General features: G+C 65.1%; 55 protein-coding genes and 1 pseudogene (2 of these 56 only partly in view). 36 read left to right on the top strand and 20 right to left on the bottom strand.

Going from position 1 to position 56,742, the window contains the following annotated elements:
• Nucleotides 1–1,467, top strand: partial view of a proline--tRNA ligase gene (locus J3489_RS15295; protein WP_206999351.1) — the 3' portion only. Its footprint begins 270 nt before the window's first position; 1,467 of the gene's 1,737 nt are visible here — the last part of the coding sequence; its start codon lies beyond the left edge, outside the window; its stop codon occupies nt 1,465–1,467.
• A gap of 12 nt (nt 1,468–1,479) precedes the next feature.
• Nucleotides 1,480–2,082 carry a MarC family protein gene (locus J3489_RS15290; protein WP_206999349.1) on the top strand — a complete coding sequence of 201 codons (603 nt, stop codon included), beginning with the start codon at nt 1,480–1,482 and terminating at the stop codon, nt 2,080–2,082.
• A 104-nt stretch (nt 2,083–2,186) separates the two neighbouring features.
• On the opposite strand, the gene J3489_RS15285 is transcribed toward J3489_RS15290, so the two are convergent.
• Together J3489_RS15285 and ffh are read right to left on the bottom strand one after the other, a co-directional pair.
• A complete protein-coding gene (locus J3489_RS15285) occupies nt 2,187–2,738 on the bottom strand; it encodes a hypoxanthine-guanine phosphoribosyltransferase (RefSeq protein ID WP_206999347.1) in 552 nt (183 codons plus the stop codon).
• Between the two features lie 145 nt (nt 2,739–2,883).
• A complete protein-coding gene (gene ffh / locus J3489_RS15280; RefSeq protein ID WP_206999345.1) occupies nt 2,884–4,251 on the bottom strand; it encodes a signal recognition particle protein in 1,368 nt (455 codons plus the stop codon).
• Between the two features lie 87 nt (nt 4,252–4,338).
• On the opposite strand from ffh, the gene J3489_RS15275 reads away from it, so the two are divergent.
• The 7 genes and pseudogenes from J3489_RS15275 to J3489_RS15250 all read left to right on the top strand — a co-directional run bounded on the left by J3489_RS15275 (nt 4,339) and on the right by J3489_RS15250 (nt 12,496).
• Nucleotides 4,339–5,262, top strand: a complete 924-nt coding sequence (locus J3489_RS15275; protein ID WP_206999344.1) for a cytochrome C assembly family protein — start codon at nt 4,339–4,341, stop codon at nt 5,260–5,262.
• Nucleotides 5,263–5,269: 7 nt separating this feature from the next.
• Complete coding sequence (locus J3489_RS15270) at nt 5,270–5,596, top strand: PP0621 family protein (RefSeq protein ID WP_206999343.1); 327 nt, start codon at nt 5,270–5,272, stop codon at nt 5,594–5,596.
• On the top strand, nt 5,593–6,177 hold the full coding sequence (gene ampD / locus J3489_RS15265) for a 1,6-anhydro-N-acetylmuramyl-L-alanine amidase AmpD (protein WP_206999342.1): 585 nt from the start codon (nt 5,593–5,595) through the stop codon (nt 6,175–6,177). Before J3489_RS15270 ends, ampD begins: the two co-directional genes overlap by 4 nt.
• 510 nt (nt 6,178–6,687) lie before the next feature.
• Nucleotides 6,688–9,693, top strand: a complete 3,006-nt coding sequence (locus tag J3489_RS15260; RefSeq protein WP_206999341.1) for a ribonucleoside-diphosphate reductase subunit alpha — start codon at nt 6,688–6,690, stop codon at nt 9,691–9,693.
• A gap of 481 nt (nt 9,694–10,174) precedes the next feature.
• Nucleotides 10,175–11,410, top strand: a complete 1,236-nt coding sequence (locus J3489_RS15255; protein ID WP_206999340.1) for a ribonucleotide-diphosphate reductase subunit beta — start codon at nt 10,175–10,177, stop codon at nt 11,408–11,410.
• Between the two features lie 83 nt (nt 11,411–11,493).
• A pseudogene (locus J3489_RS37645) lies at nt 11,494–11,857 on the top strand (hypothetical protein).
• Nucleotides 11,858–11,887: 30 nt separating this feature from the next.
• Nucleotides 11,888–12,496 (top strand): histone H1-like DNA-binding protein, encoded by a 609-nt coding sequence (locus J3489_RS15250; protein ID WP_206999430.1) that lies wholly within the window; start codon nt 11,888–11,890, stop codon nt 12,494–12,496.
• Between the two features lie 291 nt (nt 12,497–12,787).
• Here J3489_RS15250 and J3489_RS15245 read toward each other — a convergent pair whose 3' ends face one another.
• From J3489_RS15245 to J3489_RS15200, 10 genes are all read right to left on the bottom strand, one after another.
• On the bottom strand, nt 12,788–13,264 hold the full coding sequence (locus tag J3489_RS15245) for an outer membrane lipoprotein (RefSeq protein ID WP_206999339.1): 477 nt from the start codon (nt 13,262–13,264) through the stop codon (nt 12,788–12,790).
• A 19-nt stretch (nt 13,265–13,283) separates the two neighbouring features.
• Entirely contained in the window at nt 13,284–14,222 is a 939-nt protein-coding gene (locus J3489_RS15240; RefSeq protein ID WP_206999337.1) for a carbohydrate kinase family protein, read from the bottom strand.
• A gap of 93 nt (nt 14,223–14,315) precedes the next feature.
• Entirely contained in the window at nt 14,316–14,816 is a 501-nt protein-coding gene (tpx, locus tag J3489_RS15235) for a thiol peroxidase (protein WP_206999335.1), read from the bottom strand.
• 92 nt (nt 14,817–14,908) lie between these two features.
• Nucleotides 14,909–16,228, bottom strand: coding sequence for a DUF3426 domain-containing protein (locus J3489_RS15230; protein WP_206999333.1), 1,320 nt, complete (start codon nt 16,226–16,228; stop codon nt 14,909–14,911).
• Nucleotides 16,229–16,275: 47 nt separating this feature from the next.
• The gene (gene prmA, locus J3489_RS15225) at nt 16,276–17,178 is read right to left on the bottom strand and encodes a 50S ribosomal protein L11 methyltransferase (protein ID WP_206999331.1); all 903 of its coding nucleotides are present in this window, start codon (nt 17,176–17,178) and stop codon (nt 16,276–16,278) included.
• Between the two features lie 3 nt (nt 17,179–17,181).
• Entirely contained in the window at nt 17,182–18,549 is a 1,368-nt protein-coding gene (gene accC, locus J3489_RS15220) for an acetyl-CoA carboxylase biotin carboxylase subunit (RefSeq protein ID WP_206999329.1), read from the bottom strand.
• Nucleotides 18,550–18,683: 134 nt separating this feature from the next.
• Nucleotides 18,684–19,154 (bottom strand): acetyl-CoA carboxylase biotin carboxyl carrier protein, encoded by a 471-nt coding sequence (gene accB / locus J3489_RS15215; RefSeq protein ID WP_206999327.1) that lies wholly within the window; start codon nt 19,152–19,154, stop codon nt 18,684–18,686.
• 66 nt (nt 19,155–19,220) lie between these two features.
• Nucleotides 19,221–19,679, bottom strand: a complete 459-nt coding sequence (gene aroQ / locus J3489_RS15210; RefSeq protein WP_206999325.1) for a type II 3-dehydroquinate dehydratase — start codon at nt 19,677–19,679, stop codon at nt 19,221–19,223.
• Between the two features lie 194 nt (nt 19,680–19,873).
• Nucleotides 19,874–20,440: a TlpA family protein disulfide reductase gene (locus tag J3489_RS15205; protein ID WP_206999324.1), complete on the bottom strand. Its 567-nt coding sequence runs from the start codon at nt 20,438–20,440 to the stop codon at nt 19,874–19,876.
• A 7-nt stretch (nt 20,441–20,447) separates the two neighbouring features.
• Entirely contained in the window at nt 20,448–21,098 is a 651-nt protein-coding gene (locus J3489_RS15200) for a UDP-N-acetylmuramate--alanine ligase (RefSeq protein WP_206999322.1), read from the bottom strand.
• Nucleotides 21,099–21,281: 183 nt separating this feature from the next.
• On the opposite strand from J3489_RS15200, the gene mpl reads away from it, so the two are divergent.
• The 5 genes from mpl (at nt 21,282) to mtgA (ending at nt 27,210) form a co-directional block, all read left to right on the top strand.
• Complete coding sequence (gene mpl / locus J3489_RS15195) at nt 21,282–22,691, top strand: UDP-N-acetylmuramate:L-alanyl-gamma-D-glutamyl-meso-diaminopimelate ligase (protein ID WP_206999320.1); 1,410 nt, start codon at nt 21,282–21,284, stop codon at nt 22,689–22,691.
• Nucleotides 22,688–23,272 (top strand): YqiA/YcfP family alpha/beta fold hydrolase, encoded by a 585-nt coding sequence (locus J3489_RS15190; protein WP_206999318.1) that lies wholly within the window; start codon nt 22,688–22,690, stop codon nt 23,270–23,272. The genes mpl and J3489_RS15190 overlap by 4 nt, the downstream gene beginning before the upstream one ends.
• A 162-nt stretch (nt 23,273–23,434) precedes the next feature.
• Nucleotides 23,435–25,531 carry a ribonuclease catalytic domain-containing protein gene (locus tag J3489_RS15185; RefSeq protein WP_206999316.1) on the top strand — a complete coding sequence of 699 codons (2,097 nt, stop codon included), beginning with the start codon at nt 23,435–23,437 and terminating at the stop codon, nt 25,529–25,531.
• A gap of 9 nt (nt 25,532–25,540) precedes the next feature.
• Nucleotides 25,541–26,407, top strand: coding sequence for a shikimate dehydrogenase (aroE, locus tag J3489_RS15180; protein ID WP_206999314.1), 867 nt, complete (start codon nt 25,541–25,543; stop codon nt 26,405–26,407).
• A gap of 80 nt (nt 26,408–26,487) precedes the next feature.
• Nucleotides 26,488–27,210, top strand: coding sequence for a monofunctional biosynthetic peptidoglycan transglycosylase (mtgA, locus tag J3489_RS15175; RefSeq protein WP_206999312.1), 723 nt, complete (start codon nt 26,488–26,490; stop codon nt 27,208–27,210).
• A 27-nt stretch (nt 27,211–27,237) separates the two neighbouring features.
• Here the strand turns inward: mtgA and J3489_RS15170 are convergent, their stop codons facing one another.
• A complete protein-coding gene (locus tag J3489_RS15170) occupies nt 27,238–27,411 on the bottom strand; it encodes a hypothetical protein (RefSeq protein WP_206999310.1) in 174 nt (57 codons plus the stop codon).
• 278 nt (nt 27,412–27,689) lie between these two features.
• Here J3489_RS15170 and J3489_RS15165 point away from each other — a divergent pair, with 278 nt between their 5' ends.
• From J3489_RS15165 to pyrF, 11 genes are all read left to right on the top strand, one after another.
• Nucleotides 27,690–28,622, top strand: a complete 933-nt coding sequence (locus J3489_RS15165; RefSeq protein WP_206999308.1) for an IclR family transcriptional regulator — start codon at nt 27,690–27,692, stop codon at nt 28,620–28,622.
• Nucleotides 28,619–29,650, top strand: a complete 1,032-nt coding sequence (locus J3489_RS15160; protein WP_206999306.1) for a 2-dehydro-3-deoxygalactonokinase — start codon at nt 28,619–28,621, stop codon at nt 29,648–29,650. The genes J3489_RS15165 and J3489_RS15160 overlap by 4 nt, the downstream gene beginning before the upstream one ends.
• 66 nt (nt 29,651–29,716) lie before the next feature.
• Nucleotides 29,717–30,382, top strand: a complete 666-nt coding sequence (locus J3489_RS15155; protein WP_206999304.1) for a 2-dehydro-3-deoxy-6-phosphogalactonate aldolase — start codon at nt 29,717–29,719, stop codon at nt 30,380–30,382.
• Nucleotides 30,379–31,158 carry an SDR family oxidoreductase gene (locus tag J3489_RS15150; protein WP_206999303.1) on the top strand — a complete coding sequence of 260 codons (780 nt, stop codon included), beginning with the start codon at nt 30,379–30,381 and terminating at the stop codon, nt 31,156–31,158. The genes J3489_RS15155 and J3489_RS15150 overlap by 4 nt, the downstream gene beginning before the upstream one ends.
• Before the next feature lie 119 nt (nt 31,159–31,277).
• Nucleotides 31,278–32,276 (top strand): arabinose ABC transporter substrate-binding protein, encoded by a 999-nt coding sequence (locus J3489_RS15145; protein ID WP_206999301.1) that lies wholly within the window; start codon nt 31,278–31,280, stop codon nt 32,274–32,276.
• A gap of 171 nt (nt 32,277–32,447) precedes the next feature.
• Complete coding sequence (gene araG, locus J3489_RS15140) at nt 32,448–33,971, top strand: L-arabinose ABC transporter ATP-binding protein AraG (RefSeq protein WP_206999299.1); 1,524 nt, start codon at nt 32,448–32,450, stop codon at nt 33,969–33,971.
• Between the two features lie 122 nt (nt 33,972–34,093).
• Nucleotides 34,094–35,110, top strand: a complete 1,017-nt coding sequence (gene araH / locus J3489_RS15135; protein WP_206999297.1) for an L-arabinose ABC transporter permease AraH — start codon at nt 34,094–34,096, stop codon at nt 35,108–35,110.
• 41 nt (nt 35,111–35,151) lie between these two features.
• A complete protein-coding gene (locus J3489_RS15130) occupies nt 35,152–35,952 on the top strand; it encodes an SDR family NAD(P)-dependent oxidoreductase (protein ID WP_206999295.1) in 801 nt (266 codons plus the stop codon).
• A complete protein-coding gene (locus tag J3489_RS15125; RefSeq protein WP_206999294.1) occupies nt 35,943–36,845 on the top strand; it encodes an SMP-30/gluconolactonase/LRE family protein in 903 nt (300 codons plus the stop codon). Before J3489_RS15130 ends, J3489_RS15125 begins: the two co-directional genes overlap by 10 nt.
• A 171-nt stretch (nt 36,846–37,016) precedes the next feature.
• A complete protein-coding gene (locus J3489_RS15120) occupies nt 37,017–38,075 on the top strand; it encodes an aldose 1-epimerase (RefSeq protein WP_206999292.1) in 1,059 nt (352 codons plus the stop codon).
• Nucleotides 38,076–38,251: 176 nt separating this feature from the next.
• Nucleotides 38,252–39,076 carry an orotidine-5'-phosphate decarboxylase gene (pyrF, locus tag J3489_RS15115; protein ID WP_206999290.1) on the top strand — a complete coding sequence of 275 codons (825 nt, stop codon included), beginning with the start codon at nt 38,252–38,254 and terminating at the stop codon, nt 39,074–39,076.
• Between the two features lie 6 nt (nt 39,077–39,082).
• Here the strand turns inward: pyrF and J3489_RS15110 are convergent, their stop codons facing one another.
• From J3489_RS15110 to thiL, 3 genes are read right to left on the bottom strand one after another with little or no spacing between them, the layout of a single operon-like run.
• On the bottom strand, nt 39,083–39,583 hold the full coding sequence (locus tag J3489_RS15110; protein ID WP_206999288.1) for a CinA family protein: 501 nt from the start codon (nt 39,581–39,583) through the stop codon (nt 39,083–39,085).
• Between the two features lie 25 nt (nt 39,584–39,608).
• The gene (locus J3489_RS15105; RefSeq protein ID WP_206999286.1) at nt 39,609–40,145 is read right to left on the bottom strand and encodes a phosphatidylglycerophosphatase A family protein; all 537 of its coding nucleotides are present in this window, start codon (nt 40,143–40,145) and stop codon (nt 39,609–39,611) included.
• Entirely contained in the window at nt 40,135–41,160 is a 1,026-nt protein-coding gene (thiL, locus tag J3489_RS15100; protein WP_206999284.1) for a thiamine-phosphate kinase, read from the bottom strand. The genes J3489_RS15105 and thiL overlap by 11 nt, the downstream gene beginning before the upstream one ends.
• A gap of 218 nt (nt 41,161–41,378) precedes the next feature.
• Here thiL and J3489_RS15095 point away from each other — a divergent pair, with 218 nt between their 5' ends.
• The 3 genes from J3489_RS15095 (at nt 41,379) to J3489_RS15085 (ending at nt 45,043) form a co-directional block, all read left to right on the top strand.
• Nucleotides 41,379–43,676 carry an NADP-dependent malic enzyme gene (locus J3489_RS15095; RefSeq protein WP_206999282.1) on the top strand — a complete coding sequence of 766 codons (2,298 nt, stop codon included), beginning with the start codon at nt 41,379–41,381 and terminating at the stop codon, nt 43,674–43,676.
• A 355-nt stretch (nt 43,677–44,031) separates the two neighbouring features.
• Nucleotides 44,032–44,466 (top strand): ribonuclease, encoded by a 435-nt coding sequence (locus J3489_RS15090; protein WP_206999281.1) that lies wholly within the window; start codon nt 44,032–44,034, stop codon nt 44,464–44,466.
• Nucleotides 44,467–44,482: 16 nt separating this feature from the next.
• On the top strand, nt 44,483–45,043 hold the full coding sequence (locus tag J3489_RS15085) for a barstar family protein (RefSeq protein WP_206999279.1): 561 nt from the start codon (nt 44,483–44,485) through the stop codon (nt 45,041–45,043).
• A 122-nt stretch (nt 45,044–45,165) separates the two neighbouring features.
• Here the strand turns inward: J3489_RS15085 and J3489_RS15080 are convergent, their stop codons facing one another.
• Together J3489_RS15080 and J3489_RS15075 are read right to left on the bottom strand one after the other, a co-directional pair.
• Nucleotides 45,166–45,906, bottom strand: coding sequence for a 16S rRNA (uracil(1498)-N(3))-methyltransferase (locus J3489_RS15080; RefSeq protein ID WP_206999277.1), 741 nt, complete (start codon nt 45,904–45,906; stop codon nt 45,166–45,168).
• Between the two features lie 21 nt (nt 45,907–45,927).
• Nucleotides 45,928–46,344 carry a VOC family protein gene (locus J3489_RS15075; protein WP_206999275.1) on the bottom strand — a complete coding sequence of 139 codons (417 nt, stop codon included), beginning with the start codon at nt 46,342–46,344 and terminating at the stop codon, nt 45,928–45,930.
• Nucleotides 46,345–46,819: 475 nt separating this feature from the next.
• Here J3489_RS15075 and tkt point away from each other — a divergent pair, with 475 nt between their 5' ends.
• Nucleotides 46,820–48,850, top strand: a complete 2,031-nt coding sequence (gene tkt / locus J3489_RS15070; RefSeq protein ID WP_206999272.1) for a transketolase — start codon at nt 46,820–46,822, stop codon at nt 48,848–48,850.
• Nucleotides 48,851–48,954: 104 nt separating this feature from the next.
• Entirely contained in the window at nt 48,955–49,965 is a 1,011-nt protein-coding gene (gene gap, locus J3489_RS15065) for a type I glyceraldehyde-3-phosphate dehydrogenase (protein WP_206999270.1), read from the top strand.
• Nucleotides 49,966–50,132: 167 nt separating this feature from the next.
• Here gap and J3489_RS15060 read toward each other — a convergent pair whose 3' ends face one another.
• On the bottom strand, nt 50,133–50,873 hold the full coding sequence (locus J3489_RS15060; RefSeq protein ID WP_206999268.1) for a FadR/GntR family transcriptional regulator: 741 nt from the start codon (nt 50,871–50,873) through the stop codon (nt 50,133–50,135).
• A gap of 236 nt (nt 50,874–51,109) precedes the next feature.
• On the opposite strand from J3489_RS15060, the gene J3489_RS15055 reads away from it, so the two are divergent.
• The 3 genes from J3489_RS15055 (at nt 51,110) to J3489_RS15045 (ending at nt 54,090) form a co-directional block, all read left to right on the top strand.
• Complete coding sequence (locus J3489_RS15055; RefSeq protein WP_206999266.1) at nt 51,110–52,444, top strand: C4-dicarboxylate transporter DctA; 1,335 nt, start codon at nt 51,110–51,112, stop codon at nt 52,442–52,444.
• A gap of 100 nt (nt 52,445–52,544) precedes the next feature.
• Nucleotides 52,545–53,555, top strand: a complete 1,011-nt coding sequence (alc, locus tag J3489_RS15050) for an allantoicase (protein ID WP_206999264.1) — start codon at nt 52,545–52,547, stop codon at nt 53,553–53,555.
• Between the two features lie 28 nt (nt 53,556–53,583).
• Nucleotides 53,584–54,090 (top strand): ureidoglycolate lyase, encoded by a 507-nt coding sequence (locus J3489_RS15045; RefSeq protein WP_206999262.1) that lies wholly within the window; start codon nt 53,584–53,586, stop codon nt 54,088–54,090.
• Nucleotides 54,091–54,248: 158 nt separating this feature from the next.
• Here J3489_RS15045 and fur read toward each other — a convergent pair whose 3' ends face one another.
• Entirely contained in the window at nt 54,249–54,677 is a 429-nt protein-coding gene (fur, locus tag J3489_RS15040) for a ferric iron uptake transcriptional regulator (protein ID WP_206999261.1), read from the bottom strand.
• A 160-nt stretch (nt 54,678–54,837) separates the two neighbouring features.
• Here fur and J3489_RS15035 point away from each other — a divergent pair, with 160 nt between their 5' ends.
• From J3489_RS15035 to J3489_RS15025, 3 genes are all read left to right on the top strand, one after another.
• Nucleotides 54,838–55,680: an outer membrane protein assembly factor BamE gene (locus tag J3489_RS15035; RefSeq protein ID WP_206999259.1), complete on the top strand. Its 843-nt coding sequence runs from the start codon at nt 54,838–54,840 to the stop codon at nt 55,678–55,680.
• Nucleotides 55,681–55,796: 116 nt separating this feature from the next.
• The gene (gene dapB, locus J3489_RS15030; protein WP_206999257.1) at nt 55,797–56,594 is read left to right on the top strand and encodes a 4-hydroxy-tetrahydrodipicolinate reductase; all 798 of its coding nucleotides are present in this window, start codon (nt 55,797–55,799) and stop codon (nt 56,592–56,594) included.
• A gap of 49 nt (nt 56,595–56,643) precedes the next feature.
• A protein-coding gene (locus J3489_RS15025) for a MotA/TolQ/ExbB proton channel family protein (protein ID WP_206999255.1) crosses the window boundary here: on the top strand, nt 56,644–56,742 show its 5' portion. The gene runs 612 nt beyond the window's last position; only the first 99 of its 711 coding nucleotides appear in the window; its start codon is at nt 56,644–56,646; its stop codon lies beyond the right edge, outside the window.

Genomic DNA, 56,742 nt, shown 5'->3' with positions numbered 1-56,742 from the left:
CCCGAGCTGCTGCGCTTGAAGGACCGCAAGCAGAGCGACTTCGTGATCGGGCCGACGCACGAAGAAGTCGTGACCGACATCGCGCGCAACCAGATCAAGAGCTACCGGCAGATGCCGGTCAACTTCTACCAGATCCAGACGAAGTTCCGCGACGAGATCCGTCCGCGCTTCGGCGTGATGCGCGGCCGCGAATTCACAATGAAGGACGCCTACTCGTTCGACAAGGACCAAGCCGGGCTGCAGGAGTCGTATCGCAAGATGTACGAGGCATACGTGCGCATCTTCACGCGCATCGGCCTCGAGTTCCGCGCGGTGGCGGCCGATAACGGCTCGATCGGCGGCAGCGGTTCGCACGAGTTCCACGTGATCGCAGAGACCGGCGAGGATTCGATCGCCTATTGCCCGACGTCGGATTTCGCGGCGAACGTCGAAGCGGCCGATGCCCTGCCGTTGATCGCCGAGCGCGCCGCACCGCAGGAAGCACTGAGGAAGACGTCGACGCCCGGCAAGGCGAAGTGCGAGGCCGTCGCCGAGTACCTGAACCTCCCGCTCGAGCGGACGATCAAGTCGATCGTGCTCGCGACGGAAAATGAAGGCGCCGAGCCGACCATCTGGCTCTTGATGCTGCGCGGCGACCACGATCTCAACGAGATCAAGGCGAGCAAGCTGCCGGGCCTTTCCGACTACCGCTTCGCGACGGAGCAGGAAATCGTGGAGTGGTTCGGCACGCCGCCGGGCTACCTCGGCCCGCTCAATACGAAGAAGCCGGTCAAAGTGATCGCCGACAGCACGGTTGCGAAGATGAGCGATTTCGTCGTCGGCTCGAACGAGGTCGACTTCCACACGACCGGTGTGAACTGGGTGCGCGACCTGCCGGAGCCGGTCGTCGCTGACATCCGCAACGTGCGCCGCGGCGATCCGTCGCCGGACGGCAAGGGCACGCTCGAGATTTGCCGCGGCATTGAAGTCGGGCACGTGTTCCAGCTCGGCACGAAGTATTCGGTAGCGATGAACGCGACGTTCCTCGACGAAACCGGCAAGCCACAGCCGATGATCATGGGCTGCTACGGCATCGGCATCACGCGCATTCTCGGTGCGGCGATCGAGCAGAATTTCGACGAGCGCGGAATCATTTGGCCGGAAGCGATCGCGCCGTTCGAGGTCGTGCTTTGCCCGATGGGTTACGACCGCAGCGAGGCCGTCCGTGAACAGGCCGACAAGCTTTACGCGCAACTGGTCGAGGCCGGCATCGATGTGATTCTCGACGACCGCAGCGAGCGGCCCGGCGTGATGTTCGCAGACTGGGAGCTGATTGGCGTGCCGCACCGGCTCGTGATCGGCGATCGCGGCCTCAAGGACGGCAAGATCGAATACCAGGGCCGCCGCGACGTGGAGCCGACGCTGCTGCCGGTAGACGAAGCCGCCGTGGCGGTGACGGAGAAAGTGCGCGCCGTGGTCGCCCGCTAACCGAGTGCCGCGTTGGAATACAACTTTTTGTCGGCGACGGTTCTGCTGCTTCTGATCACCGATCCGCTCGGCAACATTCCGCTCTTCATCTCCGCGCTGAAGAACGTGCCGCAGGATCGGCGGGTCAAGGTGATTCTGCGGGAAGTGGCGATCGCATTTGTGATCCTCCTGATCTTCATGGTGATCGGCGACCGCTTCTTGCGGATGATGCATCTGACCGATCTGTCGTTGCGCATCGGCGGCGGGATCGTGCTTTTCCTGATCGCGCTGCGGATGGTCTTCCCGCATCCGGATGGGGCGCTCGGCAACGATCCGCGCGCGGGCGGCGAGCCGTTTATCGTGCCGCTCGCGATCCCCGCACTGGCTGGCCCGTCGGCGCTCGCAACGGTCATGCTGCTGACTTCGCAATCTCCGGGGCAGGTGCCTGAGTGGATCAGCGCGCTGACGGTGACGATGATCGTGTGCGCGGCGGCGCTGGTGCTCGCGGAGCGGATTCAGCAGTGGCTCGGCGAGCGTACCGTGATGGCGTTCGAGCGGTTGATGGGGCTGGTGCTGGTCGCGATCTCGGTCGAGATGATCTTGGGCGGGATTCGAGTCTTCGTGCATCAGCTCTAGCCGGACGCGCCGTGATTTGGCGCAGGGCGGAGACGAAAAAAAGCGGCCGGCGGGCCGCTTTTTTATTGAGCTGAATCACTGCGAGAGCGCTCGGCGGGAGCGCGTCACGCGCCGTCGGTCAGCGCGCGGATCGTCGGCAGGTTGCGCCAGTAGCCCTTCGCGTCCATCCCGCAGCCGAACACGTAGCGGTCGGGCACTTCGAAGCCGCAGAAGTTGGGGCGCAGCGGCTTGTCCTTCTGAATCAGCTTCTCGCACAGCACGGCCGACAGGAAGCGCTTCGCGCCCATCGCCAGAATGCGGTCGCGGATCGCGGCCATCGTCTCGCCTTCGTCGAGGATATCGTCGAGCACGAGTACGACGCGATCCTTCACCGACTCCGCCGGCGCGACGCGCCACTGCATGTCGCTGCCGCCCTTCGTGGTGTTGCGGTAGCGGGTCAGGTGGATGTAGTCGAACTCGAGCGGGAAGTCGAGGTGCGGCAGCAGCATGCCGGTGAACACCGCCGCGCCGCCCATCACCGACAGTACGAGCGGGAAGTCCTCGCTCATTTCGGTGCGGATGGCCTGCGCCATCTTCTCGATCGACGCATCGACCTCGGCGGCCGATACGATCTCTTCGGAGTGGCGGAAAATGTGGAGAGCTTCTTCGCGATTCATGACGTCTGACGGACAGTGTCTGTATACATTAGTGTGGGAGAGAACGGCGGCGCACGCTACAGCATAATCCCGTGCGTCACCATCCTGGGCGACGGCCAGGAGACGGCGCTGTTTCGACCGCCTTCCGCCGCCTCGAACGGACCGATCAGCGCATGCCCGGCAGCATGCCCTTCATGCCGCGCATCATCTTCTGCAGGTTGCCGCCCTTCAGCTTCTTCATCATCGTGCGCATCTGCTCGTACTGGTTCAGCATCCGGTTCACTTCCTGCACCTGGACGCCTGCGCCCGCCGCGATGCGGCGCTTGCGCGTCGCCTTGATGAGCTCGGGTTTCGCGCGCTCCTGCGGCGTCATCGAATTGATGATGCCTTCCATGCGGCGCATCTGCTTTTCGGCCTGACCCATGTCGGCGCCGGCCGCGGCTTGCTGGAACTGCGCGGGCAGCTTGTCCATCAGCGACGACAGGCCACCCATATTCTTCATCTGCGATAACTGCGCGCGGAAATCGTTGAGATCGAAGTCGCCGCCTTTCTTGACCTTGTCGGCGAGCTTCTGGGCGGCTTGAACGTCGACGCCGCGCTGCGCTTCCTCGACGAGCGCGAGGATGTCGCCCATGCCGAGGATCCGGTTCGCCATCCGGTCCGGGTAGAACACTTCGAGGCCGTCGAGCTTTTCCGCGACACCGGCGAACTTGATCGGCTTGCCCGTCACGTGACGCACTGACAGCGCCGCGCCGCCGCGCGAGTCGCCGTCGAGCTTGGTCAGCACGACGCCGGTGAGCGGTAGCGCGTCGTTGAACGCCTTCGCGGTGTTGACGGCGTCCTGGCCGAGCATCGCGTCGACGACGAAGAGCGTTTCCGCGGGCTTCAGCTCGGCGTGCAGCGCGCTGATCTCCTGCATCATCAGTTCGTCGATGCCGAGACGGCCCGCCGTATCGACGAGCAGCACGTCGTGGTAGTGGCGCTTCGCCCAGTCGACCGCGGCGCGCGCGATGTCGACGGGCTTCTGGTCAGGCTCGGACGGGAAGAAGTCGGCGCCGACCTGTTCGGTCACCGTCTTCAACTGCGCGATTGCGGCAGGGCGGTAGACGTCGCAGGAAACGGTGAGCACCTTCTTCTTGTGCTTCTCGCGCAAGAGCTTGGCGAGCTTGCCGACCGTCGTCGTTTTACCGGCGCCTTGCAGACCGGCCATCAGGATGATCGCCGGCGGTGTGACGGCGAGATCGAGCTCGACGGCCTTGCCTTCGTAGTCGCCGCCGATCACGGCGGTCAGCTCGCGCTGCACGACACCGACGAGCGCCTGACCCGGCGACAGACTCGAGAGCACTTCCTCGCCGAGCGCCTTTTCCTTCACCTTCGCGATGAATTCGCGCACGACGGGCAGCGCCACGTCGGCTTCGAGGAGCGCGAGGCGCACTTCGCGCAGCATCTCCTGCGTGTTCGCCTCGGTGAGCCGGGCTTCGCCGCGCAGCGTCTTGACGACGCGCGCCATCCGTTGGGTGAGATTGTCGAGCATGGGGAGCGATGGACAGTGCGGGCACCTGGCGCGCGGCGGACGAAACGGGAGACGTCGCGGGAGAGGGCCCTAGTGTAAACTTCGGACATGGATATTGTACTGTATGCCCTCACCGCGCTTCTTTACGGCGGCCTTGCCGTCGCAGGCTGGCGCGCCCATCGGCGCGGCGGGGCGCAAACGATGCTCTCGAGCGTGCCGCGGGTGCCGGCGGGCCCGGAGGTGCGCGCGTCGGTGTCTGCCGCGTCGGGCATGAGCGTGCAGGGGCGGGCGCTGCTCTTTGTCGCGCTGCTCGCGCACGGTCTGCTGCTGCACACGACGATCTTTCCGCAGAGCGCGATGGTGTTCGGCTTTGCGTTCGCACTCTCCGCGATGTTCTGGCTCGGCGCCGGCATCTACTGGATCGAGAGCTTCTTCTTCCCGCTCGACGGCCTGCGGCTCCTCGTGCTGCCGCTCGCCTGCGTCGCGTCGCTGATGCCGCTCGCGTTCGGCGGTGTGCGTGTGCTGTCGTATGCGGCCGCGCCGATGTTCAAGCTGCATTTCCTGATCGCGAACATCGCGTACGGTCTCTTTGCGATCGCCGCGCTGCACGCGGTGCTGATGCTGTTTGCCGAGCGGCGCCTGCATGCGATGCGCGGCGCGGTGCACCGAAGCAGCGGCGCCAACGGCGACTGGCTCTCGAGCTGGCTCGATACGCTGCCGCCGCTTCTCACGCTCGAAAAGCTGCTGTTCCGCCTGATCTCGGCCGGCTTCGTGCTGCTCACGCTCACGCTCGTGTCCGGCATCCTATTTAGTGAGCAACTGGTGGATCGCGCGATCAAGCTCGATCACAAGACTGTCTTCGCGATCCTGTCCTGGCTGATGTTCGGCGCGCTGCTCACGGCGCGCAAGGTGTCCGGCTGGCGCGGCCGCGCGGCATCGCGCTGGGTGCTGGCGTCGTTCGTGGCGCTGCTCCTGGCTTATGTCGGCAGCCGCTTCGTCTTCGAGGTGCTGCTGCACCGTCCTGTGGTTTGACCGTTTCATGCGACAACTTCTTCTTCTAATTCTGCTGTTCTTCGCCGGCCAATGGCTCGTGAAGGCACTGCGGCGCGCGGGCGATGCCGCCGACGCGCCGCGCAATGGCCCGTTCGACGCGGCCGGCCGGCCCGGCCCGAACAGCGGCAACGCTGGCGCTGCCGGCGGCGCGCAAGCGCAATCGCGGCAACTCGCCGAGCCGATGGTTCGCTGTGCCACTTGCGGCGTGCACACGCCGCAAAGCGAGTCGGTCGTCGTCGCGGGGCAGCGCTTTTGCTGCACCGAGCACGCCGAGCGCTACGCGGCGCGGCCGACGGGGCGCACCGCCCGATGAGCGCAGGGTTGAGCGTCGGCGCCGGCGGCTGGGTGAGCGCGGCGCGCGCACTGCCGTCGCCGAACTTCGAGGCGCGGCCCGATGGCGCCGTGCCGACGCTGATCGTCATCCACAACATCAGCCTGCCGCCCGGCGAGTTCGGCGGCAGCGCGGTCGCGGATCTCTTCCTGAACCGTCTCGACTGCGACGCGCACGCGTACTACGACACGCATCTGCGCGGCTTGCGCGTGTCGTCGCATTTCGTGATCCGGCGCGACGGCGCGCTAGAGCAGTACGTCTCGTGCAACGACCGTGCGTGGCACGCGGGCCTCTCCAGCTTCTTCGGACGCGAACGCTGCAACGACTTCTCGATCGGCGTCGAGCTGGAGGGCAGCGACGATACGGCGTTCGAAGCGCCGCAATACGAGACGCTGGCTGCGCTCGTGAAGGTGCTTGTCGACCGCTATCCGGTCGATGCGCTCGCGGGCCACTCCGACATTGCGCCAGGTCGCAAGACCGACCCCGGTCCGCACTTCGATTGGCAGCGCTTCGCGCAAGACACCGCATTGCCCGCTCGGTACTTTCCCTATCGGCACGGTTGACGCAGCCGTTTCGCGGGTCCGCGCACGTTCGTTGCTCATTGCGTAGGCAAGGCGAAGAACGTTGCAGCGCCTTGCTTTCCGGGCGATGCCTTGTCTCGTCTAGGCGTGTGAAAAGTCAAGCGTCCGACACCAAATAAAGCCTTTTGAGATCAGATGTAAGTCCACTATACTTGGTGCCAGTCAGACGCACCTGCACAATATCTTGTGTCTCTGGCCCGGCGGCACCCAGCCTCGACAGTTCGGTGCCGCAAGCATTGCCAGCGTTGCAATCAAAGAGGCGCTGCGACGGGACATCCAATCTCGCGCAGTGCTGTCAAAGAAGAAAAACGCAGTCGGGGAATGGTGATAGCCAAGATGAAAACGTTCATCGTCGAATCAACGTTGTCCCGTGCGGCCGTTCTGTGCCGCCGCTTTTCTTCCACCTCATCGTTCGCGCACGGGGTTGCGCAGCGAGTGTTTTAACCCGCGGGTCTCTCTCCGCACCATCCAACAAGACCAGGAGCTTTGCACATGCAAACGACCGACAACGTGACGAGCCAGCACGAAGGCGCGCCTACCGGCCGCACCCTCGGCGGGCAGGCACAGAGCGCCCAAGCGCTCGCGCCACAGGCGACCTTCGCGGATTACAAGGTGATCCGCCGCAATGGCAGCGTGGTGTCGTTCGAGCCGTCGAAGATCGCGATCGCGGTGACAAAGGCGTTTCTGGCCGTCAACGGCGGACAGGGCGCAGCGTCCGCACGCGTGCGCGAGCTCGTCGAGCAGCTCACGCAGAGCGTCGTGCGCGCGCTCTTGCGCAGCCGTCCGAACGGCGGCACGTTCCATATCGAAGACATCCAGGACCAGGTCGAACTGGCGCTGATGCGCGGCGGCGAGCACAACGTCGCACGCGCTTACGTGCTGTATCGCGAGAAGCGCAATCAGGAGCGTCACGCGCACGACGAACAAGGCGCACCGAGCTCTGGCCTGAACGTCGTCGATAACGGCCTCACCCGTCCGCTCGATATGAAGGCGCTCACGGGGCTGATCGAGTCGGCCTGCGCGAACCTGGGCGATGCGGTTTCCGCCGACCCGATCGTCGCCGAGACGGTGAAGAACCTCTACGACGGCGTGCCGATGAGCCAGGTCTACGACTCGGCCATCCTCGCCGCACGCACCATGATCGAGAAGGACCCGGCGTACAGCCAGGTCACCGCACGCATCCTGCTGCACACGATCCGCCGCGAGATCCTCGAAGAGGAAGTCACGCAAGGCGAAATGAGCGAGCGCTACGTCGAGTACTTCCCGCAGTTCGTGAAGCGCGGCATCGAAGCCGAGCTGCTCGACGAGAAGCTGCTGCAGTTCGACCTCAAGCGCCTGGGCGCCGCGCTCAACGCCGAGCGCGACCTGCAGTTCGGCTACCTCGGCCTGCAGACGCTTTATGACCGCTACTTCCTGCACGTCGACGGCACCCGTATCGAGATGCCGCAGGCATTCTTTATGCGTGTCGCGATGGGTCTCGCGCTGAACGAAATCGACCGCGAAGCGCGCGCGATCGAGTTCTACAACGTGCTGTCGACCTTCGACTTCATGAGCTCGACGCCGACGCTCTTCAACTCCGGCACGCGCCGCTCGCAGCTGTCGTCGTGCTACCTGACGACGGTCGCGGACGACCTCGACGGCATCTACGAAGCGCTGAAGGAGAACGCGCTGCTCTCGAAGTTCGCCGGCGGCCTCGGCAACGACTGGACGCGCGTGCGCGCGCTCGGCTCGCACATCAAGGGCACCAACGGCAAGTCGCAGGGCGTCGTGCCGTTCCTGAAGGTGGTCAACGACACGGCGGTCGCCGTGAACCAGGGCGGCAAGCGCAAGGGCGCGGTCTGCGCGTACCTGGAGTCGTGGCACCTCGACATCGAGGAATTCCTCGAGCTGCGCAAGAACACCGGCGACGACCGTCGCCGCACGCACGACATGAATACGGCGAACTGGGTTCCCGACCTCTTCATGAAGCGCGTGATGGAAGGCGGCGACTGGACGCTGTTCTCGCCGTCGATCTGCCCGGATCTGCACGACAAGTTCGGCGCCGAGTTCGAGGCCGCTTACACGGCTTACGAAGACAAGGTCGCGCGCGGCGAGATCAAGCTGTTCAAGAAGATCCCGGCGGCGCAGCTATGGCGCAAGATGCTCGGCATGCTGTTCGAGACCGGCCACCCCTGGATCACGTTCAAGGACCCGTGCAATGTGCGTTCGCCGCAACAGCACGTCGGCGTCGTCCACTCGTCGAACCTGTGCACCGAGATCACGCTGAATACGAGCGACACCGAAATCGCCGTCTGCAACCTGGGTTCGGTGAACCTCGTCGCGCACCTGGCCAAGCAGGCCGACGGCAGCTACGCGCTCGACCACGACAAACTCAAGCGCACGGTCAGCGTCGCGATGCGCATGCTCGACAACGTCATCGACATCAACTACTACGCCGTCGCGAAGGCGCGTAACTCGAACCTGAAGCACCGTCCTGTCGGTCTCGGCATCATGGGCTTCCAGGACTGCCTGCACCTGCTGCGCACGCCGTACGCATCGGAGGCGGCCGTCGAGTTCGCCGACCGGTCGATGGAAGCGGTCTGCTACTACGCGTACTACGCCTCGACCGAGCTGGCCGAAGAGCGCGGGCGCTATTCGAGCTACCGCGGCTCGCTGTGGGATCGCGACATTCTCCCGCAAGACACGCTGAAGCTGCTCGCCGACGCGCGCGGCGGCTACGTCGAGATCGACGCGAGCGAGTCGATGGACTGGCCGGCGCTGCGCTCGCGCATCTCCACCTACGGGATGCGCAACTCGAACTGCGTCGCGATCGCGCCGACGGCGACGATCTCGAACATCATCGGCGTGTCCGCGTGCATCGAGCCGACCTTCCAGAACCTCTATGTGAAGTCGAATCTGTCGGGCGAATTCACGGTGGTGAACGACTACCTGGTGCGCGACCTAAAGGCGCGCGGCCTGTGGGACGAGGTGATGGTTGCCGACCTCAAGTATTTCGACGGCACGCTCTCGCGCATCGACCGCATTCCGGCGGACCTGCGCGCGATCTACGCGACCGCGTTCGAAGTCGACGCGACGTGGCTCGTCGAGGCGGCGGCGCGTCGTCAGAAGTGGATCGACCAGGCGCAGTCGCTCAACATCTACATGGGGGGCGCATCGGGCAAGAAGCTCGACGAGGTCTACAAGCTCGCATGGCTGCGCGGCCTGAAGACGACGTACTACCTGCGCACGATGGCGGCGACGCACGTCGAGAAGTCGACGGTCGCGCACGGCGCGCTGAACGCGGTGCCGTCCTCGGAAGGCGGTGCGGGCGGTGCTGCCGGCGGCTTCGGCGCGGGCGGCGCGATCGGTGGCGCGATGAGCGGCGTGTCGTCGTCGGGCGGCTTGAATGCGGCAGCGGCGGCAGGCGCGGCGGTTGCTGCTCAACCGGAAGCGGACGGTCCCGTTTGCATGATGCGTCCGGGCGACCCGGGTTTCGACGAGTGCGAAGCCTGCCAGTAACCGCGTAAGTGCCGTAGCGCACACACGCGATGAGACGAGCGGCGCGCAACATGAAGTCGAAGTGCGCGCCGCTCTTCCCGGACAGCCGTCACACGATGTAACGAAGCAACGAAGAAGTCTGTCGCCGGTCAAGAAGAAGGTGCAGCGCAGCGCGGATTCTTTGAACTTCGCCGAGCCGTTGAAACCCTAACGATAAGGACCAGGCAACACAGCAGGCGACGTTGCCGGATGGTCATCAAGGGTCGTCGAAGCGCACGCACGAGGTATCGAGAACACCTCGCTTCGATACCCACTCGGCAATGCGAAGCACCTCTAAGACACACGCTTCGAACACATCACGCGAAGTGTTGAAGACGACGTGAAGATCAAAGTGTTGTATGTAGGTCGCAACGCGAATCGAAAACAGGATTTTTCGTGAGCGAACCCTTTTATCGCTAACGAAAAGATGGTACAAACCGATCTAAATTGATGGTGAGAATTTATGCTCAACTGGGATGACGAGATCACTGCCGCAATTCCCTCGAGTGGTTCGCAACAGAACGCGTTGCGCAACTCCGCGGGATCGGCTGCCGGAGCGCAAGCAGCGACGCGCGCCGCCACTCAAGCTCCCTCGGCGAAGGATATTTTCGCAGGCGACTTCGCAGTCGCTCCATATGCCGACGACGCAGCAACGGCTGCGGCACCGGCGGGCGCTTCCGAAGCGCGCGTGAATGTCGCCGACAAGCGCATCATCAACGGCAAGACTGACGTCAATCAGCTCGTGCCGTTCAAGTACAAGTGGGCGTGGGAGAAGTATCTGGCGGGTTGCGCAAACCACTGGATGCCGCAGGAAATCAACATGTCCCGCGACATCGCCCTGTGGAAAGACCCGAACGGCCTCACCGAAGACGAGCGCCGCATCGTCAAGCGCAACCTGGGCTTCTTCGTGACGGCCGATTCGCTCGCCGCGAACAACATCGTGCTCGGCACCTACCGCCACATCACGGCGCCCGAGTGCCGGCAGTTTCTGCTGCGCCAGGCGTTCGAAGAGGCGATCCACACGCACGCCTACCAGTACATCGTCGAGTCGCTCGGTCTCGACGAGGGCGAGATGTTCAACGCGTATCACGAAGTCAAGTCGATCCGCGACAAAGACGAATTCCTGATTCCGTTCATCCACACGCTGACCGATCCGGCCTTCAAGACCGGCACGCTCGAAGCCGACCAGAAGCTGCTCAAGTCGCTGATCGTATTCGCCTGCGTGATGGAGGGCCTCTTCTTCTACGTCGGGTTTACGCAAATCCTTGCGCTCGGCCGGCAGAACAAGATGACGGGCGCGGCGGAACAGTACCAATACATCCTGCGCGACGAGTCGATGCACTGCAACTTCGGCATCGATCTCATCAACCAGATCAAACTCGAAAACCCGCATCTGTGGACGGCCGAATTCCGCGAGGAGATCCGCGAGATCTTCAAGCACGCTGTCGACCTCGAATATCGCTACGCAGAAGACACGATGCCGCGCGGGGTGCTCGGCCTCAATGCGTCGATGTTCAAGAGCTATCTGCGCTTCATTTGCAACCGCCGATGCCAGCAGATCGGCCTCGATCCGCTGTTCCCGAACGAAGAAAACCCGTTCCCGTGGATGAGCGAGATGATCGACCTGAAGAAGGAGCGCAACTTCTTCGAGACGCGGGTCATTGAATATCAGACTGGCGGTGCGCTGTCGTGGGAGTGACCCCGCGCGTGCCTCGACAACGAATTTGATGGGGATGCCGGCGGCGAGCGCCCCGGCAAACAAGCTAGGAGCAGAAACGCCTGATGCAAAGCGTGCCCAGTGGCTTAGCGGTGCGATCCGCAGCCCACAAACATGAAAGGCACTTTGCGAACCCTTCAGTGGGATGGGCAAACTTCCCCCCGGAAAAAGCCGGCGGCCAAGCCGTCGGCTTGCTCAAACGATTGCCGGCATTCGAGAGCTGCTTGATCGCTGAAAAGCGGGCAAATAAGCGCCTCGAAGCCGACTGGACTTGGCGTGCGGTGCCCGCTGGCACGGCGCGCCTTACCGTATTCATTAGCGTAAGCAAGCGGGAAGCGCGTACGCCGATGAATAGCCCGCTTCGCAGCGCACGCCCTGATAGGTGTGCAGCGGGAAGCGGGTTTTGACGAAGGGTGTAGTTTGAACTAACTCTCATCTGAAAACCTGAAGGAGAAAATGATGGCACTCGCCAAGAAAAAACCTGCTGCTAAAAAAGCCGCGGCAAAACCGGCCGTGAAGAAGACCGCAGCGAAGAAGGCTGCTCCGGCCAAGAAGGCTGCTGTGAAGAAGGTTGCAGCGAAGAAGGTCGCCGTGAAGAAGGTTGCTGCCAAGAAGGTTGCAGCGAAGAAAGTCGCGGTGAAGAAGGTTGCTGCCAAGAAAGTCGCAGCGAAGAAAGTCGCGGTGAAGAAGGTTGCAGCCAAGAAAGTCGCCGTGAAGAAGGTTGCTGCGAAGAAGGCTGCACCGGCGAAGAAGGCCGCTGCGAAGAAGACCGTCGCGAAGAAGGCCGCTGCGAAGAAGGCCGCTGCGAAGAAGGCGCCTGCTAAGAAGGCTGCGGCGAAGAAAGCCGCGCCTGCGAAGAAGGCTGCCGCGAAGAAGGCTGCCCCTGCTGCCAAGAAGGCTGCGCCTGCGAAGAAGGCCGCACCGGCGAAGAAGGCTGCTGCGAAGAAGGCCGCTGCGGCGCCTGCTCCCGCTGCAGCACCCGCTGCGTCGACGGCTCCTGCTGCTACGGTGAAGACCGCGTTGAATCCGGCTGCTGCATGGCCGTTTCCGACCGGCAGCCGTCCGTAACAACTCGATGCAGTAATCTGGGCACGTCGCGACGTGCCACACGGTTGAGTAGTGCTACTCAACCCGAATCCCGTCACCGGTTCCCGGTGGCGGGATTTTTTATGCCGATCCGAGTTAGCGCTTCAGCACTTACTCCGGGCCCATGCAGAGCACTTGCTCGGGTCCCATGCAACGCTGGCGTGCGAGGCGTGCTGAAGACGCGTTTCATCCGGCATGGCACGCCCGCGCCGAGCGGCGGCGCAGGCGCTCACGGGGATGAAAAAGGAAAGGCCAGGAACGGCCGAGAGACGTTCAGTGCGTGACGCGGGTAACGCCGCCGCTTGAAAGCAGCCGGACGCGGTCGCCGGCCTGGAAGATTTCGCCGTTGGCGCTCTGGGTGATGGCGCGCAGGTCGCCGTTGTCGAGCCGCACGGTGACTTCCACGCCGTTTTGCACCGCGACGCCGTTCTCGATCGCGTTGCCCGCCACCGCACCGGCGATGCCGCCGATGATCGCGGTCGCGATCGAGCCTTTGCCGCCGCCGATCGCGCTACCTGCCACCGCGCCGAGCGCGCCGCCGCCGACTGCGCCGAGCCCGCTCGGCTGACCGTTGTTCGAGCTGATCTTCACGGCGCGCACGCTTTCGACGGTGCCGAAGCGCACGGTTGCCTCGCGCTGCGCCTGCGAGGCCGTGTAGACGTCCGACGAGCTGCTGTTGTACGCACACCCGGTCATCGCCAGCGAACCGACGACCATCATTGCCAGTACCACACGGGTGGTTGTTCTCATTTTTGGTTGCTCCCCTGAATTACTGCAGGCTGTATCCAAATGCCTGCTTGAATCGTTCATCGATTTCGCCGCGTGACGGCGCGTAGTTTTGCGGTCCTTGCTGCTCGATCTTGAGTGCGCCCATCAGGCTCGCGAGACGGCCCGTCGTCGCCCAGTCGAGCCCCTTCTCGATCCCGTACAGCAGGCCGCCGCGGAAGGCATCGCCGCAACCGGTCGGGTCGAGCACGCGCGCAGCCTGGACGACGGGAATCGCTTCGCACTGACCCGCATGGTGAATCTGCGAGCCGTGCTCGCCGCGCGTGACGATCAGCGCTTTTACATGGCCGGCGATTTCGTCGATAGTCCAGCCGGTCTTGTTGCTGACCAGTTTTGCTTCGTAGTCGTTGACCGCCACGTAGGTGGCAAGTTCAATCATGCGCCGCAACTGGGCGCCGTCGAAGAGCGGCAGGCCCTGGCCCGGATCGAAAATGAACGGAATACCGGCGGCCGCGAACTGTTCGGAGTGCTGGATCATGCCGTCGTAGCCGTCCGGAGCGACGATGCCGAGCTTGACGCCGGGCGCTTCGTCCGCGCGATTCAAGTGCGATTCCATCATCGCGCCCGGGTGGAACGCAGTGATCTGGTTGTTGTCGAGGTCGGTCGTGATCATCGCCTGCGCCGAATAGGTATCCGGCAGCACGCGCACGTGCGCTTTCGAGAGGCCGAGGCTGTCGAGGCGGTCGAGGTAGAGCTGCGCGTCGACGGCGCCGAGCGTCGCCATGATGCGCGCGTCGCCGCCGAGCAGCTTCAGCGCATAGGCGATATTGCCGGCGCAGCCGCCGAATTCGCGGCGCATTGTCGGCACGAGGAAGCTCACATTCAGGATGTGCACCTGCTCGGGCAGGATGTGGTCGCGAAAGCGGCCCTGGAAAGTCATGATGTTGTCGTAGGCGAGCGAGCCGCAGATCAGCGTAGCCAAAGCGAGGTTTCCTATGAACGTGAGAGTGGAAGGGCCGGTGTCGATGCAAAAACGCCGCGCGAAGGGCGCGGCGCCTTGTGACGCTTGTCCTGCTTACTTCAGCGCGGCCAGCGCTGCGTCGTAGTTCGGCTCGTCCTTGATTTCGCTGACGAGCTCAGCGTGCAGCACCTTGTTCTGCTCGTCCAGCACGACCACGGCGCGTGCCGTCAGGCCGGTGAGCGGGCCGCTCGTGACGTCGACGCCATACGCCTTCGCGAACTCGTGGCCGCGGAAGGTCGAAGCCGTCACGACGTTTTCGATGCCTTCAGTCGTGCAAAAGCGCGTCGCGGCGAACGGCAGATCGCCCGATACGACGATCACCGACGTGTTCGCAAGCTTGCCGGCGGCTTCGTTGAACTTGCGGGTCGACGTGGCGCACGTCGGCGTGTCGAGGCTCGGCACGATGTTGAGCACCTTGCGCTTGCCGGCGAAATCGGCGAGCGAGACCGGCTTGAGATCCTTGCCGACGAGCGAGAACTCGGGGGCTTGCTGGCCCGCGGACGGGAACGTGCCGCTGACTTCGATCGGGTTGCCACCCAGCGTGACTTGACTCATGTTGTGCTCCGAAGATTCGTCTGAGATTGAGGCGATTGACTGCGAAGGAGAGCGCGCCCGGCCTCCATCAGCCGGGACGCGCTCGGCGTGCGCTACGGGTAAAAGATCTGAACGCGGAAATTGCTGGCGACGGCGCTGCCGGTGTCGAGCCGCACGATCATCGTCTGCGTGGTGCGGGCGGGCAGCCCAGCGGCGATCGGCGTGCCTGGGCGCACATAGTCCTGCGGCCACAGCACGCGCCTGATCGCAACGTTGTTCTTGTCGTCGAGCAGCGTGAGCTCCATCGCCGGGTACGCGAGCGCGACGTTGTAGCGATTGTGCAGCGGCACTCGCAACTCGAGGCGGTGCGGGCCGTCGATCTGGCGCAGATCCGATGCTTCGACTTGGAGGCCGTCGATATCGCGCGGCGGCGAGATCTGGCAGCCGAGCTGCTCGCAAACCTGAGCGAAGAGCGCTTGTGAGCCTGGCCAGTAGACCATGACCGTTTCGCGGCGCCACCACGCGAGTTGCGCGACCAGCACCACCGCCAGCACGAGTGCGACGAGCGTGCCGATGATGCGCCAGACGATGCGGCTGGGTTCAGGAGCACGCTCCTCGCGCGTGACCGCGAAGCTGCGCGCACTCGCGGAAAAGGGGTCGGCTGCGAACGGTGCGCCGGTGCTGCGTTGTGCGACGGATGGCCCGGCGCCGGAGGGTTCGGACGCCGTCGACTGAGCTGCCGGCGCTTCCGGCTCGGGCGTGCCGAAGTGCGGTTCCGGATCGGTACCCCAGGAAGAGGGCATCGTGTTCGGCAAGATCGGCTCGTCCGCCTGGGCGGGCGCTGCCGCCGATGCGCGCTCTTGCGGCTCGGCGCGCATCTCGGGATGAGGCCACGCCGTGAAGCTCGGCTCCCGCATCCCGGCGGATTCGGCAGACGGATGCACGGCACCGTGTGCTGCATGCGCTGACGCCGGCTGCGCCGCTCCGGGCGACGGCTCATGCGCCGCTCCGGGCTCCAACGCGCCCGACTCCAGCGCGCCCGGCACGGCGACCTGCCGCCGAGCAATGGTTTCGACGTCGTGACGCAGTGCCGGGTCGATCTGCGCATCGGCGGCGGGCGCCCACATATCCCACGCGCCGGAGCCGAAATTCGGCGCGGGTTGCGATGGTTTATTTTGTGCGGGCGCTTGCGGCGCCGCGGCTTCGGGAGCCGGCGCTGCAGCAGCGGCAGCAGGTTCCGGTGCGCTGGGCGTCTCGGCGGGCGCGCCGCTGTCTACTGGCTTCGCGCCGGCTTCCGCATCGACGAGATTTTCCGAGGCATTGAACACGGACTGGCAATGCCCGCAGCGCACGAGCCCCCCGCGCAGCGCAAGCTGCGTCTCTTGAAGGCGGAAGACGGTATCACAGTGGGGACAGCGCGTCGCAAGAAGCATAGTGAGCCGAATGGCGTGCGGGCCGGTGCGTGACGATACGCACTATTCTAATGGCTTTCCCGCCGGGTCCCGGCAAGACAGACCCAACCCTCGTGTTCGCGCCAGACGCCGATATCGATCCAGGTCTGGTAGACGCGCGCGACTTCTTCGGCCTGCCGCGCGAGGACGCCTGACAGCGCGATGCGTCCGCCCGGCTTCACCTTCGACGACAGCATCGACGCCATCAGCTTGAGCGGATTCGACAGAATATTGGCGACGACGATATCGAACTCTCCGGCCGGGCAGTCGTCCGGCAGGCCGTAGGTCACGTCGGCGCGATTGCGCTCGCTGTTGTGGCGCGCGGATTCGACTGCCTGGGGATCGATGTCGATGCCGAACACCGGATTCGCGCCGCATTTTTTCGCGAGGATCGCGAGGATGCCGGAGCCGCATCCGTAGTCGAGCACCGACTGGCCCGCTTGCACCGACGCTTCGAGCCATTCCATGCAAAGGCGCGTGGTCGGATGGCTGCCGGTGCCGAACGCGAGGCCGGGATCGAGTTCGAGCACGAGCGCGTCCGGATCGGGCGCGTCGTGCCACGACGGCACGACCCAGATGCGCTGGCCGATCGGAATCGGCTCGAATTGCGATTGCGTGAGCCGCACCCAGTCCTGTTCCTCGACGTCGCGCACCGTGAACGGCGGTGTCGCCGCAAGACCGGCTTCGTTGGCCGCGGCAGCCGCCAGCATGCTGGGCTCCTGCTCGGGCGCGAGCAGAGCGACGACGCGCGAGCGCTGCCATGCGGTGCGATCGGGCGTGAGACCGGGTTCGCCGAAGAGCGGTTGCTCGTCGGGCGTGTCGGCGTCGGCGTCTTCGACCGACACCGACAGCGCACCCAGTTCGATGAGCGCGTCGGAGAGCGCCTCCGCGTGCTCGCGATCGAGTTCGACGACCAGTTCCCGGTAGCTCATTGCTTACGCTTCTTCCGGTGCGACTTGCTGTTTTGCGGCAAGCCGGTTCTCGAGATAGTGGATGCTCGTGCCGCCTTCGACGAACTTCCCGTCGAGCATCAGCTCGCGGTGCAGCGGAATGTTGGTCTGGATGCCTTCGACGACCATCTCGGAGAGCGCGATGCGCATCCGCATGATCGCCTGCTCGCGCGTGACGCCGTATGCGATCAGCTTGCCGATCATCGAATCATAGTTGGGCGGGACGAAATAGCCGTTGTACGCGTGGGAATCGACGCGAATGCCCGGGCCGCCCGGCGTGTGCCACGACGTGATGCGTCCCGGCGACGGCGTGAACTTGAACGGGTCTTCGGCGTTGATCCGGCACTCGATCGCGTGGCCGCGGAATTCGATGTCGCGCTGACGGTGCGTGAGCTTTTCGCCGGCAGCAATGCGGATCTGCTCCTGCACGATATCGACGCCGGTGATCAGTTCGGTCACCGGGTGCTCGACCTGCACGCGCGTGTTCATCTCGATGAAGTAGAACTCGTTGTTCTCGTAGAGGAACTCGAATGTGCCCGCGCCGAGGTAGCCCATCTTCTTGCAGGCGTCGGCGCAGCGGTCGCCGATGCGCTCGATCAGGCGGCGCGCGATGCCCGGGGCCGGCGCTTCCTCGATCACCTTCTGGTGGCGGCGCTGCATCGAGCAGTCGCGCTCGCCGAGCCAGAGCGCGTTCTTGAACGAATCGGAGAGCACCTGGATTTCGATGTGGCGCGGGTTCTCGAGGAACTTCTCCATATAGACCTGCGGATTGCCGAACGCACGGCCGGCTTCCTCGCGGGTCATGTTGACCGCGTTGACGAGCGCCGCTTCCGTATGCACGACGCGCATGCCGCGTCCGCCGCCGCCGCCCGTCGCCTTGATGATGACCGGGTAGCCGACCACGCGCGCGATTTTCACGATCTCCTTCGGGTCGTCCGGCAGCGCGCCTTCCGAACCGGGCACGCACGGCACGCCGGTCTTGATCATCGTCTGCTTGGCGGTGACCTTGTCGCCCATCATGCGGATCGTGTCGGGGCGCGGGCCGATGAACGTGAAGCCCGATTGCTCGACGCGCTCGGCGAAATCGGCGTTCTCCGCCAGAAACCCGTAGCCCGGGTGGATCGCTTCGGCGTCGGTGACTTCCGCGGCGCTGATGAGCGCCGGCATGTTCAGGTAGGAGAGGTTCGACGGCGCGGGCCCGATGCAGACTGCCTCGTCGGCGAGCTTCACATACTTGGCTTCCTTGTCGGCTTCGGAATAGACGACGACCGTCTTGACGCCCAGCTCGCGGCACGCGCGCTGAATCCGCAGCGCGATTTCGCCGCGATTGGCAATGAGGATTTTTTCAAACATAGCGTTATTCGACTCTTCGATGGGCGCGGCGCTCGCTAATTAGGAGAGACATCGGCGGCGCGCCTCAGAGGATCGGCGGCGCACAGCTCGTAGACGCTGCGCGCCGGGCGGCACGAGGGGACGGGTTCGCGCGCTTAGCCGATCACGAACAACGGCTGGCCGTATTCGACCGCCTGGCCGTTTTCGACGAGGATTTCCTTGATGACGCCGGCCTTGTCGCACTCGATTTCGTTCAGGAGCTTCATCGCTTCGATGATGCAGATCGTCTGGCCTTCCTTAACCGTGTCGCCCACTTGGACGAACGGGTCGGCGCCCGGCGACGGAGCGCGGTAGAACGTGCCGACCATCGGCGACGTGACGACATGGCCTTGCGGCGCGGCGGCAGCGGAAGCAGCGGCGCTGGCGGCCGCCGGCGCTTCGCTCGGCACGGCGGCGGCCGGCGCGGCCGCGGTGATTTGCGGTACGTAGGAGGGGGGCGATTGCACGTAAACCGGCGGGGCATTCTTGACGATGCGAACCTTGCCCTCGCCTTCGGTGACTTCGAGTTCCGAGATGCCGGACTCGGAGACGAGGTCGATCAAAGTTTTCAGCTTACGTAGATCCATCGGGAATTCCCCTTTCAATGCGTGAAGTGCCGGCGCGAAGCCGGCGCTGAATTGGTGTTTTGGAAATCAGCGCGCGCTGCCCGTGTCCGGCGAAAGCCGGTCGAGGGCGAATTCGAGCGCGTACAGATATCCCTTCCAGCCCAGGCCGCAGATGACGCCTTCGGCCTGGTCGGAGAAGTAGGAGTGGTGCCGGAACGGCTCGCGGCGATGCACGTTCGACAGGTGAATCTCGACGAACGGAATGCCGACGCCGGCCAGCGCGTCCCGTATCGCCACGCTCGTATGCGTGTACGCGGCGGGATTGATCAGAACGAAGTCGACTTTTTCCGCGCGGGCAGCCTGGATGCGGTCGACGAGCGCACCCTCATGATTGCTCTGAAAAGAAGTCAGTTCGGCGCCGGCCTGCGCCGCTCGCGCGGATAACGCCTGATCGATTTGCTGCAACGTGACGCGCCCATAGACCTCGGGTTCCCGGGTGCCGAGAAGGTTGAGGTTGGGGCCGTGTAGTACCAGCAGTCGTGTCATGGTCGCTTCGTTTTCCGCGGAATTGCGCGCACTTTAGCGCTGTTTAGAGAAACTTGTCTAGCAGCGCATGCAGGAGGCCGGGGAAAACGCGGTAAAAATCGCCCGCTTGGCCATATGAATCTTATTAAATCCCGGGAAAACGCGCGCAACGCAGCTCAAATAGACGTTATCTGAAGCGGCTTCGTCATATTAAATCAGAGCGCGTCGAGGGTCTTTTTGAGCTCGGCTGGTTGAATTTGACCTAATTTTGTCGACCGTACGGTACCTTTTGCGTCGATCACGACGGTGAAGGGCAGGCCGCCCTCCGTATTCCCGAAATTGCGTGCCAGATCGGCGCCGCCAAAGCCGCTCACGTAAACGGGATAGCCCACCGGCACCTTTTGCAGGAACGCCTTCACGTTCTTTTCCGAGTCGACGCCGATGCCGATGAACTTCACGCCTTTCTTCGCGTATTCGTCGTTGAGTTGGGAGAGCGTCGGCATTTCCTCGACGCACGGGCCGCACCATGAGGCCCAGAAGTTGACGACGACGGTCTGCCCCTTGAAGGCGGCAAGCGACTTCGGCTTGCCGTCGGCGTCGTGCATCATCGTGGAGTCCCAGAGCGCTTCGACGGCGTTGGCCTGCGACGAGCCCGTTTCCGGGGCGCCGGCCGCGGTGACAGGGGGTGCGTCGTCGTGCCGCAGCCAGTGGCCGGCGCCGATGCCGCCCGCGACGGCAACGATCGCGATGGCGGCGACCGCCAGAAGCCCTTTCGTGTTCATCGTCTGATCAATTAGTCGTTGGTGTCTCGCCGCTCTCGCTTTCGTCGAGCAGCGCCCGGACCGCTTGCGCGTTGGCGCGCGAAAGCCGGCCGCGCGCATCGGCGCGCACGGCGCCGCGCAAGTCATCCGTGTCGTAGAGGGCAATATGCATGCCGACCGGCTCCTCGCCGCGCGACGGACGCCACAGGAAGCTCAGCGTCTCGATCATGCCGCGGCCGGCGAAGTGCCGGGTCTCCGACACGTCATATTGGATATTGGCGTTCAGCAGGTAGATCGCGACTTCCTTGGGGTTGTCGCAGAACACTTGCAGATGGACGTCCGAATGCTCGCCCGCCGTGCCGTTGAGCACCGCGCCCGTCAAATATGGATTGAAAGCGCCGAGCCGAACCATCCATTCGACCGCGATTTCGCGCAGGCGGCGCAGCATCGCCGGCTGGCTGTCGCTTTGAAAGAGCGACTGGTATTCGCGGATTTCTTCTTCGATCTGGTCGTTATCGGGGAGCCAATCACCGGCGATGCGCGTCTCCCCGACGACCTGCCGCGCAGCCTTGCGCTTGGCGGTCGAGTAGTCGAGACCGTCCTCGGCGATCATCCGCGCGGCGGCGATCGCGATTTCTTCCCGCACCCGCTGCGGATCAAAATGAGATTTGCGAACCATCCGGCAATCATACAAGAGAATGGTTACGCGCCTTTTGGGGGGGGCGCCTAGGGGGCTGCCTAGGGAGGTCCGATGCGCCCGGCAGCGGGCGGCAGCCAGAGGGACGGGCCTGTTCGCAACACGTATTGGGTGAGGGCGTCGGTTACAATAGCGGCCTTTCCGTACGCGCCTCGCCTCGCTTTTATGCATATCCATATCCTCGGCATTTGCGGCACGTTCATGGGTGGTCTGGCGGTGCTCGCACGCGGCGCAGGACACAAGGTGACCGGCTGCGACGCCGGCGTCTATCCGCCGATGAGCACCCAGCTCGAGGCGCAGGGCATCGAACTCATCGAAGGCTACGGCGCCGAGCAGGTCGATCTGAATCCCGATCTCTTCGTGATCGGCAACGTCGTGACGCGCGGCAATCCGCTGATGGAGGCGATTCTCGATCGCGGCCTGCCGTACGTGTCGGGCCCGCAGTGGCTCGGCGAGCACGTGCTCAACGGCAAGTGGGTGCTCGCGGTGGCCGGCACGCACGGCAAGACGACGACGAGCTCGATGCTCGCGTGGCTGCTCGAAGACGCCGGGCTGAACCCGGGCTTCCTGATCGGCGGCGTGCCGCTCAATTTCGGCGTATCGGCGCGGCTCACCGATTCGAGCTTCTTCGTGATCGAAGCCGACGAGTACGACACGGCGTTCTTCGACAAGCGCTCGAAGTTCGTTCATTACCGGCCGCGCACCGCGATCCTGAACAATCTCGAATTCGATCATGCGGACATCTTTCCCGATCTCGCCGCGATCGAAACCCAATTTCATCACCTTGTGCGGACGATGCCCGGCGTCGGGCGGCTCGTCGTCAACGGTCGCGAGGACGCGCTCGAACGCGTGCTCGCGCGCGGCTGCTGGAGCGATGTCGAGCGCTTCGGCGTGGCCGGCGGCTGGGAAGCGCAGCCCGCGGCGGACGGCGTGCCGGTCGACGAGCAGTTCGCCGTCTACTGGCAGGGCGAGCGCGCGGGCGTGGTCGGCTGGCAGGTGCAGGGCGAGCACAACCGCATGAACGCGCTCGCCGCGGTCGCGGCGGCTCGGCACGTCGGCGTGCCGCCCGCGCAGGCGGCCAAGGCGCTCGGCGCGTTCCGTAACGTGAAGCGGCGAATGGAAGTGCGCGGCAGCGTCGAAGGCGTCACTGTCTACGACGACTTCGCCCACCATCCGACCGCGATCGAAACCACCATCGCGGGGTTGCGTGCGCGAGTCGGCCGTGAAAATACGCGGATTCTCGCCGTGCTCGAGCCGCGCTCGAACACGATGAAGCTCGGCGCGATGAAGGCGCAATTGCCGGGCAGCCTCGCGGACGCCGACCTCGTGTTCGGCTACGGCGCGTCGTCCGGGCGCGACGCGCTCGGCTGGAACCTCGCCGAAGCGCTCGCGCCGCTGGGCGCCAAGGCGCAAGCGTTCAACGACCTCGACGCGCTCGTCAAGGCGGTCGCCGCGGCGGCGCTTCCGGGCGACCATGTGCTCGTGATGAGCAACGGCGGCTTCGGCGGCGTCCACCACAAGCTGCTGGATGCGCTCGACGCGCGCCCCGCCGCGCGCGAACGGGGCGTCGCGTGATTCTCTATCTGCACGGGTTCCGTTCGTCGCCGAATTCGTTCAAGGCGCGCGTGCTCGCCGCTCGGGTCGCTGAACTGGGCAAGAGCGCCGAATGGTGCTGCCCGATGCTGCCCGTGTCGCCGTTCGAGGCGATCGCGCTCGCGAAAGCACAAGTGAAAGCGGCCGGCGAGAAAGACGTCACCGTGATCGGCAGCTCGCTCGGCGGCTACTACGCCACGCATCTCGCCGAAACGCACGGCTGGCGCGCGGTGCTGCTCAATCCGGCGACGGTGCCGCAGCGCGACTTGTCGGCGTATCTCGGCGAACAGCCGCTGTGGCATGGCGGCGGCAGCATCGTCGTCGAGCCGCGCCATCTCGACGAATTGCGCGCGCTAGGCGTCGGCGCGATCACGCGGCCCGAACGCTATTATTTGATGGCTGCCACCGGCGATGAAGTGCTCGACTACCGCGAGATGCTCGCGCACTACCCGGGCGTGCACACGAAGTTGATCGACGGCAGCGACCACGCGATCAGCGAATTTGAAGACTATGTCGACGACGTTCTCGCCTTTTGCGGGATGAAGCAGCCGGCGCGGCCCTGACTGAACCGTCAAAGCGGCATGTGCCTCCTCCCGCCTGAAGGCAGGCGAACCTCAGGCAAGCCGCGGACGCCCCGCGCGGCCAGCGCGGCACACAACACCTATCACACTGCAGGCGCACGGATTGCGCGCGCCCGCAGTGGCAAGTCAGAACGAGAGTATTGAGTGAACGTTTTCTTTGAGGAATCGGGCAGTTTCAAGGCGGGCAGCGTGCTGTCGCGGCAAGGCGACGCGTTTCAGGTCGAGCTGCCGGGCGGCCGTCGCGCGAAGGTCCGCGCCAAGGACGTGCTGATCGAATTCGAGAAGCCGAGCGCCGCCGAATTGATGCAACAGGCCGATGAAGCCGCGCAGCAAATCGATCTCGATTTCCTGTGGGAATGCGCGCCCGCCGACGAATTCCCGTTCGCGACGCTCGCGAACGACTATTACGGCGAGTCGTACGGCCCGATCGAGCGCGCGGCGCTCGTGCTGTGCATGCACGGCGCGCCGGTCTACTTCCGCCGCAAAGGGCGCGGACAGTATCAGCGCGCGCCTGAAGATCAGTTGAAGATGGCGCTCGCGTCGCTCGAGCGCAAGCGTCAGCAGGCGCTCGTGCAGGCCGAATACGAAGAGGAGCTGAAAGCCGGACGCCTGCCGGCCGCGTTCGACGGCAAGGCGCTGTCGCTCCTCACGAAGCCGGACAAGAACTCGATCGAATACAAGGCGCTCGAAGCGGCCGCCGCGGCGCGCGGGATTTCCACCGCGCGCCTGATGCTGGAATGCGGCGGCATCGCGTCGGCGCGCGCGCTGCACGAGGCCCGCTTTCTGGCCGAGTTTTTCCCGCACGGCACGGGCTTTGCGCCGGTCATGCCGGGCGCGCTGCCCGACGACCTGCCGACGGCCGATGTCGAAGCCTTCTCGATCGACGACATCACGACGACCGAAATCGACGACGCGTTCTCCGTCGAGCATCTGGCCGATGGCCGCGTGCGGATCGGCGTGCACATCGCGGCGCCGGCGCTCGGCATTGCGCGCGGCGATACGGTCGACGCGATCGCCCGCGCCCGGCTGTCCACCGTCTACATGCCGGGCGACAAGATCACGATGCTGCCCGACGACGTCGTCGACGCGTTCACGCTGAAGGAAGGCGGCCTGCGCCCGGCGCTGTCGCTCTACATCATCGTCGATCGCGCAACGCAGGAGATCGTCGCGAACGAAACGCGCGCCGAACTCGTGTTCGTGAAGAACAACCTGCGCCACAACACGCTCGATGCGTGCGTGACCGAAGAGGCGCTCGCCGAGGGCAGCGGCGACTATCCGCACAAGGACGACATCGCCGTGCTGTGGCCGCTCGCGCAGGCGCTCTTCGAAAAGCGCCAGCAGGCGCGCGCGGGCTATGGCCTGAGGCGCGAAGTGCAGAGCAACACCGATTTCAACTTCTACGTCGAAGGCGAGCATGTGACGATCACGCCGCGCCGCCGCGGCTCGCCGCTCGATTTGATCGTCGCGGAGCTGGCGATTCTTGCGAACTCGACGTGGGGCGCGTTCCTGCACGACCACGGCGTGCCGGGCATTTACCGCTCGCAGCGCGCGTTCGCGGCCTCCGGCCCGAAGCGCACGCGGATGCAGACGACGGCCGCGCCGCACGAAGGTCTCGGCGTCGCGCAGTACGCGTGGAGCACGTCGCCGCTGCGCCGCTACGTCGACCTCGTCAACCAATGGCAGTTGCTCGCGTGCGTGAATCACGGCGTGGCGGCCAAGCTCGTCGCGCCGTTCAAGCCGAAGGACGCCGACCTTTACGCGGTCGTGCAGGGCTTCGACGATACCTACAGCGCCTATGCCGATCATCAGCGGCGGATGGAGTACTTCTGGTGCCTGCGCTGGATTACGCAAGAAGCCAAGAAGCAGGTGGTCGCCTCGGTGGTGAAGGGCGACCTGGTGCGCCTCGACGAGGTGCCGTTGTTGCTGCACGTGCCGGGGCTCGGCGTGCATGCGCGCGGGACGAAAGTGATGCTCGAGGTGATGTCGGTCGATGAGTTGACGGTCGAGGCGTCGGTGCGTCTGTTGCACGTGGTCGACGCGCCCGCGGTGACGAGCGGCGAGCAGGCCGAAGAGGAAGAAGACGAAGTCGAAGAGCTGATCGACGCGGCCGACGAATCTGCAGAAAGCGAAGCCGAAACGCAGGCCGAAGCCGACAGCGCGGAGAAAACCGCCGCGGACGGCGAGGCAGGCGCCCCCAGCACCGAGCGCGGCCCGAACCCTGCCGCCCACGCAACGGAGTAAGCGACGCCCATGAGCACGACCACCGCGCCGCGCGATTTGTACGCGGTCATCGGCAACCCGATTGCGCACAGCAAGTCGCCGTTCATCCATGCGCGCTTTGCCGAGCAGACGGGCGAGCCGCTCGAGTATCAACACCTGCTCGCGCCGCTCGACGGATTCGTCGCTCACGTACGCACGTTTATCGCGGAAGGCGGCCGCGGCCTGAACGTGACGGTGCCGTTCAAGCTGGAAGCGCACGCGCTCGCGGATACGCTCTCGCCGCGCGCTGCGGCGGCCGGTGCGGTGAATACGTTGCGCTTCGACGCCGAGGGCCTCTTCGGCGACAACACGGACGGCGTCGGACTGGTGCGCGATATCGAAGCAAACCTTGGGGTGAGGCTGAAGGACGCGCGCGTGCTGCTGCTCGGCGCGGGCGGCGCGGCGCGCGGCGTCGTGCTGCCGATGCTCGGCCGGGCGCCGCGGGCGCTTACGATCGTGAACCGCACGGCGGCGAAGGCCGAAGCGTTGGTCGAGCAGTTCGCAGCCGCTGCCGGGGAGGCGGGCTGCGAGTTGACAGGCGGCGGCGCGCACGCCGCGGGGCCTGATCGATACGACGTAATCGTGAACGCGACCGCGGGCAGCCTCGATGCGTCGCTGCCCGAGTGCGGCGACAGCGCGTTCGGTGACGGCACGCTCGCGTACGACATGATGTACGGCGCGCAGCCGACCGTCTTCATGCGCCACGCGCAGACGCTCGGCGCGCGCACGGCCGACGGGCTGGGGATGCTGGTCGAGCAGGCGGCCGAGTCGTTCTTTATCTGGCGCGGCGTGCGGCCCGACGGCGCGCCGGTGCTGGCGGCGCTGCGCGACATGCTGTTGGCGACGGTCAAGCACTGATTCATAGTCGCGCTTTCAGACGAGTAGGCGGCAATGGCATTCCGATTGAGCGAGCCCGGATCGGCCCGGCGCGTACCGACATGACGAAAACGAACAGCGCAAGCCGGCCGGGACTGGCCCGGTGGGTTGTCTACGTCGGATCGGTGTTCGCGCTCGCGTGGTTTGCGACGCAGGTCTATTACTTCGCGCAGATCGGCGTGTGGACGTTCGTGAATCCGCGCACGACCGCGTTCATGCGCTCCGATGCGTGGCGCCTGGCGCAGGACCGCCCGGATCTCGAGATTCAGCACGCGTGGGTGCCGTATGACCGGATCTCGCGGAATCTGAAGCGGGCGATCATCGCTTCCGAGGACGCCAACTTCGTCAACAACAACGGCTACGAGACCGACGCGATCCTGCAGGCGTGGGAGAAGAACAAGGCGCGCGGCAAGATCGTGGCGGGCGGCTCGACGATCACGCAGCAGCTTGCGCGCAATCTGTTTTTGTCGCGGCAGAAGAGCTATATCCGCAAGGGGCAGGAGCTCATCATCACCTGGATGCTCGAGACGCTGATGGACAAGGAGCGCATCTTCGAGATCTATCTGAATTCCGTCGAGTGGGGCAATGGCGTGTATGGCGCGCAGGCCGCCGCGCAGTATTACTACAAGAGTTCGGCGAGCAAGCTTTCTGCGTGGCAGTCGGCCAGGTTGGCGGTCATGTTGCCGCGGCCCAAGTATTTCGATGAGCATCGCGGGTCGGCGTACCTGGCGCAGCGGTCCGCGGTGATCGCGCGGCGGATGGGGGCGGCGGAATTGCCGCACTGACGGTTTCTGCCCATTGCGCCGAGTTGGCTACTGCGTCACGAGCGAGCAAGACAACGTGCTCGCTTTGCGGGCCTGAAATCCGATGCCTTTGTCGTCGAGGTAGTCCCCGAGCGACACATAACCGATAACGTGCCAGTCGATATCCGGGTTCGCCGTGTTGCCGAGAAAGATGTGGAGGACGGAGAACCGAGGCGCCGGCATGCGACAATCCCAAAATATGAGCGGGCAACTCAAATGTTGGAGATCTTGGGGCCCCGCCCTACAATCCAGACCAACAAAGCGCCGCAATCGCGGCCACTCGATGCGAAGCACGATTCGCACGACAACGGAGACACCGTCAAATGACCTCGAATCCTTGGCAAGCCGCAGGCACCCGTTCAAACGAACGCATCGCGCTACATTCGTCCGCGAAGCGCGCTCCGCAGCGCACCCAGCACCGCGATTAATCGGCCAACGGCCACTTAAACCGGATGAGCGCCATGAACAAACCCCTGGCTGAGCACACCGAAGCGCCGCAGCATCAAGCCCCGCAATCCACGCAAAACGGCAAAACGGGCGCGCAAGCGAATCCGCCCGCCGTCGACGGCATTGCCCTGCCCAGCACGCTGCTCGACATCACGCCGCAGCAAGCCGGCACGCAGACGCTCTTGCGCGGGCTCGCGATTCTCGAAGCGGCGGCGTCCGGGGCGCGCGACCTGCGCAGCTTCGGCGCCGCGCTCGGCACGACGCGCAGCACGACGCACCGGCTCGTCAGCAGCCTTGTTCAAGCGCGCTATCTGCGTCAGGTGCAGGGCGGCTATCTGCTCGGCCCGAAGCTGATCGAGCTCGGCACCATCGCGCTCGAACAGATGCCGCTCACGGCCGTCGCGCGCCCGCACCTGGAACGGCTCGCGGAGGCGACGCTCGACACGATTCACCTCGGCGTGCGCGACGGCGACGACGTGCTCTACATCGACAAAATCCCCGGCACGCGCGGCCTCGAAATGCGCTCGCGCGTCGGACACCGGATGCCGCTCGCCTCGACCGGCATCGGCAAGGCGATGATGCTCGATCTCAAGCCCGACGCCTGGCAGACGCTCTTCGACGCGTCGCGCCGCGCGCTCGCATCGGTCAGCTTCAAGCCCGACAACCGCCTCGATGCGGCCACCTTCCTTCAGCGCATGACGACCTATTCGGCCGGCGGCTTCACGCTCGATCTCGAAGAAAACGAGGCGTCGATCCGCTGCGTGGCCGCGCCGGTGCGCGATGCGTCGGGTTCGATCGTCGCGGCTGTTTCGGTCGCGAGCACGATTCCCTACATGCCGCTCGAACGGATGGACGAGCTCGTGCCGGTCGTGCAGCGCGAAGCGCGCGCGATTTCCGAGGAGCTCGGCTGGCGCGCACCGCAGACCACTCGCAGGATCAAACGATGACTTTGCAGCACTCCGCCTCGACATTTACCGTCGCCGATACGGCCTTCGAGCACGCCGCACTGATTGCGCTCGATTGGGGCACGACGTCGCTGCGTGCGTACCTGTTCGACGCGATCGGCAACGTGATCGCGAACTGCGCGTCGACCGCCGGCGTCATGAATCTGCCGCGTTCGGTGAGCGCGGGCGGCTTCGATGCCGCGTTCGAGGACGCCTGCGGCGTCTGGTTCGACCGCGCCCCCCGGGTGCCGGTGATCGCGGCAGGCATGGTGGGCAGCGCGCAAGGCTGGGCGGAAGCGCCGTATGTCGATGCGCCCGCGGACGCGAATGCGCTCGCGGCCGGCATCGTGCGCGTCGGCACGGACCGCGGCATCGCGCTCCATATCGTGCCCGGCGTGATCCAGCGCGGCGACTTGCCGAACGTGATGCGCGGCGAAGAAACGCAGATCGTCGGCGCGCTCGCCGACGACGCCGCGCCCGGCAACGGCAGCGCGAGCGCGCTGATCGGCCTGCCCGGGACGCACGCGAAATGGGCTGTCGTGCGCGGCGGGCGCATCGAGCGTTTCTATACGTTCATGACAGGCGAACTTTTCGCGGCGCTGCGCGACCACACGATTCTCGGCCGCACGATGGCCGAACCGGAAACGCCGAATACCGCAGCATTCCTGCGCGGCGTCGCGGTCGCGAAGCGAACGGACCATGCGGGCCTCCTCGCGACGATTTTCAGCACGCGCACGCTGGGATTGACCGCACAGCTGTCCGCCGAAGAGCAGTCGGATTATCTTTCCGGACTCCTCATCGGCCATGAACTATGCGGACTTGCCGCCGTGCATCCGCAGTTCGCGGACGAGCCGCTCCGGCTCGTCGGCAACGAAGCGCTGTGCGACCGCTATCGCCTCGCGCTCGCGGAGCTTGGCCGTCCGCAGACGACGCTCGTCAAAGACGCGACCGAGCGCGGGTTGTGGCGGATTGCGACGCTCTCCGGGCTGGTCGGCGAGGCGCGTCCGGCTGTTGCGCAGTCGGCGGGTTAAGGCCGGCCGACGCGCGCCCAAGCCGGCGCTGCACGGATAGAACACGAAGGATTTCACGGAGCCGACATGCAACCGCACATCAACCTGCCTGCACCGTATCAGCCGCACACGGGCCTCGCCGCCGCGTTCGCCGCGTGTGGACTGATCGCGATTCTGCGCGGCGTGACGCCCGCCGATGCCGCCGATCACGGCCGCGCGCTGTATGCGGCGGGTTTCCGGATCGTCGAAGTGCCGCTCAATTCGCCGCAGCCGTTCGAGAGCATTGCCGCGATTCGCGAAGCGCTGCCGGCCGACGCGATCGTTGGCGCGGGGACGGTGCTGCATCCGAGTGACGTCGACGAGGTTAAGCGCGCGGGCGGCGAGCTGATCGTGATGCCGCATAGCGACGCCGACGTCGTGCGAGCCGCGAAGGCGCAGGGCCTCGCGTGCGCGCCTGGCGTCGCGACGCCGAATGAAGCGTTCGCCGCACTCAAGAACGGCGCGGACGTGCTGAAGATGTTCCCGGCCGAACAGCTTGGCCCACAGGTCGTCAAGGCATGGCGCGCGGTGATCGCGGCGCAGGTGCCGCTCGTGCCGGTCGGCGGCATCGCGCCGGACAACATGGGCCCGTTCCTCGCGGCCGGGGCCAACGGCTTCGGCCTGGGTTCGGCGCTTTACAAGCCGGGGCAGAGCGCAGCGATGACCGCGGCGCACGCGAAGGCGTTCATCGACGGCTTGCGGGCGGCATCATGAATCGACTGGCGAACCAGGTCGCGCTGATCACCGGTGCCGGGCGCGGCATCGGCGCAGCGATCGCGCACGCGTTCGCCAGGGAGGGAGCGTCGGTCGTGCTCGCCGAACTCGATATCGATGCCGCGCGCCGCACTGCCAAGGAGATCGAAGCGGCCGTGCCGGGCGCACGCGTGCTCGCGGTGCAAACGGACGTGACGCAAGCCGCGTCGGTCGAACAAGCGGTGAGCGAAGGCGAGCGCGCCTTCGGCCCGCTCGACGCGCTCGTGAACAACGCCGGCATCAATGTGTTCTGCGACCCGCTCACGATGACCGGCGACGACTGGCGCCGCTGCTTCGCGGTCGACCTCGACGGCGTCTGGAACGGCTGCCGCGCGGTGCTGCCGGGCATGGTCGAGCGCGGTCGCGGCAGCATCGTGAACATCGCGTCGACGCACGCGTTCAAGATCATTCCGGGCTGCTTTCCGTACCCGGTCGCGAAGCACGGCGTGATCGGTCTCACGCGCGCGCTCGGCATCGAATATGCGGCGCGCCAGGTGCGCGTGAACGCGATCGCGCCGGGCTACATCGAGACGCAGTTGACGCTCGACTGGTGGAACGGCCAGGCCGACCCGGCCGCCGCGCGCCAGGCGACGCTCGATCTGCAGCCGATGAAGCGGATCGGCAGGCCTGACGAAGTGGCGATGACGGCGGTGTTTCTCGCTTCCGACGAAGCGCCGTTCATCAACGCAAGCTGCATCACGGTCGACGGCGGTCGCTCGGCGCTTTACCACGATTAGCGTCTGTTTCCATATGGAAACAGACGCTAAGGGAAATCGGATGGCGCACCGGCCGCGTGCGTTATCCAGCCAATAGAACACGCGGCCGAACTTTTTCATCCAGACAGGAGACACGCATCATGAAGCGACGAATTTTCCTCACGTTGGCCGCGGCGGCCACTGCGGTGCTGTTCAATGCGCCGGCGGCGCAGGCTGCCGACCAGGTGAAGATCGGCTTTCTCGTCAAGCAGCCCGAAGAACCCTGGTTCCAGGACGAGTGGAAGTTCGCTGAAATCGCCGCCAAGGAAAAGGGCTTCACGCTCGTGAAGATCGGGGCGCCGTCGGGCGAGAAGGTGATGAGCGCGATCGACAACCTCGCCGCGCAAAAGGCGCAAGGCTTCATCATCTGCACGCCTGATGTGAAGCTCGGGCCGGGCATCGTCGCCAAGGCGAAGGCCGACGGCCTGAAGATGATGACGGTCGACGATCGCCTCGTCGACGGTTCGGGCAAGCCGATCGAAGCGGTGCCGCACATGGGCATCTCCGCGTACAACATCGGCAAGCAAGTCGGCGAAGGGCTCGCAGCCGAAATCAAGAAGCGCGGCTGGGATATGAAGGATGTCGGCGCGATCGACGTCACCTACGAGCAGCTGCCGACCGCGCACGACCGCACGACCGGCGCGACCGATGCGCTCGTCGCCGCGGGCTTCCCGAAGGCGAACGTGATCGCCGCGCCGCAAGCGAAGACCGATACCGAGAACGCGTTCAACGCGGCCAACATCGCGCTCACCAAGAATCCGCAAATCAAGCACTGGATCGCCTACGGCCTGAACGACGAAGCCGTGCTCGGCGCGGTGCGCGCAGCGGAAGGCCGCGGCTTCAAGGAGGACAACATGATCGGCATCGGCATCGGCGGCTCCGACTCGGCGCTGAACGAGTTCAAGAAGCCGCAGCCGACGGGCTTCTACGGCACGGTCATCATCAGCCCGAAGCGCCACGGCGAGGAAACGTCGGACCTGATGTACGACTGGATCACGCAAGGCAAGACGCCGCCGATGCTGACGCTGACGACCGGCATGCTCGCCACGCGCGACAACGTGGGTGAAGTGCGCGAGAAGATGGGCCTCGCGGCGAAGTAATCGATCGTCCTGAACCGCGCGCTTCACGGTGCGCTCGCGCGTACCGTGAAGCGGCAAGCAGAGCGACGAAAAGAACAGGGGTGGTTGAGACGGTTCGCGTTGCGATCCACGCGGCGCGCAACGCAACGCACGCAACAGGCGAACCGTTCATACGGAATGATGGGAGGCGATGTGTCAGCGACGCTGCGTTTCGACAATATCGGCAAGGTGTTTCCAGGCGTACGCGCGCTCGACGGTGTGTCCTTCGAGGTCAACGTCGGGCAGGTGCACGGCCTGATGGGCGAGAACGGGGCGGGCAAGTCGACGCTCTTGAAAGTGCTCGGCGGCGAGTATCAGCCCGATTCCGGCCGCGTGATGATGGACGGCAACGAGGTGCATTTCCCGAATGCGGCGGCGTCGATCGCGGCTGGGATCGCGGTGATCCACCAGGAGCTGCAGTACGTGCCGGATCTCACCGTCGCCGAAAACCTGATGCTCGGGCGCTTGCCGAATACGTTCGGCTGGGTGAAGAAGCAGGACGCGAAGCGCTTCGTGCGCGAGCGGCTTGCCGCGATGGGCGTCGATCTCGATCCGAATGCAAAGCTGCGGCGGCTGTCGATTGCGCAGCGGCAGATGGTCGAGATCTGCAAGGCGCTGATGCGCAACGCGCGCGTGATCGCGCTCGACGAACCGACCAGCTCGCTCTCGCACCGCGAGACCGAGGTGCTGTTCAAGCTCGTGCGCGATCTGCGCGCCGACAATCGCGCGCTGATCTACATCTCGCATCGCATGGACGAGATCTACCAGCTCTGCGATGCGTGCACGATTTTCCGCGACGGCCGCAAGGTCGCGTCGCATCCGACGCTCGAAGGCGTGAAGCGCGAGACGATCGTCGCCGAGATGGTCGGGCGCGAGATTTCGGACATCTACAACTACCGGCCGCGCGAACTCGGGCCGGTGCGCTTTGCGGTGCAGAACGTCGAGGGACACGGGCTGAGCGCGCCTGCGAGCTTCGAGGTCCGCTCGGGCGAGATCGTCGGCTTCTTCGGGCTCGTCGGCGCGGGGCGCAGCGAATTGATGCACCTTGTCTACGGCGCCGAGAAGAAGAAGGCCGGGCATTTGATGCTCGACGGCAAGCCGATCACCGTGAAGAGCGCCGGCGAGGCGATCCGCAACGGCATCGTGCTGTGTCCCGAGGACCGCAAGGAAGAGGGGATCGTCGCGATCGCGTCGGTCGCCGAGAACATCAACATCAGCTGCCGGCGCCACTATCTGCATGCGGGCCTTTTTCTCGACCGCAAGAAGGAAGCCGAAACGGCCGACCGGTTCATTCAGCTCTTGAAGATCAAGACGCCGAACCGCCGCCAGAAGATCCGCTTCCTCTCGGGCGGCAACCAGCAAAAAGCGATTCTGTCGCGCTGGCTTGCCGAGCCGGAACTGAAGGTCGTGATTCTCGACGAGCCGACGCGCGGCATCGACGTCGGGGCAAAGCACGAGATCTATCACGTGATTTATCAGCTCGCGGAGCGCGGCTGCGCGGTCGTGATCGTGTCGTCGGAATTGCCGGAGGTGCTGGGCGTGTCGGACCGCATCGTCGTGATGCGCCAGGGGCGCATTTCCGGCGAGCTGCCGCGCAGCCAAGCGAGCGAGCATGCGGTGCTGAGCCTTGCGCTGCCGCAGAGTTCGACGCCTCATGCGGCCGCGCAAGCGGCGTGACTCCGGAGCGCGGCCACGACGAACCCAACCTCGAGAGACGCAACGAAAGACTGTGAATGGGCCGCTCGGATATCGACCGGCCGAATGCATAAAACCCCGTGCAGCACGGCAGGAGCCATCAAATGCAAGCCAGAGAAAACCTAGTGCAGTCGGCAGCGAAGAGCGCCGCCGATGCGCTGACGCCGCAATCCGCCGACAAGCAAAAGTGGTGGCAGCAGATCACCGAATACAGCTTGATCCTGATCTTCGTGGCGATGTTCATCACGATGTCGCTGACGGTCGATCACTTCTTCTCGATCGAGAACATGCTCGGCCTTGCGCTGTCGATTTCGCAGATCGGCATGGTTGCGTGCACGATGATGTTCTGTTTGGCGTCGCGCGATTTCGACTTGTCGGTCGGCTCGACGGTCGCGTTCGCGGGCGTGCTGTGCGCGATGGTGCTGAACGCGACCAACAACACGTTCATCGCGATCCTCGCCGCGGTCGCCGCGGGCTCGGTGATCGGCTTCGTCAACGGCGCGGTCATCGCCTATCTGCGCATCAACGCGCTGATCACCACGCTCGCGACGATGGAAATCGTGCGTGGACTCGGGTTCATCGCGTCGCACGGGCAGGCCGTCGGCGTGTCGTCGGATACGTTCATTGCGCTTGGCGGCCTCACGTTCTTCGGCGTGTCGCTGCCGATCTGGGTCACGCTCATGTGCTTCATCGTGTTCGGCGTGCTGCTCAACAAGACCGTGTATGGCCGCAATACGCTCGCGATCGGGGGCAACCCGGAGGCGTCGCGTCTGGCAGGCATCAACGTCGAGCGCACGCGCGTCTTCATCTTCCTGATCCAGGGCGCGGTGACTGCGCTGGCGGGCGTGATCCTCGCTTCGCGCATCACGTCGGGTCAGCCGAACGCAGCGGAGGGCTTCGAGCTGAACGTGATCTCCGCGTGCGTGCTCGGCGGCGTGTCGCTGCTCGGCGGGCGCGCGACGATCTCGGGCGTCGTGATCGGCGTGCTGATCATGGGTACGGTCGAGAACGTGATGAACCTCATGAACATCGACGCGTTTTATCAGTACCTCGTGCGCGGCGCGATCCTGCTCGCGGCGGTGCTGCTCGACCAGTTGAAAAACCGCGGCGGGCGCGATTGATGCGCCGCTTGTCCATTGCTCACCGATAGGGAGCCAGAACGATGACGTCTCCTGCCAACTCGGCCGACGCCCACGCCGGCGGGGCTTACGCGCGCTATCCGAGCCTTGCCGGCCGCACGGTGCTGATTACCGGCGGCGCGACAGGCATCGGCGCGTCGTTCGTCGAGCATTTCGCGGCGCAAGGCGCGCGCGTGGCGTTCTTCGATATCGACGTGCCGGCGGGCGAGGCGCTCGCAGACCAGCTCGGCGATTCGCGCCACGCGCCGCTCTTTCTCGCGTGCGACCTCACCGACATCGACGCGCTCAGAAAAGCGATCGCCGACGTGAAGAGCGCGCTCGGCCCGATCTCCGTGTTGGTCAACAACGCGGCGAACGACAAACGCCACTCGATCGCCGAAGTCACGCCCGAGTCGTTCGACGCGGGCATCGCGGTCAATCTGCGGCATCAATTCTTCGCGGCGCAGGCGGTCGCGGAAGACATGAAGCAGATGGGCGGCGGCTCGATCATCAACCTGGGTTCGATCAGCTGGATGCTCAAGAACGGCAACATGCCCGTGTACGTCACGTCGAAGGCGGCGATAGCGGGGCTCACGCGCGGTCTCGCGCGCGACCTCGGCCCGTTCGGGATTCGCGTGAATACGCTGCTGCCGGGCTGGGTGATGACGGAGAAGCAAAAGCGCTTGTGGCTCGACGAAGCGGGCCTGCGCGCGCTGAAAGCGGGGCAGTGCCTCGAGGGTGAGCTGCTGCCGGAAGACCTCGCGCGGATGGCGCTCTTTCTCGCCGCCGACGACAGCCGCATGGTGACCGCGCAGGATTTCATCGTCGACGGAGGATGGGCTTGAACATGCCGGCAAACGAAGCTGCGCTCGCCGTCGATGCCCAATGCGTGCTCGGCGAAGGCGCGACGTGGTGTCCGCGCAGCGGGCAACTCTATTGGACGGACATCGAAGGCGCCCGCCTGTGGCGCTATTCCCCGGTCCTGGGCGACAGCCGCTCGTGGGCGATGCCGGAGCGGCTCGCGACGTTCGCGCTGACCGCCGATCCGCAGCGCCTGCTGCTCGGGTTGGCGACGCATCTCGCATTCTTCGATCTGACGACGGGGGTAACGCAATCCATCGTCGACGTCGAGCCCGGCTTGAACACGCGCGTCAACGATGGCCGCTGCGACCGCCAGGGGCGCTTCGTGTTCGGCACCAAAGACGAGGGCGAGCCCGCGCGGCCGGTCGGCGGTTTCTACCGGCTGAATCGCGATCTGTCGCTTGAACGCCTGCCGCTGCCGGCGCCCGCGATTTCGAACAGCATCGCGTTCAGCCCCGACGGCGCGACGCTGTACTACTGCGATTCGCCCACTCGCGAGATTCGCGCCTGCGACTACTTCGCGGACGGCCGCATCGCCGGCGACCGCGTCTTTACGCGGCTTGCTGATGCGGACGGCGAGCCCGACGGCTCGACCGTCGACGCCGACGGCGGCCTCTGGAACGCCCAGTGGGGCGGCGCGCGCATCGTGCGCTACGGTGCGGACGGCGTGGAAACCGAGCGCGTGAGTGTGTCGTCGATACAACCAAGCTGCGTTGCGCTAGGCGGCGCGGGGCTCGATACGTTATACATTACGACAGCGCGGATCGGGCTCGCCGGCCGCGCGCTCTCGCAGGACCCGTACGCAGGCGGCGTATTTGCCGCAAGCGTCGCGCGGCGAGGCTTGCCGGAACCGCTGTTCCTCGGCGAGCCTGCCTAGGCAAGGCCAGCAGGATTCGACGCCCCGCAGCTGGACGCCGGATCTCGCGTTTTCCCAGCCGTTTGCAGCATGCAACATGACAATTCCAGCGGCGGCGCCCATAGCCGCCCGATAGCGCCTCAAGTCATCCGGTCTGCACGACGACGTCTACGCCTCTCGATGGAGCGAACCATGACCGCTGCGAATGTTGATGTCGCACCCGTATCACCTTCCGAATCGCGTCGCGCCAAACTGGCGGGGCTGACCCAACCCGTACGTCCCGGGCCGAGCACCTCTGCCGTTGCGCGCGGCGCGGCGGCGTCGGCCAACGCGGAGCTCGTCACGCTCGCCAACGCGGATTTGCGGCTCGACCTCGCGCCGGGCCTCGGCGGCGGGATCGCGCGCTTCGACTGGCGCGACGACGACGGGGTGCTGATCCCGATCTTCCGCCGCTGCGAGACGGTGCGGGCGAATACCGATCCGAACGCGCTCGCTTGCTATCCGCTCCTGCCTTATTCGAACCGGATCGGCGGCGGCCGCTTCCGGTTTGCGGGGCGCGACGTGCAGGTGAGCGCCAATCGCGCGACCGAAGCGTGCCCGATTCACGGCGACGGCTGGCTCGCGCACTGGCGGCTCGAACAAAGCGACGACGCGAGCGCGCGGCTCACGCTCGACCGCAGCCGCGGCAAGCCCTATGCGTATCGCGCGGCGCAGACCTGCTCGCTCGACGGCCCGACGCTCACCGTCACGCTCGTAATCGAAAATGCGGGGCGCGAGCGGCTGCCGTTCGGTCTCGGCCTCCATCCGTTTCTGGTCCGCGACGAGGACACCGAGCTGTCCGCCGGTGCGGCCGGCCTCTGGCTCTCGGGCGACGACTGGCTGCCGGTGCGCCGAGTGCCGGCGCCGCCCGCCTGGCAGTTCGGCGTCGCGTATCCGCTGCCTGCAGCGATGGTGAACCACGCGTTCACCGGCTGGAGCGGCTATACGTCGGTCGTGTGGCCGAAGCGCCGGCTGTCGCTCACGATCGCGGCGAACACCGATTACTACGTGCTGTACACGCCGCCGGGAGAGGATTTCTTCTGCTTCGAGCCGGTCGACCATCCGATCAACGCGGTAAACCTGCCCGGCGGCGCCGCGGCGAACGGCATGACCGAACTGGCGCCGGGCGAGCAGCTCGTCAGGCAGTTCAGCTTTACGGTCGAGCGCATGGGCGTGCGCGCGAGCGCCGATGGGCGCGGCGCGCGGCGCTGAACCGACGTGCGGCCGGCGTGCGTGCCGGCCGCTGCGCAGCGACGCGGCGTTGCAGTCGTGCTGACACGCTGTGCAAGAGCGCGTACTGCGAGCACGGCGGCCGCATCGGCGACGGCTTGCACGCCGCCCGCCTGCGGGCCAGATAAAATACGGCCTCTTCCGTTACCGGCACCGTCATGTCTTCCACCCCTTCTTTTATCGATTCGCTGAAGAGCGCCTGGCAGCGCACCCACTCGCTGCTGTGCGTCGGCCTCGACCCGGAGCCGGCCAAGTTTCCCGGCTCGCTGGCGAACCGCCCGGACGCGATCTTCGATTTCTGCCGCGCGATCGTCGATGCAACGGCGCAGTACGCGAGCGCGTTCAAGCCACAGATCGCCTACTTCGCGGCGCATCGCGCCGAGGATCAGCTCGAAGCGCTGATCGCGCACATTCATGAGCGGCACCCCGGACTGCCGGTGATCCTCGATGCGAAGCGCGGCGATATCGGCAGCACCGCCGAGCAGTACGCGCGCGAAGCGTTCGTGCGCTACGGCGCCGACGCGGTGACGGTGAATCCGTACATGGGTTTCGATTCGGTCGAGCCCTATCTCGCGCATGCCGGCAAAGGCGTGATCGTGCTGTGCCGCACGTCGAACCCCGGCGGCTCGGACCTGCAGTTCCTGGAGACGGGCGGCCGTCCGCTCTATCAGGTCGTCGCGCAGCTCGCGGCCGATAAATGGAACGCGAACGGACAGCTTGGGCTCGTCGTCGGCGCAACCTTTCCGAAGGAAATCGAAATCGTGCGGCAGATCGTCGGCGACATGCCGCTTCTGATTCCCGGCATCGGCGCGCAGGGCGGCGACGTCGAGGCGACGGTGCGCGCCGGCCGTACGGCGGCGGGCACGGGGATGATGATCAACTCGTCGCGCGCGATTCTCTACGCGGGCAAAGGCGACGATTTCGCGGCCGCCGCCGCGCGCGCGGCGCAGGAGACGCGCGACAGGATCAACGCGTATCGGTAACGCGTTTCAGCGCTCTTTTTCGTCGAGCAGCGTCAGCAAGCCGCGCAAGGAATGCGCGGCGGCCTGCACGCGAATCTGCTCGCGGTCGCCTTTGAACACGAGCGTCTCGACGGCGGTGTGCAAGCGATTGCTCCACGCGAACACGACCATGCCCACGGGCTTTTCCTTCGTCCCGCCGCCCGGCCCGGCGATGCCGGTGATCGCCAGCGACACCTGCGCGCGGCTGTTGCGCAGCGCGCCTTCGGCCATCGCCCGCGCGACCGGCTCGCTGACGGCGCCGTGCTTGTCGAGCATGTCGGCGGGCACGCCGATCGTCTCGTGCTTCGCCTGATTCGAATACGTGACGAAGCCGCGCTCGAACCAGCCGCTGCTGCCGGAAATATCGGTGATCGCCGTTGCCACCATGCCGCCCGTGCACGATTCGGCGGTAACGAGCGTCAGGCGTTCGTCGCGCAGCTTGTTGCCCACGCGAATGGCGAGTTGATGGACGACGGAATCAGTTGGCATTGCAAAACCCGAAAACGTGTTGGGATCAGATGGTCATGCGCCACAGGGCGATGACGAGCAACGTAAAGAACGCCGCCACCAGATCGTCGAACATGATGCCAAAGCCACCTTTCAATCGGCGGTCGAAGTAGCGGATGGGCGGCGGTTTGAGCATGTCGAAGAAGCGGAAGACGACGAACGCCCAGAGCTGGCCCGTGAAGGTCTCGGGGGTGACGAAGAGGAGCACGAGCCAGAACGCGACGATTTCGTCCCAGACCACCGGCGACGGATCGTCGGTGCCGAGCTTTTTCGCGGTGAAGCCGGTGATCCAGCAGCCCGCGACGAAACCGACGACGATCAGCACGGCCCAGTCGACGACGGTCAGATGGCGGCTCAGCACCGCGAACGACGCCCATGCGAGCAGTGTGCCGACCGTGCCCGGCATGATCGGCGACAAGCCGCTGCCGAAGCCGAGCGAGACGATGTGGAACGGATGCGTGAGCATGAAGCGCGAGGTCGCGCGCCGAGGTTGGGACGCGCGCGGTGCCTCGCCGGCGCCGCCGAGCGTGGGGTCAGTCTGCATTGAAATGATCGAAGCCTTGCAACGTCAGGGAAAGCGGGGCGCCTGCCGAGTCGTGCCAGGCAATCGCAGGGCGGTCCGCCGGAGCTTGCAAAGCGCTTATTGTACCGATGCGTGTCAGCGGCACGTTCACTTGGGTGCTGATCGCTTCGATCGCATCTCGGTTCGCGGCGGGGGCGCTGAAGCAGAGTTCGTAGTCGTCGCCGCCGGTGAGCGTGCAGCGGCGCTGCACGTCGGCGGGCAGCCGGCGTAGCGCGGCGGAGCGGGGCACGGCGTCCGCGTTGACCGAGGCGCTCGCGCGCGAGCGTTCGAGGATGTGCAGCAAATCGCCTGCGAGGCCGTCGGAGATATCGAGCGCCGCGCGCGCGACGCCGCGCAGGCCGATGCCGAGCGCGACGCGCGGCTCCGGGCGTTCGAGCGCGTGACGAAAGGCGGCGGCATCGCGGGCTGCGTCGTCCCCCGCCACGGACCATTCGCCGCGCGCCACGCCCAACCCGGCGCGCGCATCGCCTAGCGTGCCCGAGACCCAGATGTCGTCGCCGTCGCGCGCCGCGTCTCTGCGCAGCGCGGCGTCCGGCGGCACGTCGCCGAACACGGTCACGCACAGATTGAGCGGCCCGCGGGTCGTATCGCCGCCGACCAGCTCGCAATCGAAACGCTCGGCCAGCTCGAACAAGCCGTCGCTGAACGCGGCGAGCCATGCCTCGCGCGCGTGCGGCAGCGCGATTGCGAGCGTGAAGGCGCGCGGCTTCGCGCCCATTGCGGCGAGATCAGACAAATTCACGGCAAGCGTCTTGTGCCCGAGCGCATGCGGATCGATATCGGCAAAGAAATGCCGGCCTTCGACGAGCATGTCCGTCGATATCGCCAGCATCTGGCCGGCGCGCGGCGCGATCAGTGCACAGTCGTCACCGATGCCGAGGGCCGCGCCTTCGGCATCGCCCGCCGGACGGTTGCGCGCGCGGCGCTCGAAAAATCGCTCGATCAGCGAGAACTCGGAAAGGGAAGTCTGGCTCACGGGAGTGGTTCGAAGGCAACCGTTGAAGGGCGTTGAAAAAACAAGGCGCTGACCGCGAACGGCGCGCCGAGGCAATGGCTGAGACCGACCGCTCGAGTCTGGCCTTGGCCATATTTCAGTCGCAGCAGTTGTACCCGAATTGAAGGAATTGGCCCGGGGATTGGCGCTACAATGCGACCGAATAGCTATTCTAATCCGCCCTCAAGACCGACCGCCTCATGTCAACCAATCCCGCCAAATCCAAACTCCGCGAAGCCGCTCTCGATTATCACGAGTTCCCGACCCCGGGGAAGATCGCGATCGCGCCGACCAAGCAGATGATCAACCAGCGCGATCTCGCGCTCGCTTATTCGCCGGGCGTCGCGTTTGCCTGCGAGGAGATCGTCGAGAACCCCCTGAACGCGGCGCGCTTCACGGCGCGCAGCAATCTCGTCGGCGTGGTGACGAACGGCACCGCGGTGCTCGGTCTCGGCAACATCGGGCCGCTCGCGTCGAAGCCGGTGATGGAAGGCAAGGCGGTGCTGTTCAAGAAGTTCGCCGGCATCGACGTGTTCGACATCGAGCTCAACGAGTCCGACCCGCACAAGCTCGTCGACGTGATTGCCGCGCTCGAACCGACCTTCGGCGGCATCAACCTCGAAGACATCAAGGCGCCGGACTGCTTCATCGTCGAGCGTGAATGCCGCAAGCGGATGAAGATCCCGGTCTTCCACGACGACCAGCACGGCACGGCGATCGTCGTCGCGGCGGCGGTGACGAACGGCCTGAAGGTGGTCGGCAAGGACATCCGCGAAGTGAAGCTCGTTGCATCGGGCGCAGGTGCGGCCGCGCTCGCGTGTCTCGACTTGCTCGTAAGCCTCGGCCTGCCGCTCGAGAACATCACCGTGACGGACCTGGCGGGCGTGGTCTACAAGGGCCGCACCGAGCTGATGGACCCGGACAAGGAGCGCTTCGCTCGCGAAACCGGCGCCCGCACGCTGGCCGAAGCCATGCCGGGGGCGGACGTTTTCCTGGGGCTGTCGGCGGGCGGCGTGCTGAAACCCGAGATGGTCAAGGAAATGGCGGCCAAGCCGCTGATCCTCGCGCTCGCAAACCCCACGCCGGAAATCCTGCCGGAAGTCGCGCTCGAAGTGCGCCCGGACGCCGTGCTCGCGACCGGCCGCACCGACTATCCGAACCAGGTCAACAACGTCCTGTGCTTTCCGTTCATCTTCCGCGGCGCGCTCGATGCGGGCGCGTCCACGATCACGCGTGAAATGGAAATCGCGGCGGTCAACGCGATCGCCGACCTCGCGCGGCAGGAGCAAAGCGACATTGTTGCGACTGCTTACGGCATTCAGGATCTGTCTTTTGGCCCTGAGTATCTGATTCCGAAGCCGTTCGACCCGCGCTTGATCGTCAAGATCGCGCCGGCGGTTGCCCAGGCGGCGATGGATTCGGGCGTCGCGACGCGCCCGATCGAAGACATGGAGGCGTACAAGGTCCACCTCCAGCAGTTCGTCTATCACAGCGGCACGACGATGAAGCCGATCTTCCAGCAGGCGCGCAACGTCGCGCCGGAGAAGAAGCGCGTCGTGTTCGCCGAGGGCGAGGAAGAGCGCGTGCTGCGCGCGGTGCAGATCGCCGTCGATGAAAAGCTCGCGACGCCGATCCTGATCGGCCGCCCGGCGGTGATCGAGCACCGCATCGAGCGCTATGGCCTGCGTTTGACGCCGGGGGTCGACTTCACGGTCGTCAACACCGAGCACGACGAACGCTACAAGGATTTCTGGCAGACCTACGCGAAGATGATGGCGCGCAAGGGCATCAGCGAGCGCCTCGCGCGCGTCGAAATGCGCCGCCGCACGACGCTGATCGGCGCGATGCTCGTAGAGAAGGGCGAAGCCGACGGCATGATTTGCGGCACGGTCTCCACGCCGCACCGGCACCTGCACTTCATCAACCAGGTGATCGGCAAGCGCGAAGGCTGCAAGGTGTTCGCAGCGATGAACGGTCTCGTGCTGCCGGGCCGCCAGATCTTCCTGGCCGATACGCACGTCAACGTCGACCCGACACCCGAAGAACTCGCGGAAATCACGCTGATGGCGGCCGAAGAAGTGCGCCGCTTCGGCATCGAGCCGAAGATCGCGCTGCTCTCGCATTCGAACTTCGGCACGAGCAATGCGCCCTGCGCTCAGAAGATGCGCGACACGCTGGCACTCCTGAGAGAGCGTGCGCCCGACTTGCAAATCGACGGCGAAATGCACGGTGACGTTGCGCTCGACGCGAACCTGCGCAAGGAAGTGCTGCCCGAGTCGACGCTCGAAGGTGATGCGAACCTCTTGATCCTGCCGAACATCGACGCAGCGAACATTTCGTACAACCTGCTGAAGACGGCGGCCGGCAACAACATCGCGATCGGGCCGATCCTGCTTGGCGCCGCCAAGCCGGTGCACGTGCTGACCGAGTCTGCGACGGTGCGCCGCATCGTCAACATGACGGCGCTGCTCGTGGCTGACGTGAGCGCCGCGCGCTAAACAAAAAGCCAAGCTAAAAAAACGGCGTGCCCGCAATGGGCACGCCGTGGAGCATATTGGGGACTGCTGCTCCTAATTGAGTCATACCAACGGCGTACGTTTTGCAAAAAGCAAAAAGACGAGGAGGCAATTGCTCGTCACAAGCGAACACCGTCATCGTCATTTTATCTCGGTCAGGATAAAAAAATCCTGATCGACCACTCGGTTGGGTGCGTAAAACTGTCGCACCGGCGGCTCTCGCCATGGCCGCAAAACCTTTCGTTTCAATGACAAACGTTGCTTCCGGGTGCCATTAGCGATAACCTTACGTCTTTCGTGGTCGTCAACTTCATCCAATCAGCGGGAACTCTGGTTCATGGCACGCAAGTGGCTCCGCAACGGCGCGCTCGCGGCCGTCCTCGCGATCGGCAGTCTTGGAAGTATCGGCATTGTCACCGGGGGCTTCGTCCCCGACGCATTCGCACGCGACTATTCGAAGTCCGGTTCACCGGCCGGGCAGGTTGAGGTCACGATCGCGGCAGGGCAATTACCGCCCGAAGCCGCCAGAACGTTGAACTTGATCGCAGCCGGCGGACCTTATCCGTATCCGAAAGATGGCGTCGTATTCGGCAACTTCGAGCGGTTGCTGCCACGGCAGCCGCGCGGCTATTACCACGAATACACTGTTCCTACGCCGCGTGCGAAGAATCGCGGCGCCCGCCGCATTGTCTGCGGGGGACCGCCGAGGCAGGTCGACAATTGTTTCTATACTGACGACCACTACAACAGTTTTAAACGCATTGTTGAATGACATTGGGATGAACGGCATGAGCGACAACATCTACGCGCACGACCCCGCGGTCGCGACGGATCTTTTCGCGGCCGGCGACGGCAATCTTTTCCAGCGCGTCATGCAGATGCGCATGGCCGAGCACGGCCAGACTGCCTCTCACGAAGCCAGCCCCGGGCTTTCATCGAAAGAGGAGCCTATGAGTCTTTTCAAGACGGTGCGGCCGAATATCGTGCAGTCGATTCGCGCGTTTCGCGTGCAGGATCTGCACGACGAAGCGCTCCAGCTTCAGCAGCATTTTCTGTATGCGTACTGCGGTAGTGCACAGACGAAGCAGGAAGTGCTGGAAACGATCGCAACGTCGTTTCTGTTTCCGAAGCATTTCGGCAAGAACTACGACGCGCTGTACGACTGCTTGACCGATCTGGTGCAGAAGGCGGGTTCGCAGCCGGGTTTCGTGATCGTGCTCGAGGCGTTGCCGATCGCGCAGAAGTTCGACAAGGAAGGCCGCGAAACGCTGCTCGACGTGTTTCGGGAAGGGGCGGAGTTCTGGGCTGAGCGCAAAGTCGCGTTCCGCGTTTTCTATTCGTTTGCGTGATCGTTTTCCAGCCGGGCGCTGCGCGTTGTCCCGGCTGTCATCGATCGAAGACAAAGAAAGGCCCGCCGGTTGTGCGGGCCTTTTGCATTGATGCGCTTCTTTTAGAAGGACTGTTCTGGTTCTTACCAGCCGCCCCATCGCGCCGCCAGTGCCGCCAATACCGCGATGCCGGCCGTTTCCGTGCGCAGCACGCGCGGGCCGAGCCCTAACGGCAGGAAGCCCTGGGCGGCCGCCGCGTCTTCTTCGGAGGGCGTCAGGCCGCCTTCGGGTCCGATCAGCAAAGTCACGTTCCCTGGCGGCGCGTTGTCGGGCAGTGCGGCGAACGGGACGCTCGCGCGCGGCGACAGCATCAGGCGCAAGTCGCCGTTCTCTGGCCGCTCGGGCAGGCTTGCGAGCCACGCTTCGAGTTCGATAGGCGCTGCCACTTCCGGCAGCCGGTTGCGCCCGCATTGCTCGCACGACGCACGCACGATCCCTTGCCAATGCGCGTGGCGGCGTTGCGCGCGATCGCCCGTGAGACGCACGACGCTGCGCGCCGCCGCCAGCGGCACGAATCCTGACGCTCCCAGCTCCACGGCTTTTTCGATCAGCCAGTCCATCTTGTCGCCGCCGGCGATGCCTTGGGCGAGCGTGATGCGATAGGGCGGCTCGGCCTCGACTTCGGCAAACTCGCCGATTTCAACGAGCGCGTGACGCTTGCCGATATCGGCGAGCCGTGCGGCGTTCTGGCCGCCGCGTCCGTTGAAGACCACGAGCGCGTCGCCGACCTGCAAACGCAGTACCTGCACATGACGCGCGACCTCGTCGGACAGCGTGACGACATCGCCGGGCGCATAGTTCAAATCGATAAAGAAACGGGGCATGACGATAGTAGGTTCGGCGGTTCAGGTCGACAGGTGGCGGGCGAGCGCCCAACGGTATCCGTCGAGGTCTTCGACCTGCGCGAAGCGGTCGCCCCAGAACTGGTCCTGCGGCGCCGAGAGCGACTTCGCCCCCGCGGCTACCGCGCGCGCGTGCACTTCGTCGACGTCGTGAACGTACAGATAAAACGACTGGGGCGCGATCGCGCCGGCGTTCTTCGGCGTCTTCGCCGTCGAGCCGAACGCGCCCTCGGGCGCGAACATCACGATCAACTGTCCTTGGTAGGTCATCTCGGCGTGCATGATGACGCCGTCGTCCTGCACGCTGTCGCGCAGCTCGAAGCCGAACGCCGCTTCGAAGAACGAGATGGAAGTGCGCGCATTGTTCACCGTCAGGTAGGGCGTCAACCATGAAACGTTGGCTGGTCGCGGGGCGGTCATGCGTTTCTCCTGTGTCGGCCAGAGTTAGCGCTTTAGCGCTTACTCTGGGCCCATGCAACGCGGTCGGCCAGAGTTAGCGCTTTAGCGCTTACTCTGGGCCCATGCAGCACACGGGCAATGGGGTGAAGTTGGATTGGAGCCGGCGCGAAGCGTTCGATTCTCGTTGCCGGCAATGCGGGCAATGCCGGCGGTGATGCCACGGCGGCGCTGAAAAATCGGTCCCGATCGCCCGATTATAAAAGCGCGGGCCGCGCCTTTGCGCAAGGCCCATGGCGGGATCGCGCGGCGGGGGGCGAAGCCCGCCATCTGCTAGAATGACAGGCTTTGCAGCCTTGTCCGTTTGCTCTGCCGCTTGGGCACGTTCCGCCGCCGTTCGCTGCCAAAGAGGGCGCGCCCGAATTGGCGAAAGCCGCTGAAAAACGAGCAACCGGTCCGCCGCCCGCCCCGCTTTTTGGACTCGTTCTCCGGACTCGACATGACGACCCCGTCTCCCGCCCCGATCTTCCTGATGGCCAACGCGATCCGCGCGCTCGCCATGGATGCCGTTCAACAAGCGAACTCCGGCCACCCCGGCATGCCGATGGGCATGGCTGAAATCGGGGTTGCGCTGTGGTCGCGCCATCTGCGCCATAACCCGGCCAACCCGCAATGGGCCGAACGCGACCGCTTCGTGCTGTCGAACGGCCACGGCTCGATGCTGCTGTACTCGCTGCTCCATCTGACCGGCTACGATCTGCCCCTCGTCGAGCTGAAGAATTTCCGCCAGCTCCACTCGAAGACGCCGGGCCATCCCGAATACGGCATCACGCCGGGCGTCGAGACGACCACGGGCCCGCTGGGCCAAGGTCTCGCGAACGCCGTCGGCATGGCGCTCGCCGAGGCGCTGCTCGCCGCCGAGTTCAACAAGGCCGATGCGAAGATCGTCGATCACCACACCTACGTGTTCGTCGGCGACGGCTGTCTGATGGAAGGCATCTCGCATGAAGCCTGCTCGTTCGCGGGCACGCTGAAGCTGAACAAGCTGATCGCCCTCTACGACGACAACGGCATCTCGATCGACGGCGACGTCGTCAACTGGTTCCACGACGACACGCCGAAGCGCTTCGAAGCCTACGGCTGGAACGTGATTCGAGATGTCGACGGCCACAACGTCGATGCGGTCGACGCGGCCATCGCCCAAGCGAAGCTCGCCGACAAACCGACGCTGATCTGCTGCAAGACGGTGATCGGCAAGGGCTCGCCGAACAAGGCCGGCGGCCACGACGTGCACGGCGCGGCGCTTGGCGCTGCAGAAGTCGCCGCGACGCGCGAGGCGCTCGGCTGGAAGTGGGGGCCGTTCGTCATCCCGCAGGAAGTCTACGCAGCGTGGGACGCGAAGGAAGCGGGCGCGAAGCGCGAAGGGGAGTGGAATACGGCGTTCGCGCAATACCGCGCGAAGTATCCGGCCGAAGCGGCCGAGTTCGAGCGCCGCGCCTCGAAGAAGCTGCCCGCTGATTGGGCACAAAAGGCGCAAGCGATCATCGACGGCGCGAACGAGCGCGGCGAGACCGTCGCCACGCGCAAGGCCTCGCAGCAGGCGATCGAAGGTCTCGCGGCAGTGCTGCCCGAACTGCTCGGCGGCTCGGCCGACCTGACCGGCTCGAATCTCACCAACTGGAAGGTCTCGAAGCCGGTACGCGCGGCGAAGCCTGGCGAGACCGGCATCCAGTGGGGCAACCACATCAACTACGGCGTGCGCGAATTCGGCATGAGCGCAGCCATCAACGGCATCGCGGTGCATGGCGGCTACAAGGTGTTCGGCGGCACGTTCCTGACGTTCTCCGACTACAGCCGCAACGCGCTGCGCGTCGCCGCGTTGATGAAGTCGCCGTCGATCTTCGTGTTCACGCACGATTCGATTGGCCTCGGCGAAGACGGCCCGACGCACCAGTCGATCGAGCACGTCGCCAGCCTGCGTCTGATTCCGCACCTGCAAGTGTGGCGTCCGTCTGATACTGTCGAAACGGCGGTGGCCTGGACCCAGGCGGTCGAGCACCACGGCCCGTCGTGCCTGATCTTCAGCCGCCAGAACCTCGCGTTCGCACCGCGCACCGACACGCAGATCGCCAACATCGCGAAGGGCGGCTACGTGCTGCGCGACTGGAACGACGATGTCCCGGCCCGCAAGCTCATCCTGATCGCGACCGGCTCCGAAGTCGAACTCGCGCTGAACGCGATCGAGCCGCTTGCGCGCGAAGGCATTGCGGCGCGCGTCGTGTCGATGCCGTCGACCAACGTCTTCGACAAGCAAGACGCCGAGTACCGCGAGCGCGTGCTGCCCACGGGCGTGCGCCGTGTCGCGATCGAAGCGGGCGTGACGGACTTCTGGCGCAAGTACGTGGGCCTGGAAGGCGGCGTGGTCGGCATCGACACGTTCGGCGAATCGGCCCCGGCCGGTGTGTTGTTCAAACATTTCGGCTTTACCGTCGAACACGTGGTCGCGACGGCGAAGGCCACGCTCGCCTGACGAAGCACGAATGGCGTTCGCTCGAGAGCTGCATGCCCCGCGCCTCGAACGAACGCCCAGCAGGCAAGCGACAAGTTTTTTCAGCCAGGTATCAGGAGATAAACATGACGATTCGCGTTGCAATCAACGGCTATGGCCGGATCGGCCGCAACACGCTGCGCGCTTTCTATGAAAACGGCAAGAAGCACGACATCGAGTTCGTTGCGATCAACGACCTCGGCGATGCGAAGACCAACGCCCACCTGACGCAATACGACACCGCGCACGGCAAGTTCCCGGGCAAGGTCGCGGTCGACGGCGACTACCTCGTCGTGAACGGCGACAAGATCCGCGTGCTGGCGAACCGCAATCCGGCCGAACTGCCGTGGGGCGACCTGGGCGTCGACGTGGTGATGGAGTGCACGGGCTTCTTCACGACGAAAGAAAAGGCGAGCGCGCACATCAAGGGCGGCGCGAAGAAGGTCATCATCTCGGCGCCGGGCGGCAAGGATGTCGACGCGACCATCGTCTACGGCGTGAACCACCACACGCTGAAGAAAGACCACACGGTGATCTCGAACGCCTCGTGCACGACGAACTGCCTGGCGCCGCTCGTCAAGCCGCTGAACGACAAGATCGGCCTCGAAACCGGCCTGATGACGACGATCCACGCGTACACGAACGACCAGGTGCTGACCGACGTCTATCACGAAGACCTGCGCCGCGCTCGCTCGGCGACGCACAGCCAGATCCCGACGAAGACGGGAGCCGCATCGGCGGTCGGCCTCGTGCTGCCGGAGCTGAACGGCAAGCTCGACGGCTACGCGATCCGCGTCCCGACGATCAACGTGTCGATCGTCGACCTGTCGTTCATCGCCAAGCGCGATACGACCGTCGACGAAGTCAACGCGATCATGAAGGAAGCGTCGGAAGGCGCGCTCAAGGGCATCCTCGGCTACAACTCGGCGCCGCTCGTGTCGATCGACTTCAACCACAACCCGGCTTCGTCGACGTTCGATGCGACGCTGACGAAGGTGTCGGGCCGTCTCGTGAAAGTGTCGAGCTGGTACGACAACGAGTGGGGCTTCTCGAACCGCATGCTCGATACGGCCGTCGCGCTCGCGAACGCGCAGTAAGCGGCGATCGCCCTTAGTTCCGGCGTCGGCTCTCGGCACGTCGCGCTGCGCCGGCGCAAAAAAACCGCTCCTCGGAGCGGTTTTTTTATGTCGGCCCGAGCTAGCGCTTCAGCACTGACTTGCGGGTCCCATGCAACGCTGCGCGCGGCGTTTTTTTCCAAAGTCGATCAGCGCGAAGCCGAAGCCGATATCAGCGATTCGCCGTTCGTCTCGGCCGATCGCGGCGGCGTCGGAAAATGCACACCCGCGCGCTGCGCCGCCGCTGCGATATGCGCTTCGATCGCGCGCCCGGCGCCCTCGCTATCGCGCGCTTTCAGCGCGTCGAGAATCGCGCGATGCTCGTGGTACGTCGACAGCAGCAGCTCGCGCTGATAGAACGGCAGGCGCTGGCTTTCCTTCATGATCTCGGCGCTGCCGCGCAGCACCGTATCGATCGCCGAATTGCCCGCGATCCCGATGATGCGCATATGGAACTCGAAGTCGAGCTGCGAGGCTTCGTCTAAGTCGCCGTTCGTGAGCGCGGCGTGCAGCGCATCCATGTTTTCATCGAACCAGGCGATGTCGGCATCGCTGATCGCGAGCGCGGCCATGCGCGCGGCAAAGCCTTCGAGCGCGTAGCGCATCTGGTACGTGTCGGGCAGCGACGACTGATCGGCGAAACGCCAAGCATGGCCGTTCATCGCCTTCGCGCTTTCCACATAGACACCCTTGCCGGCGCGGATCGTCAGCATGCCGAGCGCTTCGAGCGTCGATAGCGCTTCGCGCAGCGATGCGCGGCTGATCTCCAGCTCTTCCGACAATTGCCGCTGCGCCGGCAGCAGGCTGCCGACCGGATAGATCCCGGACTCGATGCGCTCGCGGATCGTCGCGGTGGCGGCGTCGGTGACGGTATGCATGACGTTCTTCATCTGGCAAAAACTCCAACTGGTCTGACCACCATTGTAGTCGTCCGCCGGCAGCATGCAACTCGAACTGGTCTAACCGGCCTGGACTGCAACGGGAATGCCTGATTCGGCGCGGGTAAACACCGTCGCGGCGCGGCTTGACGCCACTATATCGGCTTCCTACTATTCACCATAACTGCTCTGGTCCGACCAGTATGAACAGTTAAGCCGATTCCTTCTCTTCTCATCAGGAGAAAGCCGTGTTGAAGTTCCTCAATTCGTTGTTTGGCCGGGTGATGATCGCGCTGGTCGCGGGCATCGTGATCGGCGCGTTATTTCCGCACTTCGCCCAATCGCTACGGCCCCTCGGCGACGGCTTTCTCAAGCTGATCAAGATGGTCATCGGACCGATCGTGTTCTGCGTCGTCGTGAGCGGCATGGCTAGCGCGGGCAATCTGAAGAAGGTCGGCCGGGTCGGCACGAAGGCGGTCGTCTATTTCGAGTTCATGACCTCGATCGCGCTCGTGATCGGTGCGGCGCTCGCGTACTTCCTGAAGCCTGGCGTGGGCATGAACATCGACCTGCACTCGCTCGACGCGGCCGCGCTCACCACTTACACGGAGCACGCGAAGAGCCTGAAGGACGTGGCCGGCTTTCTGCTGAAGATCGTCCCGGACACCGCCGTCGACGCGTTCGCGAAGGGCGACATCCTGCAAGTGCTCGTGTTCTCGGTGCTGTTCGGCTCGGCGCTGTCGCTGCTCGGCGAGAAGGCGCAGAAGGTCAACACCCTGATCGAAGAGCTCTCGCACGTGTTCTTCCGCATCATGGGCTTCATCATCAAGCTCGCGCCGCTCGGCGTGCTCGGCGCGATCGCGTTCACGACGGGCGCCTATGGCGTCGGTTCGCTCAAGCAGCTCGGCGTGCTGGTGCTCGTCTTCTATGCGAGCTGTTTCGTGTTCGTGTTCGTCGTGCTCGGCGTCGTGATGAAGCTCGCGGGCTTCAACATCTTCAAGCTGATCCGCTACCTGCGCGAAGAGCTGTCGATCGTGCTCGGCACCGCTTCGTCGGACGCCGTGCTGCCGCAAATCATGCGCAAGCTCGAATGGATGGGCGTCAAGGATTCGACCGTAGGCCTCGTGATTCCGACCGGCTACTCGTTCAACCTCGACGGCTTTTCGATCTACCTCACGCTCGCCGTCATCTTCATCGCGCAGGCCACCAATACGCCGCTGTCGATGCATGACCTCGTCGTCGTGGTGCTCGTGTCGCTCGTGACGTCGAAGGGCGCGCACGGCATCCCCGGCTCGGCGATCGTGATTTTGGCCGCCACGCTCTCTGCGATTCCCGCGATTCCGGTGCTCGGTCTCGTGCTGATCCTGCCGGTCGACTGGTTCGTCGGGATTGCCCGGGCGCTCACGAACCTGATCGGCAACTGCGTCGCGACGGTGGTGGTCGCCGTGTGGGAAAACGATATCGACCGCGTGCGTGCCCGCCGCGTGCTGAACCAGGAGCCGGACGTGCGCTTCATTCCCGGCGTCGACGAAGGCGGCGCGACCGAAGGCGTGCACGTTGCGCCGGCCGCTTCGGCCGTCTGAGCCTGCGCGGCGCCGGTGCCGGCTTAACCGCTTCCTATTTGTCCCGACGGACAGGCTGTGGAGCCTGTCCGCCGAAATTCACCGGAGATTCAACTGCATCATGGCTATCCCGACTCTCGACCCCAACGCCCCGTCATTCACGCGCCGCTACCTGAACCTGGCCGACCCGCGCCTTGGCGCGAAGCCGATCTTCGCGAGCGACGAATTCTTCGCGCCGAAAGAGCGCATGCTCGACCCGCAGCCGGCGGTCTTCATCCCGGGCAAGTACGACGATCACGGCAAATGGATGGACGGCTGGGAGACGCGCCGCAAGCGCACGACCGGCTACGACTACTGCATCGTGAAGCTTGCCCGGCCGGGCACGGTCTACGGCATCGATGTCGATACGAGCCACTTCACGGGCAACTTCCCGCCGGCCGCCTCGATCGACGCCTGCTACGCCGATACCGAGACACCGCCGGACAACGCGCAATGGCGCGCGATCGTGCCCGCGACGACGCTGCAAGGCAATCAGCACCACTATCTCGACGTGACAGATGGGCGCCCGTACACGCACCTGCGCGTGAACATCTACCCGGACGGCGGCATTGCGCGGCTGCGCGTCTACGGCCAGCCGACGGTCGACTGGAGTCGCGCGGAGCGCGGCGTCTCGGTCGATCTGGCTGCGGCCGAGAACGGCGCGTATCTGGTCGCGGCGAACAACCAGCACTTCGGTCTGGCCTCGACCATCCTGATGCCGGGCCGCGGCGTGAACATGGGCGACGGCTGGGAGACGCGTCGCCGGCGCGAGCCCGGCAACGACTGGGCGATCGTCGCGCTGGCGCATCCCGGCGTGATCCGGCGCGTCGAAGTGGATACCGCGCACTTCAAGGGCAACTTCCCTGACCGCTGCTCGCTGCAGGCGGCGCGGGTGACGGGCGGCACCGACGAGTCGCTCATCACGCAGGCCATGTTCTGGCCGGCGCTGCTGCCCGAGCAGCCGCTCAAAATGGACAACGTGCACACCTTCGAGGCCGAGCTGGCCGCGCTCGGACCGGTGACGCACGTGCGCTTCAACATCTTCCCGGACGGCGGCGTGTCGCGCCTGCGTCTGTGGGGCGAAATCGAGTAAGTCGAGTCAATCGAGTAACGAGGCAGCGATGAATACCCTCCATGTGGAACGGCTTACGCGCGAAGCGTTCGCGCCGTTCGGCGACGTGATCGAGCTCGCGGGCGCGCGGCACTTCCCGATCAACGGCGGCACGACCGAGCGCTACCACGATCTGGCGGCGGTCGACGTGACGGAAGCCGGCGGCCGTCCGCTCATCAACGTGTTTCGCGGACAGCCGCGCAGTCTGCCGCTCGACGTCGCGCTGATGGAGCGTCACCCGCTCGGCAGCCAGGCGTTCATTCCGCTTGGCGACGTGAAGTACCTCGTCGTCGTGGCGCCTGCGGGCGAGTTCGATCCGTCGCGGCTGCGCGCGTTTGCGGGCGAGGGCTTCCAGGGCGTGAACTACGCGCGCGGGGTCTGGCACCATCCGCTGATCGTGCTCGACCGGGAAGGGGACTTCATCGTCGTCGATCGCGGCGGGAATCAGCCGAATTGCGACGAGGTGAAGTTGGCAGAGCCGTATCGGCTGGCGTTCGGCGAAGCGCTGGTAGCTTGAGCGATCAGAGGTTGCCGCCGCCGACCGCTAAAGCGCTGACTCGGGTCGACCGCCTTGCATGGGGCCGGAGTAAGTGCTGAAGCACTAATTCCGGCCGACACAAAAAGAAAGCCGCCCGGTTGGGCGGCTTTCTCACATTCAGCCTAGGCTGCGCGGGCTCAATGCTTGCGGTGCGGGCAGTTTTCCTTGATGCACGCGCCGTACAACGCCAAGGCATGCTCTTGCAGCTTGAAGCCGCGCTCCTTCGCGATCGAGTGCTGGCGGCTTTCGATTTCGGGGTCGAAAAACTCCTCGACGAGCCCGCAGTCGAGGCACACGAGGTGATCGTGGTGCGTGCCTTCGTTGAGTTCGAACACCGCCTTGCCGGACTCGAAGTTGCTGCGCGACAAAAGTCCCGCCTGCTCGAACTGTGTCAGCACGCGATAGACCGTGGCGAGCCCGATATCGAGCTCTTCATGCAGCAGGCTCCGGTAGACATCTTCAGCGGTGAGGTGGCGCACAGGACTGTGCTGGAAAATCTCGAGAATCTTGAGGCGCGGTAGGGTCGCCTTGAGCCCGATATTCTTGAGATCGGTCGGATTGGTCATCGGTAGGCATCCCTAGAGTACAATGCTGGGTTCTAATAGTAATGTGTTTTTGCTGTTCCGGTCATCTTCGGTGTAACTCGCGCGGCCTCGGAGCCAATCCAGGCGGGCCCGCACGGTGAGTGAAATGATTCCAAATTTTCTTTTGAACCGGGGGAGCCGCGTGCGGAGTACCTTGATCGTTGCCGCTGCGGCGGCGGCCCTTGCGGGATGTTCGAGTTATAACAGCGTCACGCAGCGCATCGCGCAAACCATCACGCCCTACCGGATAACCATCGTCCAGGGCAACTTCGTCTCGGCGGAAATGGCCGCGAAGATGCAGGTCGGCATGTCGCGGGACCAGGTGAAGGCGCTGCTCGGCACGCCGCTGCTATCAGACCTGTTCCATGCGGATCGCTGGGACTACCTGTTCTATTTCAAGCGCGGCTCGACGTCGATCGTCCAGCAGCGCGACTTCGTCGTGAACTTCCAGAACGACCGCGTCGCGAGCTGGTCGGGCGGCGACAACCTGCCGTCCAACCTTGAATTGCTCGCCGACATCGACGGCGACAAGCTCGGCAAGAAGAAGGCCGCGCAGGAAAAGGCCGCGGAAGCGGCGCTCGCGGCCAGTGCGGCCGCCACGGCAAGCGGCACGAGCGCGGCGGCGTCGCCGGCGCCGGTCGCGACGGTTGCTTCGCCGACCGACGAGGCCGCTCAGGCAGGCGCGCTGCCCCCGTCGGCCGCGAACGCCCAGGCTGCGCAGGCGGCGAATCGCGCAACGGGCCAGGTCACCTCGACGCCGACCAATAGGCCGTCCGTGACCGTGCCGCCGTCCACCGCGGGTTTGCCGCCGGGCGCCGCGCCGCTGCAGGGCCGGCCCCAGTTCCAGTTCCACCGGCCGCCGGCAAACGAGCCGGATAACAGCAACCCGGTCGGTCCGGCGGGCTCGCAAAGCAGCGACGGCTCCGCCGTGCATAACCCGCCGCTGACGTCGTCGCCGCAAGGCGCGCCGGGAACGGGTGGCTGAGCGCGCGGCGAAGCGACAGGCGGGCGCACATCACGTGCCGCCCGCCTTCGTTCTTTGTGCGGTGCCGTGATTCCCGACATTCGTCGTAACTCGTCGTTTTATTACGCGTATTGCTCATGAAAATTGCCATTGCTGGCGCATCGGGCCGGATGGGCCGGATGCTGATCGAAGCGGTCCTGAACGACCCGGACCTCACGCTCGCCGGCGCGCTCGATCGCGCGGGCTCTCCGCAGCTCGGCCAGGATGCGGGCGCGTTTCTCGGTAAAGAGACGGGCGTCCGGCTGACCGGCGATATCGACCGCGTCTTCGCCGCTGCCGACTGTCTGATCGATTTCACGCGGCCTGAGGGCACGATGGCGCACGTCGAGGCGGCGCTGCGCCACAACGTGAAGCTCGTGATCGGCACCACCGGTTTCGACGACGCGCAAAAAGCGCGGCTCTACTCCGCCGCCGAGAAAATCGGCATCGTGTTTGCGGCGAATATGAGCGTCGGCGTGAACGTCACGCTGAAGCTGCTCGAATTCGCCGCGCGCGCGTTCGCCACCGGCTACGACATCGAGATCATCGAAGCGCACCATCGCCACAAGGTCGACGCTCCGTCGGGCACCGCGCTGATGATGGGCGAGGTGGTCGCGGGCGCGCTCGGCCGCGATCTCAAGGATTGCGCCGTGTACGGCCGCGAGGGCGTGACGGGCGAGCGCGATCCGTCGACTATCGGCTTCTCGGCGATTCGCGGCGGCGATATCGTCGGCGATCACACGGTGCTCTTTGCCGGCATCGGCGAGCGCATCGAGATCACGCACAAATCGGCGAGCCGCGTGTCGTACGCGCAAGGCGCGCTGCGCGCGGTGCGCTTCCTCGCGGGCCGCGAGACCGGCCTCTTCGACATGCAGGACGTGCTCGGCCTGCGTTGAGCGTGTCCCGCGTTTATTCCTGACCGCGCCCGACAGCGCTTCGGCCCCGATGGCAAACACAGGCATTCTTCACTACCTGCAAACGAGCGACGCCGTCACGCACGGCGTCGCGTATCTGTTGCTGGCGATGTCGGTGGCGAGCTGGTGC

Source organism: Trinickia mobilis (assembly GCF_017315705.1).
Classification (GTDB): domain Bacteria; phylum Pseudomonadota; class Gammaproteobacteria; order Burkholderiales; family Burkholderiaceae; genus Trinickia_A; species Trinickia_A mobilis.
This window is presented reverse-complemented; position numbering and strand designations above follow the sequence as displayed.

Coding starts and splice junctions, on each gene's coding strand:
- J3489_RS15145 (WP_206999301.1), top strand. CDS start 31,278: ATGAAGCGACGAATTTTCCTCACGTTGGCCGCGGCGGCCACTGCGGTG.
- J3489_RS15285 (WP_206999347.1), bottom strand. CDS start 2,738: ATGAATCGCGAAGAAGCTCTCCACATTTTCCGCCACTCCGAAGAGATC.
- pyrF (WP_206999290.1), top strand. CDS start 38,252: ATGTCTTCCACCCCTTCTTTTATCGATTCGCTGAAGAGCGCCTGGCAG.
- J3489_RS15095 (WP_206999282.1), top strand. CDS start 41,379: ATGTCAACCAATCCCGCCAAATCCAAACTCCGCGAAGCCGCTCTCGAT.
- J3489_RS15150 (WP_206999303.1), top strand. CDS start 30,379: ATGAATCGACTGGCGAACCAGGTCGCGCTGATCACCGGTGCCGGGCGC.
- tpx (WP_206999335.1), bottom strand. CDS start 14,816: ATGAGTCAAGTCACGCTGGGTGGCAACCCGATCGAAGTCAGCGGCACG.
- mtgA (WP_206999312.1), top strand. CDS start 26,488: ATGACGAAAACGAACAGCGCAAGCCGGCCGGGACTGGCCCGGTGGGTT.
- mpl (WP_206999320.1), top strand. CDS start 21,282: ATGCATATCCATATCCTCGGCATTTGCGGCACGTTCATGGGTGGTCTG.
- accC (WP_206999329.1), bottom strand. CDS start 18,549: ATGTTTGAAAAAATCCTCATTGCCAATCGCGGCGAAATCGCGCTGCGG.
- J3489_RS15090 (WP_206999281.1), top strand. CDS start 44,032: ATGGCACGCAAGTGGCTCCGCAACGGCGCGCTCGCGGCCGTCCTCGCG.
- J3489_RS15075 (WP_206999275.1), bottom strand. CDS start 46,344: ATGACCGCCCCGCGACCAGCCAACGTTTCATGGTTGACGCCCTACCTG.
- J3489_RS15230 (WP_206999333.1), bottom strand. CDS start 16,228: ATGCTTCTTGCGACGCGCTGTCCCCACTGTGATACCGTCTTCCGCCTT.
- J3489_RS15105 (WP_206999286.1), bottom strand. CDS start 40,145: ATGCAGACTGACCCCACGCTCGGCGGCGCCGGCGAGGCACCGCGCGCG.
- araH (WP_206999297.1), top strand. CDS start 34,094: ATGCAAGCCAGAGAAAACCTAGTGCAGTCGGCAGCGAAGAGCGCCGCC.
- J3489_RS15270 (WP_206999343.1), top strand. CDS start 5,270: ATGCGACAACTTCTTCTTCTAATTCTGCTGTTCTTCGCCGGCCAATGG.
- accB (WP_206999327.1), bottom strand. CDS start 19,154: ATGGATCTACGTAAGCTGAAAACTTTGATCGACCTCGTCTCCGAGTCC.
- J3489_RS15260 (WP_206999341.1), top strand. CDS start 6,688: ATGCAAACGACCGACAACGTGACGAGCCAGCACGAAGGCGCGCCTACC.
- ffh (WP_206999345.1), bottom strand. CDS start 4,251: ATGCTCGACAATCTCACCCAACGGATGGCGCGCGTCGTCAAGACGCTG.
- J3489_RS15245 (WP_206999339.1), bottom strand. CDS start 13,264: ATGAGAACAACCACCCGTGTGGTACTGGCAATGATGGTCGTCGGTTCG.
- J3489_RS15125 (WP_206999294.1), top strand. CDS start 35,943: ATGGGCTTGAACATGCCGGCAAACGAAGCTGCGCTCGCCGTCGATGCC.
- J3489_RS15205 (WP_206999324.1), bottom strand. CDS start 20,440: ATGAACACGAAAGGGCTTCTGGCGGTCGCCGCCATCGCGATCGTTGCC.
- prmA (WP_206999331.1), bottom strand. CDS start 17,178: ATGAGCTACCGGGAACTGGTCGTCGAACTCGATCGCGAGCACGCGGAG.
- J3489_RS15060 (WP_206999268.1), bottom strand. CDS start 50,873: ATGAAGAACGTCATGCATACCGTCACCGACGCCGCCACCGCGACGATC.
- aroQ (WP_206999325.1), bottom strand. CDS start 19,679: ATGACACGACTGCTGGTACTACACGGCCCCAACCTCAACCTTCTCGGC.
- aroE (WP_206999314.1), top strand. CDS start 25,541: ATGAGCACGACCACCGCGCCGCGCGATTTGTACGCGGTCATCGGCAAC.
- J3489_RS15045 (WP_206999262.1), top strand. CDS start 53,584: ATGAATACCCTCCATGTGGAACGGCTTACGCGCGAAGCGTTCGCGCCG.
- tkt (WP_206999272.1), top strand. CDS start 46,820: ATGACGACCCCGTCTCCCGCCCCGATCTTCCTGATGGCCAACGCGATC.
- J3489_RS15170 (WP_206999310.1), bottom strand. CDS start 27,411: ATGCCGGCGCCTCGGTTCTCCGTCCTCCACATCTTTCTCGGCAACACG.
- gap (WP_206999270.1), top strand. CDS start 48,955: ATGACGATTCGCGTTGCAATCAACGGCTATGGCCGGATCGGCCGCAAC.
- J3489_RS15200 (WP_206999322.1), bottom strand. CDS start 21,098: ATGGTTCGCAAATCTCATTTTGATCCGCAGCGGGTGCGGGAAGAAATC.
- J3489_RS15160 (WP_206999306.1), top strand. CDS start 28,619: ATGACTTTGCAGCACTCCGCCTCGACATTTACCGTCGCCGATACGGCC.
- fur (WP_206999261.1), bottom strand. CDS start 54,677: ATGACCAATCCGACCGATCTCAAGAATATCGGGCTCAAGGCGACCCTA.
- dapB (WP_206999257.1), top strand. CDS start 55,797: ATGAAAATTGCCATTGCTGGCGCATCGGGCCGGATGGGCCGGATGCTG.
- J3489_RS15080 (WP_206999277.1), bottom strand. CDS start 45,906: ATGCCCCGTTTCTTTATCGATTTGAACTATGCGCCCGGCGATGTCGTC.
- J3489_RS15155 (WP_206999304.1), top strand. CDS start 29,717: ATGCAACCGCACATCAACCTGCCTGCACCGTATCAGCCGCACACGGGC.
- J3489_RS15085 (WP_206999279.1), top strand. CDS start 44,483: ATGAGCGACAACATCTACGCGCACGACCCCGCGGTCGCGACGGATCTT.
- ampD (WP_206999342.1), top strand. CDS start 5,593: ATGAGCGCAGGGTTGAGCGTCGGCGCCGGCGGCTGGGTGAGCGCGGCG.
- J3489_RS15110 (WP_206999288.1), bottom strand. CDS start 39,583: ATGCCAACTGATTCCGTCGTCCATCAACTCGCCATTCGCGTGGGCAAC.
- J3489_RS15120 (WP_206999292.1), top strand. CDS start 37,017: ATGACCGCTGCGAATGTTGATGTCGCACCCGTATCACCTTCCGAATCG.
- J3489_RS15275 (WP_206999344.1), top strand. CDS start 4,339: ATGGATATTGTACTGTATGCCCTCACCGCGCTTCTTTACGGCGGCCTT.
- J3489_RS15130 (WP_206999295.1), top strand. CDS start 35,152: ATGACGTCTCCTGCCAACTCGGCCGACGCCCACGCCGGCGGGGCTTAC.
- J3489_RS15165 (WP_206999308.1), top strand. CDS start 27,690: ATGAACAAACCCCTGGCTGAGCACACCGAAGCGCCGCAGCATCAAGCC.
- alc (WP_206999264.1), top strand. CDS start 52,545: ATGGCTATCCCGACTCTCGACCCCAACGCCCCGTCATTCACGCGCCGC.
- J3489_RS15250 (WP_206999430.1), top strand. CDS start 11,888: ATGGCACTCGCCAAGAAAAAACCTGCTGCTAAAAAAGCCGCGGCAAAA.
- J3489_RS15255 (WP_206999340.1), top strand. CDS start 10,175: ATGCTCAACTGGGATGACGAGATCACTGCCGCAATTCCCTCGAGTGGT.